Annotated in this window: 54 protein-coding genes and 1 other annotated feature (1 of these 55 running past the window's edge); of the genes, 8 read left to right on the plus strand and 46 right to left on the minus strand. The window is 47.3% G+C overall.

The features are described 5' to 3' along the window. The first annotated feature begins 145 nt into the window (after nucleotides 1-145). Together QM657_RS08010 and QM657_RS08015 are read left to right on the plus strand one after the other, a co-directional pair. Nucleotides 146-1126: an alpha/beta hydrolase gene (locus QM657_RS08010; RefSeq protein ID WP_415066086.1), complete on the plus strand. Its 981-nt coding sequence runs from the start codon at nucleotides 146-148 to the stop codon at nucleotides 1124-1126. A gap of 101 nt (nucleotides 1127-1227) precedes the next feature. Next, the gene (locus QM657_RS08015) at nucleotides 1228-1611 is read left to right on the plus strand and encodes a hypothetical protein (RefSeq protein WP_415066087.1); all 384 of its coding nucleotides are present in this window, start codon (nucleotides 1228-1230) and stop codon (nucleotides 1609-1611) included. 66 nt (nucleotides 1612-1677) lie between these two features. Here the strand turns inward: QM657_RS08015 and efp are convergent, their stop codons facing one another. The 12 genes from efp to coaBC all read right to left on the minus strand — a co-directional run bounded on the left by efp (nucleotide 1678) and on the right by coaBC (nucleotide 12110). Further along, on the minus strand, nucleotides 1678-2235 hold the full coding sequence (gene efp, locus QM657_RS08020) for an elongation factor P (RefSeq protein WP_415066088.1): 558 nt from the start codon (nucleotides 2233-2235) through the stop codon (nucleotides 1678-1680). 205 nt (nucleotides 2236-2440) lie between these two features. After that, nucleotides 2441-2869 (minus strand): type II 3-dehydroquinate dehydratase, encoded by a 429-nt coding sequence (aroQ, locus tag QM657_RS08025; protein WP_415066089.1) that lies wholly within the window; start codon nucleotides 2867-2869, stop codon nucleotides 2441-2443. A gap of 3 nt (nucleotides 2870-2872) precedes the next feature. Beyond that, nucleotides 2873-3403: a YqeG family HAD IIIA-type phosphatase gene (locus QM657_RS08030; RefSeq protein ID WP_415066090.1), complete on the minus strand. Its 531-nt coding sequence runs from the start codon at nucleotides 3401-3403 to the stop codon at nucleotides 2873-2875. 7 nt (nucleotides 3404-3410) lie between these two features. Then, on the minus strand, nucleotides 3411-3863 hold the full coding sequence (gene nrdR, locus QM657_RS08035; RefSeq protein WP_415066091.1) for a transcriptional regulator NrdR: 453 nt from the start codon (nucleotides 3861-3863) through the stop codon (nucleotides 3411-3413). A gap of 85 nt (nucleotides 3864-3948) precedes the next feature. Continuing rightward, nucleotides 3949-4209, minus strand: coding sequence for a PRC-barrel domain-containing protein (locus tag QM657_RS08040; protein WP_415066092.1), 261 nt, complete (start codon nucleotides 4207-4209; stop codon nucleotides 3949-3951). Nucleotides 4210-4397: 188 nt separating this feature from the next. Next, the gene (locus QM657_RS08045) at nucleotides 4398-5297 is read right to left on the minus strand and encodes a MetQ/NlpA family ABC transporter substrate-binding protein (protein ID WP_415066093.1); all 900 of its coding nucleotides are present in this window, start codon (nucleotides 5295-5297) and stop codon (nucleotides 4398-4400) included. 45 nt (nucleotides 5298-5342) lie between these two features. Continuing rightward, the gene (locus QM657_RS08050; protein ID WP_415066094.1) at nucleotides 5343-6008 is read right to left on the minus strand and encodes a methionine ABC transporter permease; all 666 of its coding nucleotides are present in this window, start codon (nucleotides 6006-6008) and stop codon (nucleotides 5343-5345) included. After that, on the minus strand, nucleotides 5998-7020 hold the full coding sequence (locus QM657_RS08055) for a methionine ABC transporter ATP-binding protein (RefSeq protein ID WP_415066095.1): 1023 nt from the start codon (nucleotides 7018-7020) through the stop codon (nucleotides 5998-6000). The genes QM657_RS08050 and QM657_RS08055 overlap by 11 nt, the downstream gene beginning before the upstream one ends. A gap of 220 nt (nucleotides 7021-7240) precedes the next feature. Further along, on the minus strand, nucleotides 7241-8644 hold the full coding sequence (gene pepV / locus QM657_RS08060; RefSeq protein WP_415066096.1) for a dipeptidase PepV: 1404 nt from the start codon (nucleotides 8642-8644) through the stop codon (nucleotides 7241-7243). 14 nt (nucleotides 8645-8658) lie between these two features. After that, entirely contained in the window at nucleotides 8659-9114 is a 456-nt protein-coding gene (locus QM657_RS08065) for a GatB/YqeY domain-containing protein (protein WP_415066097.1), read from the minus strand. 45 nt (nucleotides 9115-9159) lie between these two features. Continuing rightward, nucleotides 9160-10749, minus strand: a complete 1590-nt coding sequence (locus tag QM657_RS08070; protein ID WP_415066098.1) for a peptide chain release factor 3 — start codon at nucleotides 10747-10749, stop codon at nucleotides 9160-9162. 161 nt (nucleotides 10750-10910) lie between these two features. Beyond that, nucleotides 10911-12110 carry a bifunctional phosphopantothenoylcysteine decarboxylase/phosphopantothenate--cysteine ligase CoaBC gene (coaBC, locus tag QM657_RS08075; protein WP_415066099.1) on the minus strand — a complete coding sequence of 400 codons (1200 nt, stop codon included), beginning with the start codon at nucleotides 12108-12110 and terminating at the stop codon, nucleotides 10911-10913. A 94-nt stretch (nucleotides 12111-12204) separates the two neighbouring features. Here coaBC and QM657_RS08080 point away from each other — a divergent pair, with 94 nt between their 5' ends. Both QM657_RS08080 and sigG read left to right on the plus strand, forming a co-directional pair. Continuing rightward, nucleotides 12205-12969: a type III pantothenate kinase gene (locus QM657_RS08080; protein ID WP_415066100.1), complete on the plus strand. Its 765-nt coding sequence runs from the start codon at nucleotides 12205-12207 to the stop codon at nucleotides 12967-12969. 264 nt (nucleotides 12970-13233) lie between these two features. Next, the gene (gene sigG / locus QM657_RS08085) at nucleotides 13234-14010 is read left to right on the plus strand and encodes an RNA polymerase sporulation sigma factor SigG (RefSeq protein ID WP_415066101.1); all 777 of its coding nucleotides are present in this window, start codon (nucleotides 13234-13236) and stop codon (nucleotides 14008-14010) included. A 51-nt stretch (nucleotides 14011-14061) separates the two neighbouring features. On the opposite strand, the gene tkt is transcribed toward sigG, so the two are convergent. From tkt to QM657_RS08175, 18 genes are all read right to left on the minus strand, one after another. Beyond that, entirely contained in the window at nucleotides 14062-16044 is a 1983-nt protein-coding gene (tkt, locus tag QM657_RS08090; RefSeq protein ID WP_415066102.1) for a transketolase, read from the minus strand. A 22-nt stretch (nucleotides 16045-16066) separates the two neighbouring features. Next, nucleotides 16067-16720 carry a fructose-6-phosphate aldolase gene (gene fsa / locus QM657_RS08095; protein WP_415066103.1) on the minus strand — a complete coding sequence of 218 codons (654 nt, stop codon included), beginning with the start codon at nucleotides 16718-16720 and terminating at the stop codon, nucleotides 16067-16069. A 3-nt stretch (nucleotides 16721-16723) separates the two neighbouring features. Further along, nucleotides 16724-17437: an HAD family hydrolase gene (locus QM657_RS08100; RefSeq protein ID WP_415066104.1), complete on the minus strand. Its 714-nt coding sequence runs from the start codon at nucleotides 17435-17437 to the stop codon at nucleotides 16724-16726. A 3-nt stretch (nucleotides 17438-17440) separates the two neighbouring features. Next, the gene (locus tag QM657_RS08105; RefSeq protein WP_415066105.1) at nucleotides 17441-18139 is read right to left on the minus strand and encodes an L-ribulose-5-phosphate 4-epimerase; all 699 of its coding nucleotides are present in this window, start codon (nucleotides 18137-18139) and stop codon (nucleotides 17441-17443) included. A 10-nt stretch (nucleotides 18140-18149) separates the two neighbouring features. Then, entirely contained in the window at nucleotides 18150-19199 is a 1050-nt protein-coding gene (locus QM657_RS08110; protein WP_415066106.1) for a hypothetical protein, read from the minus strand. A gap of 16 nt (nucleotides 19200-19215) precedes the next feature. Further along, nucleotides 19216-20058, minus strand: coding sequence for an L-ribulose-5-phosphate 3-epimerase (locus tag QM657_RS08115; protein WP_415066107.1), 843 nt, complete (start codon nucleotides 20056-20058; stop codon nucleotides 19216-19218). Further along, nucleotides 20059-20829, minus strand: a complete 771-nt coding sequence (locus tag QM657_RS08120; protein ID WP_415066108.1) for a DeoR/GlpR family DNA-binding transcription regulator — start codon at nucleotides 20827-20829, stop codon at nucleotides 20059-20061. It lies immediately after the preceding gene. A gap of 51 nt (nucleotides 20830-20880) precedes the next feature. After that, entirely contained in the window at nucleotides 20881-21186 is a 306-nt protein-coding gene (locus tag QM657_RS08125) for a PTS sugar transporter subunit IIB (RefSeq protein ID WP_415066110.1), read from the minus strand. Nucleotides 21187-21210: 24 nt separating this feature from the next. Further along, nucleotides 21211-22698: a PTS ascorbate transporter subunit IIC gene (locus tag QM657_RS08130; RefSeq protein ID WP_415066112.1), complete on the minus strand. Its 1488-nt coding sequence runs from the start codon at nucleotides 22696-22698 to the stop codon at nucleotides 21211-21213. Between the two features lie 19 nt (nucleotides 22699-22717). Then, nucleotides 22718-23173, minus strand: a complete 456-nt coding sequence (locus QM657_RS08135) for a PTS sugar transporter subunit IIA (protein ID WP_415066113.1) — start codon at nucleotides 23171-23173, stop codon at nucleotides 22718-22720. A 21-nt stretch (nucleotides 23174-23194) separates the two neighbouring features. Continuing rightward, the gene (gene ulaG / locus QM657_RS08140) at nucleotides 23195-24298 is read right to left on the minus strand and encodes an L-ascorbate 6-phosphate lactonase (RefSeq protein WP_415066114.1); all 1104 of its coding nucleotides are present in this window, start codon (nucleotides 24296-24298) and stop codon (nucleotides 23195-23197) included. Nucleotides 24299-24758: 460 nt separating this feature from the next. Beyond that, nucleotides 24759-25499, minus strand: coding sequence for an RNA polymerase sporulation sigma factor SigE (gene sigE / locus QM657_RS08145; RefSeq protein ID WP_415066115.1), 741 nt, complete (start codon nucleotides 25497-25499; stop codon nucleotides 24759-24761). Between the two features lie 29 nt (nucleotides 25500-25528). Continuing rightward, on the minus strand, nucleotides 25529-26365 hold the full coding sequence (locus QM657_RS08150; RefSeq protein ID WP_415066255.1) for a sigma-E processing peptidase SpoIIGA: 837 nt from the start codon (nucleotides 26363-26365) through the stop codon (nucleotides 25529-25531). A gap of 19 nt (nucleotides 26366-26384) precedes the next feature. Further along, nucleotides 26385-26561 carry a hypothetical protein gene (locus QM657_RS08155; RefSeq protein WP_415066263.1) on the minus strand — a complete coding sequence of 59 codons (177 nt, stop codon included), beginning with the start codon at nucleotides 26559-26561 and terminating at the stop codon, nucleotides 26385-26387. Nucleotides 26562-26672: 111 nt separating this feature from the next. Beyond that, nucleotides 26673-29312 (minus strand): valine--tRNA ligase, encoded by a 2640-nt coding sequence (locus tag QM657_RS08160; protein ID WP_415066116.1) that lies wholly within the window; start codon nucleotides 29310-29312, stop codon nucleotides 26673-26675. Nucleotides 29313-29373: 61 nt separating this feature from the next. Next, nucleotides 29374-29594, minus strand: a binding site (T-box leader). A 76-nt stretch (nucleotides 29595-29670) separates the two neighbouring features. Then, nucleotides 29671-30486: a hypothetical protein gene (locus QM657_RS08165; protein ID WP_415066118.1), complete on the minus strand. Its 816-nt coding sequence runs from the start codon at nucleotides 30484-30486 to the stop codon at nucleotides 29671-29673. Continuing rightward, on the minus strand, nucleotides 30483-31700 hold the full coding sequence (locus tag QM657_RS08170; RefSeq protein ID WP_415066119.1) for a DUF5716 family protein: 1218 nt from the start codon (nucleotides 31698-31700) through the stop codon (nucleotides 30483-30485). The genes QM657_RS08165 and QM657_RS08170 overlap by 4 nt, the downstream gene beginning before the upstream one ends. Before the next feature lie 11 nt (nucleotides 31701-31711). Next, complete coding sequence (locus QM657_RS08175) at nucleotides 31712-35284, minus strand: DUF5717 family protein (RefSeq protein ID WP_415066120.1); 3573 nt, start codon at nucleotides 35282-35284, stop codon at nucleotides 31712-31714. A 183-nt stretch (nucleotides 35285-35467) separates the two neighbouring features. Between QM657_RS08175 and QM657_RS08180 the strand changes: the two genes are divergently transcribed. The 3 genes from QM657_RS08180 to QM657_RS08190 all read left to right on the plus strand — a co-directional run bounded on the left by QM657_RS08180 (nucleotide 35468) and on the right by QM657_RS08190 (nucleotide 37566). Continuing rightward, on the plus strand, nucleotides 35468-36622 hold the full coding sequence (locus QM657_RS08180) for an NAD(P)-dependent malic enzyme (RefSeq protein WP_415066121.1): 1155 nt from the start codon (nucleotides 35468-35470) through the stop codon (nucleotides 36620-36622). A 78-nt stretch (nucleotides 36623-36700) separates the two neighbouring features. Continuing rightward, nucleotides 36701-37225, plus strand: coding sequence for a DUF4364 family protein (locus QM657_RS08185; protein WP_415066122.1), 525 nt, complete (start codon nucleotides 36701-36703; stop codon nucleotides 37223-37225). A gap of 29 nt (nucleotides 37226-37254) precedes the next feature. Next, a complete protein-coding gene (locus tag QM657_RS08190; RefSeq protein ID WP_415066123.1) occupies nucleotides 37255-37566 on the plus strand; it encodes a glycoside hydrolase family 23 in 312 nt (103 codons plus the stop codon). A 52-nt stretch (nucleotides 37567-37618) separates the two neighbouring features. Here the strand turns inward: QM657_RS08190 and QM657_RS08195 are convergent, their stop codons facing one another. From QM657_RS08195 to QM657_RS08250, 12 genes are all read right to left on the minus strand, one after another. Continuing rightward, nucleotides 37619-38362 (minus strand): amino acid ABC transporter ATP-binding protein, encoded by a 744-nt coding sequence (locus tag QM657_RS08195; protein ID WP_415066124.1) that lies wholly within the window; start codon nucleotides 38360-38362, stop codon nucleotides 37619-37621. Beyond that, nucleotides 38363-39157 carry an amino acid ABC transporter permease gene (locus tag QM657_RS08200; RefSeq protein ID WP_415066257.1) on the minus strand — a complete coding sequence of 265 codons (795 nt, stop codon included), beginning with the start codon at nucleotides 39155-39157 and terminating at the stop codon, nucleotides 38363-38365. A 27-nt stretch (nucleotides 39158-39184) separates the two neighbouring features. Then, nucleotides 39185-40042, minus strand: a complete 858-nt coding sequence (locus tag QM657_RS08205) for a transporter substrate-binding domain-containing protein (protein WP_415066125.1) — start codon at nucleotides 40040-40042, stop codon at nucleotides 39185-39187. A 145-nt stretch (nucleotides 40043-40187) separates the two neighbouring features. Next, nucleotides 40188-40787 (minus strand): ribosome biogenesis GTP-binding protein YihA/YsxC, encoded by a 600-nt coding sequence (gene yihA / locus QM657_RS08210; RefSeq protein ID WP_415066126.1) that lies wholly within the window; start codon nucleotides 40785-40787, stop codon nucleotides 40188-40190. After that, nucleotides 40784-43090, minus strand: a complete 2307-nt coding sequence (gene lon, locus QM657_RS08215; RefSeq protein ID WP_415066259.1) for an endopeptidase La — start codon at nucleotides 43088-43090, stop codon at nucleotides 40784-40786. Before lon ends, yihA begins: the two co-directional genes overlap by 4 nt. A 99-nt stretch (nucleotides 43091-43189) precedes the next feature. Further along, on the minus strand, nucleotides 43190-44494 hold the full coding sequence (clpX, locus tag QM657_RS08220) for an ATP-dependent Clp protease ATP-binding subunit ClpX (protein ID WP_415066127.1): 1305 nt from the start codon (nucleotides 44492-44494) through the stop codon (nucleotides 43190-43192). Nucleotides 44495-44631: 137 nt separating this feature from the next. Next, a complete protein-coding gene (gene clpP / locus QM657_RS08225) occupies nucleotides 44632-45225 on the minus strand; it encodes an ATP-dependent Clp endopeptidase proteolytic subunit ClpP (RefSeq protein WP_333652687.1) in 594 nt (197 codons plus the stop codon). Between the two features lie 82 nt (nucleotides 45226-45307). Further along, on the minus strand, nucleotides 45308-46594 hold the full coding sequence (gene tig, locus QM657_RS08230; protein ID WP_415066128.1) for a trigger factor: 1287 nt from the start codon (nucleotides 46592-46594) through the stop codon (nucleotides 45308-45310). A gap of 180 nt (nucleotides 46595-46774) precedes the next feature. Beyond that, nucleotides 46775-49747 (minus strand): EAL domain-containing protein, encoded by a 2973-nt coding sequence (locus tag QM657_RS08235; RefSeq protein WP_415066129.1) that lies wholly within the window; start codon nucleotides 49745-49747, stop codon nucleotides 46775-46777. Nucleotides 49748-49750: 3 nt separating this feature from the next. Next, a complete protein-coding gene (locus QM657_RS08240; RefSeq protein ID WP_415066131.1) occupies nucleotides 49751-51196 on the minus strand; it encodes an extracellular solute-binding protein in 1446 nt (481 codons plus the stop codon). Between the two features lie 4 nt (nucleotides 51197-51200). Then, nucleotides 51201-51767 (minus strand): DJ-1 family glyoxalase III, encoded by a 567-nt coding sequence (locus QM657_RS08245; RefSeq protein ID WP_415066133.1) that lies wholly within the window; start codon nucleotides 51765-51767, stop codon nucleotides 51201-51203. Nucleotides 51768-51769: 2 nt separating this feature from the next. Beyond that, nucleotides 51770-52834, minus strand: coding sequence for a galactose ABC transporter substrate-binding protein (locus tag QM657_RS08250; RefSeq protein ID WP_415066134.1), 1065 nt, complete (start codon nucleotides 52832-52834; stop codon nucleotides 51770-51772). A gap of 141 nt (nucleotides 52835-52975) precedes the next feature. Here QM657_RS08250 and QM657_RS08255 point away from each other — a divergent pair, with 141 nt between their 5' ends. Beyond that, entirely contained in the window at nucleotides 52976-53428 is a 453-nt protein-coding gene (locus tag QM657_RS08255) for a CYTH domain-containing protein (RefSeq protein ID WP_415066135.1), read from the plus strand. A gap of 78 nt (nucleotides 53429-53506) precedes the next feature. Here QM657_RS08255 and QM657_RS08260 read toward each other — a convergent pair whose 3' ends face one another. The 4 genes from QM657_RS08260 to QM657_RS08275 form a co-directional block, all read right to left on the minus strand. Further along, nucleotides 53507-54508: a galactose/methyl galactoside ABC transporter permease MglC gene (locus QM657_RS08260; protein ID WP_415066136.1), complete on the minus strand. Its 1002-nt coding sequence runs from the start codon at nucleotides 54506-54508 to the stop codon at nucleotides 53507-53509. Next, on the minus strand, nucleotides 54505-56061 hold the full coding sequence (locus tag QM657_RS08265) for a sugar ABC transporter ATP-binding protein (protein ID WP_415066137.1): 1557 nt from the start codon (nucleotides 56059-56061) through the stop codon (nucleotides 54505-54507). Before QM657_RS08265 ends, QM657_RS08260 begins: the two co-directional genes overlap by 4 nt. A 156-nt stretch (nucleotides 56062-56217) precedes the next feature. Next, nucleotides 56218-57330: a galactose ABC transporter substrate-binding protein gene (locus tag QM657_RS08270; protein WP_415066138.1), complete on the minus strand. Its 1113-nt coding sequence runs from the start codon at nucleotides 57328-57330 to the stop codon at nucleotides 56218-56220. A 184-nt stretch (nucleotides 57331-57514) separates the two neighbouring features. Beyond that, nucleotides 57515-57671, minus strand: partial view of a galactose ABC transporter substrate-binding protein gene (locus QM657_RS08275; RefSeq protein ID WP_415066139.1) — the end only. 866 nt of this gene lie beyond the right edge of the window; only the last 157 of its 1023 coding nucleotides appear in the window; its start codon lies off the right edge, out of view — the gene reads right to left on this strand; it ends in the stop codon at nucleotides 57515-57517.

Raw genomic sequence — 57671 nt, forward strand, 5'->3', positions numbered from 1 at the left:
TAACAGAGGCTTATAGCCTCAGGACAAACCACCCGTTTGACGGGTGGTCATGATTCCCATTAAAGAATACAATACTGAACATATAACCCTGTCTTTACATAGTATGCTAACAGCATAAAATGCAGCAATTTAAGGAGGGCTCTGTATGAGACGTTGCGTGCAACTGGAAAAAGCCGCCGAAGAAGTCAGCAATGAAAGTTCCCTGCCTCCCCTGATTTTTCAATTACCGCCTGAACAGGGGCGTGAAAGGCTGAATCAGGCACAGGATACTCCCGTATTTAAATATCCCGCATCCATCTGCACCGTGCTGGTGGATACAGGAAAATACGGTGAGGTAGCCCTGAACTATATCCGGCCAAAAAATGTTGTCGGAATACCAAACGTTATTTATTTCATACACGGCGCAGGGTGGGTTTTCGGTAATCTCCATACACACGATAAGCTGGTCCGGGAATTGGCGGCACGTACGAATTCAGTGGTTTTATTTCCGGAGTACAGCCTTTCTCCTGAGGCGAAATACCCCACTGCCATTGAGCAGTGTTACTTTATCCTTCAGAACATTCCCGCTATTGCGGAACACATGAACTGGCAGCTTAATCTGAATACTCTGACCGTTTCCGGCGACAGTGTCGGCGGAAATATGGCCACCGTTATGACAATTCTCTCCAAATACAGGAACGGTCCCAAAATACATAAGCAGCTCCTTTACTACCCCGTTACAAATGCAGCTTTTAATACCGGTTCATACCGGGAATTTGCCTGTGATTACTATCTTTACCGGGCGGGGATGATGTGGTTCTGGGATCAGTATACTTCGTCTGACAGGCAGCGCTGTGAAATCACAGCATCGCCGCTGCGTGCGACGCCGGAACAACTATGCGGCCTGCCTGACACCATGATCTTAACCGGCGAAGCCGATGTACTTAGAGATGAAGGAGAAGCCTATGCCAGAAAGCTAAGAGCGGCGGGTGTTGATGTTACATCAATGCGCTTCCAGGCGATTATACACGATTTCGTGATGCTGAATGCACTTGATACCACTGCGGCCTGCCGTGCTGCAATGGATGCCTCAACGGAATGGATTAACCGAAAGAACTGCAATATATCCATAATTAGTGATGAATGAATGGCAGTACTTGCGAAGCCAGAAAAAATATGGTATTGTATAGTCATATATAATCCATAAATGGATAAAGGTTTTGGAAAGCACTGAAACGGAGGGGTGTTATGACAGATATGGAAATGCTTAAAAGTATTTATGAAAATATGATAGACATGAAAGATGATATTCACATTCTAAAAACCGATGTGAAAGAGACTAAAGAAGATATTCAAACTCTCAAAGCCGATGTGAAAGAGACTAAAGAAGATATTCAAACTCTCAAAGCCGATGTGAAAGAGACTAAAAAGGATGTCCGGTCTCTGCAGCTTACACTGGAAAATGAAACCAATCGCAATATTCAAATTATTGCCGAAGGCCATACCTTATTAAACCGCCGTCTGGATGAAGCCTTAAAAGTAGAAAGCGAAAAAGAAATGCTATTAATCCGGGTTAACAGAATGGAAAACGATCTGCGAAAGCTAAAGGAACAGATCGAAGAAACAGCATAAAATACAAAGAGCAGCCCTGTGGTTCTTCGAAACCACGAGGCTGCCTTTTTATTTCAATCTCTTTTATTAAACTCTGGACATATATTCGCCTGTACGAGTGTCAATCTTGATCTTATCTCCCTGTTCAACAAATAAAGGAACGTATACCACTGCTCCGGTCTCAACCGTAGCGGGTTTCGTAGCGCCCTGGGCAGTATCACCCTTGAATCCGGGTTCTGTATCTGTGATTACAAGTTCCACAAATAAAGGAGGCTCTACAGAATATACCTTACCGTTGTAAGAGCATACCTTAACATTTTCATTCTCTTTTACGAACTTGAGTGCATCTCCGATTACATCTGCTGCCAATGCTACCTGCTCATAGGTATTGGTATCCATAAAGTTGTGAAGATCGCCGTCAGCATACAGATACTGCATGTCTACTCTGTCGATTCTTGCCTGTGGGAACTTCTCTGTAGGGCGGAAAGTACGCTCCTGAAGGCCGCCGTTTACCACATCCCTAATTTTAGTTCTTACAAATGCAGCACCTTTTCCAGGTTTTACATGCTGAAACTCCATAATCTGATATACGGTACCGTCAATCTCCAGTGTGATACCGTTTCTAAAATCACCCGCTGATATCATAAATGATATTCCTCCTTGAATTTGTATACTGGCGAATCAAACAGATATGCCTACATATCCCGTTGATTCACAAGTCCAAGATTGAAAGACTCTTTTATTTCAACCTTCTCTCTAAACCTTTTATATTCTATACTATAACAAACGCATTTTCAACTGTTTTTTGCAAATATAGACCTTTTATCTCACTTTTTTTCAGGTTCCGTGATTACTTTCCCGTCAAATAGTCCATAGCCAGAGCATAACCCTTCAGCCCCAGACCCACCACCTGTCCGGTGCATACAGGCGCTGTCACAGACACGTGACGGAACTCCTCACGCTTGTGGACATTGGAAATATGGACTTCAATTTTCGGTATTTCAACAGAACCGAGAGCATCCCGCAGCGCATAGCTGTAATGGGTGAATGCACCGGGATTGATGATGATTCCCTGGGTTCCATTGTGATAGGCTTCCTGAATCTTGTCAATGAGGCCGCCTTCGTAGTTGCTCTGGTAAGCCTCCAGCTCATGGCCTTCTTTCTCTGCCTTTTCTTTCAGCATCTTAACCAGACCTTCATAATCTTCCGTTCCATATATGCCTTTTTCACGTATCCCCAGAAAATTCAAATTAGGTCCGTTGAGCACAAGAATTTTCATATGTTATTTCTGCCTTTCTTTTGATTTGTAGCTGCGTTTCTCATCCCTGTGGTAAAAATACAGCACAATTGCCTCCAGATAACGCTTCAGCACGATCTGAATCTCTTCCTTAGGATGAATGGGCCTTACCAGAATGCTGTGGATTCCGACCCGCTTGGCCCCGAACACATCGGTAAAAAGCTGGTCTCCCACAAAAACTGTATGTCCCACATCAGTCCCCATCTGTTCCATGGCCCTTTCATAGCCCTTTCTCCCCGGCTTGTTCCCTTTATAAATGTAATTGGAACCGCCCACTGCCTGGGCAAAGGCAGACACTCTCGGTTCTCTGTTATTGGAAAGAAGACAGGTCTCCAGGCCAATCTCCCTGAGCCGTGAAAACAGTTTCTTTGCCCTGTCATCGGCAGGCACGCCGTGAGGGACCAGAGTATTGTCAACATCAAAAATCACACCCCTGATTCCGTTGTCATACATGGCTTCATAGGGTATGTCATAAGCGGAAACCGCTTCTTCATCCGGATAAAATACTTTAAACATAAGTCTCCTACTTCTTCAATAGTTTTCCCAGCTCTTCCATAAATGTATTCACGTCTTTAAATTCCCTGTACACAGAAGCAAAACGGACGTAAGCCACTTCATCCACTTCCTGAAGCTTCTCCATGACAAGCTCCCCGATGACAGTGCTCTCCACTTCCTTTTCCTCCCGGTTGAAAATCTGGGTTTCCACCTCATCCACCATGGCATCGATCTGCCTCGATGATACGGGACGCTTATGACAGGAATGTAAAATTCCTGATTCTATTTTAGAACGGTCATAGACCTCTCTGGAATTGTCTTTCTTGATCACCATGAGAGGCATGGTTTCAAGCTTCTCATAGGTAGTAAAACGTTTTCCGCATTTTTCACACTGCCTGCGGCGTCTGATGGAACTGTTATCTTCTGCAGGTCTGGAATCGATGACCTTTGTATCTGCTTCATTGCAAAATGGGCATTTCACTCTCTGATCCTCCTGTCTTAGGTCCTGAACTTTCGCTTATGTATATCATAACTTACAATGCCTGATTTCGCAAGCCTTTCTCCTTCTATATCCCGCATCTTTCCGTGGCTTTATCAATATCCACATTCACCAGAATAATATCCGGTCCCACCTGGCGTATATCGCAGAAAGGAATCACATATTCCTTTTCCCTGATCAAAAAACCGCAAAAACAGCCGGGACCGGGAACGATAATTGCCAGAAGACAGCCCGTCTCCATATCAAGGTCTACATCGCCCACATAGCCCAAACGCCTGCAGTCACAGATGTTGATTACTTCTTTTTGTTTCAGATCGCAAAGTCTCATAGCTTCCCTCATTCTCCCGGCATAGCTTTCTTACCCTATTCTATGCCTGGAAAAATATCGTGATACGGTTCTGCCATAGAAAAAAGCCGTTATAGACGCAGTATCTGCCTCCATAACGGCTATTTTCCCCGGCTGCCCGCAAAACTGAGGCGCACCTAAATATCTGTGACCTACTCCGGCAGTTCCTGTTAGAAAGAAGGAACTACAGCACCGTCATAGGTTTCTTCCATAAACTTTTTCACTGTTTCGCTTGTGAGAGCTTTCACAAGAGCGGCAGTCTTTTCGCTGGTCTCTTCTCCTGCGCGGACTGCAACGATGTTGCTGTATAAGGTTGCTGCAGTGGACTTTGCATCTTCTACGGCAAGAGCCTCAGACACCTTTAATCCTGCTTCAATGGCATAGTTTCCATTGATAACTGCGATATCCACATCGCCTAAGGAACGGGGAAGCTGTGCAGCCTCTACTTCAACGATCTTGAAATTCTTATCGTTCTTTGTGATGTCATTCTTTGTTGCTTCCAGGCCAACGCCTTCCTTTAACTCGATTAAGCCGTTGTCTGCCAGTAAAAGAAGAGCTCTTGCTTCATTGGAAACGTCGTTGGGAACTGCGATCTGAGCTCCGTCAGCCAGGTTCTCAAGGCTGTCAGACTTTCCTGCGTAAATGCCGAACGGCTCGTAGTGAATGCCTGCTGCGCTCACAAGGTCGGTGCCTTTTTCTGCATTGAACTGGTCTAAGTATGGCTTGTGCTGGAAGTAGTTGGCATCTAAGTCACCGGACTCAAGAGCCAGGTTAGGCTGTACATAATCGGTGTATTCTTTGATCACCAGATTGTAGCCCTCTTCCTTTAACACATCCTTTACAGCGTTTAAAATCTCTGCATGAGGCGCTGGAGTGGCTCCTATAACGATATCCTGAACCTCGCCTGCCGCTTTCGTCTCTTCTGCCTTTGATTCTTCTGCTTTTGTTTCCTCTTTAGAAGCCTCTGTCTGGGCTGCTGTTGTGGGAGCGGCCTGATCTCCGCCTGAGCATGCTGTTAATGCGCCTGCTGTAAGAAGAGCTGCGGTTAATACGTAAAGTGATTTTTTCATAATTTGTTTCCTCCTTAATTTATATGTAAGGCCTGTCGGCCGTTACTATCTGATGCGCTTGTCACTTTTTTTAGACAGCCTCATTCCCGTTTCCTGAATGATCTGAACAATGATGACAATGATTGCAACCGTCACCAGCATCATTTCCGTCTGGTAGCGGTAATATCCATAGCGGATTGCGATGTCGCCAAGACCGCCGCCGCCTACAAATCCGGCCATAGCCGAATAAGACAGTATAGTTGTAACAGAAAGAGCTGCGCCGATCAGCAAGGACGGCTTTGTTTCCGGAAGGAGAACCTTCCATATAATCTGGGATACAGAAGCTCCCATGGACTTGGCCGCTTCAATCACTCCGCTGTCCACTTCCTTGAGGGAAGATTCCACCACTCTGGCCACATAAGGAGCCGCAGCGATGACCAAAGGCGGGACAATGGCCTTGGGTCCCAAAATGGTTCCCACAATCGCCCTCGTAACAGGGGTTACCGAAATCAGCAATATGATAAAGGGCACGGAACGGAACAGATTGATGATCAATCCCAGAGTCCGCTGAAGCCAGGGAATGGGATAAATTCCGTCCTTATCCGTCACAACCAGGATAATGCCTAAGGGAATTCCAAAAAGGTAGGAAAAAAAGGAGGATGTAAAAACCATAAACAAAGACTCACCTATGCCGGTAAGAAGCATACTAACAGTCGTTCCATCAAAGGTCATGTGCCTTCACCTCCTCATGTGTGATTCCTGCTGATTTCAAATAATGAAGCACCCGGTTCTGGTCCACTTCGTTTTCAGGAAGCTGAATGACCATCTGCCCCATGGCTGTTCCGTTGATATCTTTTGTCTCCGCATGGATGATATTCACCGGAACCTTGCAGGCTAAAATCATATTGGCAAGAACCGGTTCAAAGGAAGAACGTCCGTCAAAGGAGATTCTGACCCTTCTGGAGTCTCCGAATTTCGTGACCTGCTCTGCCGCCTCTCCCAATATGAGCTGGCGTCCGATTTTAGACTTTGGCTCGGAAAATATCTCCGCCACCCGGCCCACTTCTGCGATCTGGCTCTGGTCAATGATGGCCACCTTATCGCAAATGGCTTCTATTACAGACATCTCATGGGTAATGACCACTACGGTGACTCCCATGGAACGGTTGATTTCCTTTAAAAGTCCGAGAATGGACTTGGTTGTGTTGGGGTCCAAAGCGCTTGTGGCTTCGTCACAAAGGAGAATCTTCGGATTGGTAGCCAGGGCTCTTGCTATGGCCACCCTCTGCTTCTGCCCTCCGGATAACTGGGATGGGTATGCCTTTGCGCGGTCCTTTAAGCCCACCATTTCCAAAAGCTCTGAGGCCCTCTTTACGGCTTCCTTTTTCGGCACATTGGCAATCTCTAAAGGAAAACAGACATTTTGAAGGACTGTTCTCTGGGACAGCAGGTTAAACTGCTGGAAGATCATGCCCATGGACTGTCTCGCCAGTCTCTGCTCCTTTGGGCTCATGGATGCCAGGCTTTTGTTTTCAAAAACCACGTCTCCGGCCGTAGGAACCTCCAGATAGTTGATACAGCGGACGAGAGTGCTCTTTCCGGCTCCGCTTAAGCCGATAATTCCAAATATTTCCCCCTGTTCAATGGACAGGTTGATATTTTCAAGGGCTTTAATCGGGCCGCTTGTCGTATAAAACTCTTTCCCAAGCCCGACCAGCCGGATAATAGGTTCTGCTGACTGCATTTGTCCAATTTCCTTTCTTAAGGTAAAAAGGGCCGCAGGCCCTGTACAGACCTGCGGCCTGGTAATTTCAGCACGCTTCTGCTCCGGCCAATCAAATCGCAATCCATACAATTTCCGTTTCCCTATAGGTTAACTATGTTTTGCTTTCTGAGCCGTATTTTACCCTTTATTACCGCATTTGTCAATACTTATTTTCATATTAGTCCCGAAAATAATTTTATCAGGAGCAAAGGTCTGCAATGACCTGTGCAAATATCTTTGCGCTCACTACCAGCTCATCAACCACCGCATACTCGTCAGCTCCATGCATCCGGTTATCGGTTTCCGGCATGGCAGCTCCAAAGGCGACTCCGTTTTTCAGAGAGTGGACGTACGTTCCGCCTCCCATGGAAACGCATTCTCCCTTGCGTCCGGTATAGCGTTCATAAGCTTTCAAAAGTGTCTTTACAAAGTCGGAATCTCCATCCACGTGATGAGGCGGTTTCATGGAGTCATTGTGAAGAGTGAGGCCCTTATCAGCCATGTTCTTTCTCACAACCTCCAGAACGTTTTCATTATTGGAGCAGATGGGGCATCTGCTGTCAAAGGTTCCTTCCAGCCCGCACTCGGTCACATTTAATAAACTGAATGCCAGTGTAAGGGCTCCGGAAAGCTCGTCGCTCATGGCAATTCCCAGGGCCTTTCCTTCGGTGTCGCCGTGAGGAATTAATTCCAGAAGGCTGCGCAGCATGGAAACCTGTTCACACTCTGCTAAAGGAAGCGCTGTTAAGAGCGTTAAAAGTCCGGTGAGAGCATTGTTTCCCTCTTTAGGTGTGGAAGCGTGGGCGCCTGCTCCGATTGCAGTGATGTAAGTGTCCTCTCCCCTCCACTCCAGCTCAAAGCGGATTCCCGTCTTTTCCAGACAGCTTTTAGCTGCCTCTTTTAAGATTTCAGGTTCCACGCCTCTGACAACTGCTCCGGCTTTTCCGGGAACTACGTTGACCTTGATTCCCGCATCCAGGCTCACCAGCCTGGGAAGGGCTTCAGAAGGTGTCCACTCTGCTGTAAAGTGGCCGTTTAATCCGCCTTTTTCCGTATTGACTACCGGAAATGCACCGTCAGGGGAAAAGGTCATGGGCGCTTCCTTTTCAACGGCATAATAATGGGCAATGTCGGAGCTTCCGCATTCCTCATCCGTTCCCAGGATCAGGCGCACGTTTTTTGTCAGAGGGATGTTCAGCTCTTTTACAGCTCTCATGGCATAGAGAGCCGCTACTGCCGGTCCCTTGTCATCTGCTGTTCCGCGGCCAAAAAGCTTTCCGTCCTTCACCACAGGATGAAAGGGCTCTGTTTCCTTCCAGCCCTCTCCCGCAGGAACCACATCTAAGTGAGCCAGAATATCAAGCTGCGGTGCCTTGTCGTTCATATCTATGGTTCCTACGTAATTGTCATAATTGTTAATGGAAAATCCGTAAGATTCCGCCATGGTCAAAGCCTCAACCAAAGCATCAAAAGCTCCCCGCCCATAGGGCATGCCTTCTTCGTAAGACATCTTTTCGCTGTTTATCCGGCACAAGGTACAGATGTCTTCGATCATTTCCTGCTTGTGAGCTTCTATATACTCTTCGATCTTTTTCTTGTACATATCGTTTCCCTCTTTTATGATTTCATCATGGCGGCCAGCAGTTCATTGACCACTTTGCCGTCTGCTTTTCCTTTTACCTTCGGCATCAGGACCTTCATGATTTTTCCCTTGTCTGCGGGACCTGGCGTTTCGATTCCAAGCTCTGAAAGAACAGAGAGAATGACTTCCTTAACCTGGTCCTCGCTCATGTCCTCAGGCGCAAACTCCTTGTATACGGAAATGCGAAAGCCCGCTTCTTCCCGGATATCATCCCGGTCAGCCGGAGCTGTGTCGTAGGTTTCCTGGGACTGCTTCAGTTCCTTTTTTACGACTGCATCGGCCTCTTCCTCTGTAATAGGGGTGTGGTCTTTTTTGTCAATTTCAAAATTTTTCAGTGCCGCAAGAAGCATGGAAAGGGCGTCCTTTCTCTTCTTGTCCTTTGACTTCATGGCTTCCACCATGGCGGCTCTCACTTCATCGATTCTGCTCATTGTCTGCTGCCTCCTTCTATTTTCTATGAAAATAATTTTGCCTGCCTAGTTCCGTCCGAATTCAGAAAGCTTTAAGTCAGGATTGCGATCCAATACCATGCCCACGCTCCAGCTATTGACAAATAAGAGAAGCGGGTTATCCTTTAAATCCTTGATGCGCTTCATGTCAGAGGTTCCCTGAATCTTCGCCACATCAATTTCATGCTTGTTTTCAATCCAGCGGATGTGTTCATATGGAAGCTTTTCAAGCTTTACCTCTACATTGTATTCATTTTCCAGGCGGTAAGTCAACACTTCAAACTGCAGTTCTCCTACCACGCCTACGATAATTTCTTCCATGCCGGTGTTGAATTCCTGGAAAATCTGAATGGCACCTTCCTGGGCGATCTGATTGACTCCCTTGATAAACTGCTTTCTCTTCATGGTGTCCATCTGGCGCACCCTGGCAAAGTGTTCCGGCGCAAAGGTAGGAATTCCTTCGTATTCAAACTTTTCATTGGATTTGCAGAGGGTGTCTCCGATGGAGAAGATTCCCGGATCAAAGACTCCGATGATATCTCCTGCATAAGCCTCCTCCACGATCTTTCTGTCCTGAGCCATCAACTGCTGAGGCTGGGAGAGGCGCATCTTTCTGCCTCCCTGCACATGGTTTACTTCCATGCCAGCGTCGAACTTGCCCGATACGATACGCATAAATGCGATACGGTCTCTGTGAGCCTTGTTCATGTTGGCCTGTATTTTAAATACAAAAGCGGAAAATTCCTCTTCAAAAGGGTCCACCACGCCTGTGTTGGTCAGCCTTGGAAGAGGGGAAGTTGTCATCTGAAGAAAATGCTGCAAAAAGGTTTCCACACCGAAGTTTGTCAGGGCTGAACCAAAGAATACGGGAGACAAATCGCCTTTGCCCACACGGTCCATATCCAGCTCGTCACTGGCTCCGTCGAGAAGCTCAATATCCTCCATAAGCTGCTGGTGAAAGCTCTCTCCGATCATCTCATCCACGTGGCTGTCACCTAATTCAACCTCTGTGGCCTCCACTTCCTTTTGTCCGCCTGATGCTGCGCGGAAGGTGGTGATGGACTTTTTAAAGCGGTCATAAACGCCTTTGAATTCCTTTCCGCATCCGATAGGCCAGTTGACCGGACAGGTGCGGATTCCAAGAACGTCCTCGATCTCTCCCATCAGTTCAAAGGGATCTCTGGCTTCCCGGTCCATTTTATTAATAAAGGTAAATATAGGGATATGGCGCATAACGCAGACTTTAAACAGCTTGATGGTCTGGGCCTCCACACCCTTGGAACCGTCGATGACCATGACAGCAGAATCGGCTGCCATTAAGGTACGGTACGTGTCCTCAGAGAAATCCTGGTGGCCGGGCGTGTCCAGAATATTGATGCAGAATCCGTCGTAATTAAACTGCAGTACAGAGGAGGTGACGGAAATACCTCTCTCCTTTTCAATTTCCATCCAGTCGGAAACCGCATGCTTGGCGCCTTTTCTTCCCTTTACAGTTCCCGCCAGATTGATGGCGCCTCCGTAAAGAAGGAATTTCTCGGTCAAGGTAGTCTTTCCTGCATCAGGGTGGGAAATAATGGCAAATGTTCGTCTCTTCTTAATTTCTTCCGCTATGTTCACTAAAGTAGCTCCTCCAAATCTTACATCTCAATCTTATCGATTACAGGAACATGAAGCATATTCCTGTAATTGGATGAACGGTGCTGAAAACAGCACCTTTTTATGAGAAGTTAAAATACAACTTCTCATAAACCATATTGTAGTATGATTCCTGCCATAAGTCAAGATTCACTCTTTTCTGCAAATATCTCAAAGAGCAGACGGTCTGCCACCTCTTCCTTGGTCATCTTTTCCAGCGCAGTCTCCTTTTCTCTGGTGATAATGGTCACCACATTGGTGTCCGTTCCAAAGCCTGCCCCATCCACTTTTAAATTATTGGCGACAATCATGTCTATGTTCTTTTTTTCCAGTTTTGCCCTTGAATTTTCCAGCATGTTCTGGGTTTCCATGGAAAAACCGCAGAGGAACTGCCCTTCTTTCCGATGCTCTCCCAGCCATTTTAAAATATCGTCGGTCCGCTCCAGCTCGATTGCCATTTCTCCGTCAGTTTTCTTTGTCTTTTCAGTGCCCACATGCTTTGGCCTGTAATCTGCCACAGCCGCCGCCTTGATGATGACATCCTGCTGCTGGGCTTCGGCTGTAACCGCCTCAAACATGTCTCTGGCACTTTCTATTTCAATGACCTTCATAAACCTGGGCTTTGGAAGGTCAGTCTTTCCCGTTACCAGAGTCACCTCCGCTCCCCTCAAAGAAGCAGCTTTAGCGATGGCATATCCCATTTTTCCCGTGGAATAATTCGTGATAAAACGAACCGGGTCAATGGCTTCTCTGGTCGGCCCTGCAGTCACCAGAATCTTCTTTCCCTGCAAATCTTTTTCGCAGGCGATTTCTTTTTCGATGTATTCAAAAAGCTCCTCAGGCTCCGGCATCTTTCCGGCTCCCGTATCACCGCATGCCAAATAGCCTACGGCAGGGCTGATCACTTCCATCCCGTAAGACCGGCAGATATTTAAATTGTTCTGGACAATGGGATTTTCATACATATTGGTGTTCATGGCAGGAGCTATGATTTTCTTGCATTTGCAGGCCAAAACCGTGGTGGTCAGCATGTCGTCTGCCAGCCCGTGAGCCAGCTTTGCGATCACATTGGCGCTCGCCGGGGCGATCATGACGATATCTGCCTGTTTTGCCAGAGATACGTGCTCCACCTGAAACTGGAAATTCCGGTCAAAGGTATCCACCAGGCATTTATTTCCCGTTAAGGTTTCAAAGGTAATGGGGTTGATGAAATTAGTGGCATTGCGGGACATCATAACATCCACCTTGTAACCCTTTTTTACCAGCATACTGGCAAGCCCTGCTGTTTTATAGGCTGCAATGCTTCCTGTCACTCCTAAAATTACATTTTTTCCTTTCAGCATAAGCGCCTCCTATGGAACTTTCTTGTCTTTCATATTAAAATATGATACTCTACAGTATAGCATAATAAAAAAAAGTTGGAAAGGAGTTCCCTCTATGATTTTAGCCATTGATATGGGAAACAGCAATATCGTCATAGGAGGCATCGATCAGACCAGAACTTATTTTGTGGAGCGGGTGACTACCAATCACCAGAAAACGGAATTGGAGTACGCCGTTGATATAAAAAATATTATGGAAATTCACAGTATGCCCATGAGCTCCATAGAAGGGGCTATTCTTTCTTCTGTGGTTCCGCCGCTTACGGATGTGCTTCTTTGTGCTGTGAAGAAAATAACGGGGAAAACGCCCATGCTGGTAGGGTCCGGGATGAAGACCGGGCTTAATATAAAAATGGATAATCCAAAGACAGTGGGAAGCGATCTGATTGTGGAGGCTGTGGCTGCTTTGAGGGATTATACGCCTCCTGTCATCATCATTGACATGGGGACAGCCACCACCGTATCCGCCCTCGATCACGAAGGGAATTATATAGGCGGAGTTATTTTTCCGGGTCTCAGGGTATCCCTGGATTCTTTGAGCAGCAAGGCAGCCCAGCTTCCTTACATCGGGCTCAATAAGCCTTCAAAAATAATCGGGAAAAATACCGTTGAGTGTATGAAAAACGGGATATTATACGGGAATGCAGCTATGATTGATGGGATTGTTGACCGGATGGAAGAGGAACTGGGGAGTTCTGTCAGTCTGGTGGCAACGGGGGGACTGGCTTCGCTTGTGGTGCCTCTTTGCCGGAGGAAGATTGTTTTTGATGAGGCGTTGTTGTTGAAGGGGTTGATGATTTTGTATGAAAAAAATAAATAGGATCGAAAGGCTGGACGACATGCATTCATAATTTGGCTAAATGCGGCCAAATTATTCATTCCGGGCGTTCGCCCTATAAAAAAACAGGCAGAAAGTTGGGCAGGTGAATGCGAGCACTCACCTGCCCAACTTTCTGCCTGTTTTTTTGCATGTCTAAACGTGAGCCAAAAATTGGAAATAAAATTTCTCCTGTCCATCGTATAAAAGCCCTCGGTTAAGTACATCATTTCTTTATGAGTAATAAAATGATGCGGAGGGAAAGATATGTCTGGATACAAAGTAGAAATTTGCGGCGTTAATACTTCCAAACTGCCTCTTTTAAGCAACGAAGAGAAGGAAGTCCTGTTCAAAAGGATTCTGGACGGGGACAAAAAAGCCAGAGAAGATTACATTAAGGGGAACTTAAGACTGGTTCTCAGTGTCATACAGCGTTTTTCCAACAGCAACGAAAATGTGGATGATTTGTTTCAGATTGGCTGCATCGGACTGATCAAAGCCATTGACAATTTTGACATTACCCAGAATGTCCGATTTTCCACCTATGCGGTTCCCATGATCATGGGCGAAGTGAGGCGCTACCTGCGGGATAACAATTCCATCCGGGTGAGCCGTTCCCTCAGGGACACCGCTTATAAGGCCATTTACGCCAAGGAAAACCTGATGAAGAAAAACTTAAAAGAACCCACTTTGATGGAAATCGCAGATGAAATCGGGGTGAGCAAGGAAGACATTACCTACGCTTTAGATGCCATACAAAGCCCTGTCAGCCTTTACGAGCCGGTCTACTCCGACGGCGGCGACCCGCTTTTTGTCATGGATCAGATCAGCGACAAGAAAAACTTAGAAGAAAACTGGGTGGAGGACATTTCTTTAAATGAAGCCATGAGGCGCCTTCCGGAACGGGAGCGGCACATCATTGACATGCGTTTCTTTGAAGGGAAGACCCAGACCGAAGTAGCAGAAGAAATCCATATCAGCCAGGCACAGGTAAGCCGCCTGGAAAAAAATGCACTGAAAGCCATGAAAAATTATCTTTCTTAGGCAATGCATATAAGCCCACCTTTCCATATAGAAAGGCAGGCTTTTACATAACTACATTAAATTCTCTACAGTCTTAACCACATTCTCTACGGTAAATCCGAACTTTTCAAACAGCAGTTCTGCCGGAGCCGAGGCACCGAACCCATGCATGGTCACATAGGCCCCGTCAAGCCCCACATATTTTCCCCAGCCAAAATCAGACAGCGCTTCTACCACAACTCTTTTGCGGACTTCTTTCGGAAGTACGGACTCTTTATATTCCTCACTCTGCTGCTCAAATACATCCATACACGGCATGCTGACCACCCGGATGCTGATACCGCGGTCTTTTAACACCTTAGCTGCTTCTGCTGCCAGGGACACTTCGGAACCGCTGGCGATGAGAATAGCATCAGGCGTCTTTCCATCGCAGTCCTTAAGAATATAACCGCCCTTTAAAGCTTCCTTGCCGGAGCCCTCAAGCTGAGGCAGGTTCTGTCTTGTCAGCACCAGAGCCGTAGGACTGTCTTTTGACGCGGCCGCATAATACCAGGCGGCAGCCGTTTCTGTGGCATCAGCCGGACGGAACACGTTAAATCCCGGCATAGCCCGAAGCATGGCAAGCTGTTCGATAGGCTCGTGAGTCGGTCCATCCTCTCCCACTCCAATGCTGTCATGGGTGAACACATACGTAATGGGCAGTTTCATCAGGGCGGACAATCTGGCCATAGGCTTCACGTAATCGCTGAACACAAAGAATGTGGATACAAAGGCCCGAAGTCCTCCGTGAAGGGCCAGACCGTTTCCCATAGCCGCCATGGCCAGCTCCCTCACTCCGAAATGGATATTTCTTCCCCCGTAATTGTCTTTGGAGAAATCACCCATGTCCTGCATGTAGGTCTTGGTGGATGGGGCCAGGTCGGCAGCTCCGCCAACCAGACCGGGCAGAACATTCTTCAAACGGTTTATCATGATTCCGGATAAATTTCTGGTTGCCTGAGGCTTGTCCTCATAAGCCCAAAAGCTTTCATCCTCTAAAACGGCCTTTGCAGCATCCAGGTCATGATACTGATCCCATAAAGCTTTCATCTCCGGATAAGCGGAGCAGTAGCTCTCATACAGCTCATTCCAGGCTTTTTGCGCCTCTGCACCCTGCTCTGCCAGTTCCTTGTAATGGTCATAGACATCCTGAGGCACGAAAAACGGCTCCTTGCTCTCCCACTCCAGGTTCTCCTTAAGCGCTTCCACATGCTCTGCTCCAAGGGGTTCTCCGTGAGCGCTGGCTTTTCCCTGTTTTCCGGGACAGCCGTAGCCGATCTGGGTTTTTACCGTAATAAAGGAAGGGCGCCCTTTGTCAGCCTTTGCTTCTTCAATGGCCTTTCCAATTGCTTCTAAATCATTTCCATCCTCTACGGTCAGGGTCTGGAAGCCAAACGCTTCCATCCTCTTTTGAACATTTTCCGTAAAGACGATGTCAGTGCTTCCTTCAATGCATATCTTGTTGGAATCATACAGAACGATGAGTTTGGAAAGACCCAGGGTCCCTGCCAGGGAAAAAGCTTCCGAAGAAATTCCTTCCATCATACATCCGTCTCCGCCCAAAGCGAAGGTGTAGTGATCAACAACAGGATACTCCGGCTTGTTGAATACGGCTGATAAATGGGCTTCCGCCATAGCCATTCCAACTGCCATTCCCATACCCGCTCCAAGAGGGCCTGTGGTCGCTTCCACACCTGTGGTATGGCCGTATTCCGGATGACCCGGAGTCAAGGAGTCCTTCTGGCGAAACTGCATCAAGTCCTCCTTTTTCAGGCCATAGCCAAATAAATGAAGAAGAGAGTATAACAGGGCAGAGCCATGGCCTCCCGACAGAACAAAGCGGTCTCTGTTCTCCCATTTTGGGTCAGCCGGGTTGTGGTTCATATGATGGGCCCACAGTTCGTATGCCATGGCGGCGGACCCCAGGGGAAGCCCTGGGTGGCCGGAGTTTGCCTTTTGCACGGAATCTGCTGCCAGTATGCGGATCGCATTGACTGATTTGTATTCTTTGTTCATATCTTAACCTCCCTGCTGGTTATTACTCCCCAAATACCTTCCGGTAATCATCCTGGAATTTTGCAATTCCCTGATCTGTTAAGGGATGCTTGGTCATCTGAACAATAACGCTGTAGGGAACCGTTGCAATATCAGCTCCCGCTCTGGCGCAGTCAATGACATGGATTGGATGGCGCACGCTGGCGGCAATAATCTGGGCTTTGATATCATGAACCTGGAAAATATCCATGATTTCCTGGATCAGATCAATTCCCGGCATGGAAATATCATCGAGACGGCCTAAAAACGGAGAAACATAGGCTGCCCCTGCCCTGGCTGCAAGAAGAGCCTGGGCTGCTGAAAATACAAGAGTTACATTCGTATTAATCCCCTCAGAAGACAGCACTTTTGTGGCCTTTAAGCCTTCTACCGTCATGGGAATCTTCACAACCATGTTCGGATGAATGGCTGCGATCTCCCGGCCTTCCCTTATCATGCCTTCCGCATCAACTGTGGTGGCTTTTACTTCGCCGCTGATGGGTCCGTCCACAATATCAGTAATCTCCTTGATCACTTCCTTAAAATCTCTTCCCTCTTTGGCAATGAGAGAAGGATTGGTAGTCACTCCGCAGATCACTCCCATGTCATTGGCTTTTCTGATATCTTCCACATTTGCTGTATCTAAAAAAAACCTCATATTTCATTCCTCCTCAAAATTTTTCCAGAACGTTTCTTCCATGCACTCCTCAAACGACCGGATAAACCGATGGCTGTGAGTCCCATTCTCCCCTGGGGTCTCTGCCGGGCAATACCAGAGAGCATGCATCCCGCTCTCCTTCGGAGCCTGTACATCACCGTTTAGGCTGTCACCGATAAAAAGGCATTCAGAAGCCCTGCACCCGGCCTTTTCCAGACAGATTTCATAAAAACCGGGGCTGGGTTTTTCCGTTCCCGCTTCCTCGCTGGTAACCAGCCAGTCCATATAAGAAGCGGCTCCCAGCTTCTCCAGCTTTTTATACTGCATATAAGCCGTCATATTGGTAGCCACTCCGATTCCCTTTCCCCGGCGCTTTACGTCTTCCATAAATTCCAAAAGGCCAGGCTGGGGGCTCATTCCTTCCAGAAGAGTCCCCCAGTAAGAATCGCTCATGGCCAGGGCATGGGGGAAAACAGGCTTGTCCAGAAGTTCCAGCATGCACTGATAGCGCAGCAGCCGGTTGTGAATTGCCGCATTGTCCTTTCCCAGCCGCTCCTCCAGCCTCTTTCCAGCCTTTGCCATGGCAGGCATAAACATCTCCCCTGTTATGCCCGCATGGTTCAGACAGTAATCCTTAACAGCCTCAAGGCCTCTGCGGTTACCGGTTGTATAATCATACATGGTGCCGTCAATATCGAAAATAACTGTTTTTATCACGGTTTATGCTCCTGTTTTTTGGCCATAATAAGCATTGGCTCCGTGTTTTCTCAAATAATGCTTATCCTGCAGAGCCTGAGGCGCAGGAGTGTTATCCGGATTGATCTGCTCACACCGCAATGCCATCTTTGCCACTTCTTCCAGCACCACTGCATTGTGCACGGCATCCATGGCATCCTTTCCCCAGGCAAAGGGGCCGTGATTTTTGCAAAGACAGGCCGGCACAGCCATGTATTCCTTGTCCTTGAAATAATCCACGATTAAAAGTCCTGTGTTCTTCTCATATCCCTCTTCAATTTCTTCCGGGGTAAGACAGCGCAGGCAGGGAATCTCTCCGTATATATAATCCGCATGGGTGGTGCCGTAGCAGGGAATCCCCCGTCCGGCCTGGGCCCAGCTCGTCGCCCAGGAAGAATGGGTATGCACGATTCCTCCCATCTTTGGAAATGCTTTGTAAAGCTCTAAATGGGTGGCGGTATCGGATGAAGGATTGTATTCCCCTTCCACCCGGTTGCCTTCCAAGTCCATGACTACCATATCTTCCGGTTTCAGCTTGTTATAATCCACTCCGCTGGGCTTGATGACAAACATGCCGCTCTCCCGGTCAATGGCGCTGACATTGCCCCAGGTAAAGGTGACAAGCCCATATCTGGGAAGTTCCATATTAGCTTCGTAAACAATCTGTTTTAAGGCTTCTAACATGTTTTACCTCCTATGCTTTCAGTGTATACATGGCAATCTCATCAATACCGTGGTTGGTGCATATGATGACATCATTTCCGTCCTTAGTATACTTGTATACATTCGCAGGTCCGCAGTCTCTGTCGATGATCTCCGTTTCATAGGCCTTCGTGGAAGGATTAAAGCGAAGGGCAAACAGATTGCGGGCTCCCTGCCTGTGTCCGATCACCAGAGCCGGCTTTTGGCACAGCATTCCACCGTAAATGGCATGGTTGAACTCGGCAGGCTGGTCGTAAACGTAGACTTCCTTGTACTCTTCCCCTGTCTTCTTCCAGATGCTGATCTTATCGCCATGGAATGGGGAAATCACCGCCAGTTCCTTTTCTCCGTCCTCGTCAAAATCCACTAAAACCGCATCGCTGGCAGCTTCAGTTATCAACTGACGGATTTCCCAGGGCTCTGACGGAGCAGCAGGAGGAATAAACTGGTACACTCCGCTGTCACAGGATATGAGGCTGGTCTGAACTCCCTGCTCTTCCACACGGTAATAACCGTGGTTTTTCAGCATATTGTCCTTGATCACTTCCAGCTTCAACTGATTGTCCTGATTATATCCGCTTAAATCCACAGGAAGAACCGCTGCATACACCTTTCCAGGGTTGGACCAGTCATCCTTAAACTCATGTCCGGATTTTAAGGTACATGCGATTAAGTAGTTGATTCCGTTTCTTTCAATAATATTGAACCTGTGGACGAAAGGAAGGTCTGCTAGAGTCCTCACCTCCCAGCCGCCTTCTTCCTGGGGGGTCACGATAACGATTCTGGCCTCCTTGGAGTCGTTGGGGGAATAAAATTTATGAGTTGCCAGAAACTGTCCGTCTGTGCCCGGAACCTGAACCATGGTCATAACACCGCCCGGCTCTGTCCAAAGGGTGTCCTCCAGATTGCCGTCTGTGTCAAACAGAAGGCAGCGGTCCACTTTTTCCGCCGCAACCAGGATATGATCGCTTTCTTTATAGCGGAGCGGGGCTATGGAATAACATTTCGTCAGATTCCCCATCACCTTTTTTTCAATGTTCATAATGATTGATCCCCTTTCATTCCTGTTTCATCAGTATCCCGGACATCTTAAGATTTGCCGCAGATAAGTCTTCTTGCCAGGACGGGTTTCCCGTATACCAGAATTCTGTCACATATTTTCTTACCCCAAGCTCCCATGCCGTCGCAACAGCCTTTTCAAAATCCACATGGCCTTCGCCGTAAGGAACCTCACGGAATATGCCCGGTTTTGTCTCCTTTAAATGCATGGCGGCCAGACGGCCCTTTCCGAGCTTTAAATCCTCTGACACATCGGTTCCGTAAGTGATTGCGGCATTGGTGATATTTCCTATATCGGGATAAACATTTAAGTATACAGAAGAGATCAGGTTCACATACTTCATGGATTTTTCCACCGTATTCATGAATTCCGTCTCCATGGTTTCAAATCCCAGAACCAGACCTGCACGGGCAGCCATATCAGCAGCTTTCTTTAAGTTTTCCTCAAAATACTGTTTTGTTTCTTCATCCGATTCTTCATAATACACATCGTATCCGGCCAACTGAATGATCCTGATGCCCAGATCCGATGCCAGCTCAATGGCTTTGTCCATGATTTCCAGACTTCTTTCCCTGACTGCCGGATCATGGCTTCCCAGAGGATATTTCCTGTGTCCGCTAAGGCACATGGTTCCTATGGGAATGCCAATCTCCTTCATCAGTTCTGTCAGCTCCAGACGCTCCTTTAAAGTCATATCAAGCCGCTTTAACTTTTCATCGGTCTCGTCCACACTCATTTCCAGAAAATCAAAACCCGCCTCTTTTGCAGCTTTCAGCTTTTCTTTCCAGCTCAAATTTGCAGGCATTGACTTTTCATATAATCCAAGGGTATAGGCTTTCATTTAAAAATCTCCTTTTTTCACCTGGTGGATCTGCACTCCAGCCTCCTTAAATTCATTTAAAATATCTTCGGGAGCCTTTTCATCTGTGATCAGATGCTGAACTTTACCGATATTGCAGCTTGAGAAGCTGCTGTTCTTTCCTATCTTCGTATGGTCGGCCAGGATATACAGCTCGTACCTCGTGTGTTCGATCATCAATTCATTTAAACATACTTCGTTGATGATCTCGGTGGTCATTCCGGACATGACCGAAATTCCCGAACACCCCAAAAATGCCTTTTTCGCATAGATGTTTTGAAGGTTTCGGACTGCAAAATCTCCTACCATGGCTTCCTTGGGATAGCGAAGCTCGCCTCCGGTCAGGATGATGCTTACCCCGGCCCCATGCTCACTGTTGATCGCCTTTCCGTTGTTGGTTATGACCGTAACATTTCTGGCATTGATGGATTCCAGCATCTGCAGGGCAGTGCTGCTGGTATTGATAAAAAGCGTATCATTGTCATCCACCAGGGTTGCGGCATAGCTGGCTATCAACCGTCTGTAAAGTAGTATTTCATTAGCCTGTGCAGGGCCCGTTTCAATGGGAATGGCCCCTCCGTGGCAGCGCTTTAAAAGCTTCCTGTCTTCCAGATACTGCAAATCCCTGCGGACCGTCACCACGGAAATCCCGCACTGCTCTGCCAGACTGTTGACGGACACCTTGGGGCTGTTTCTCACCACGTCCAATATATGCGCTCTTCTCTCCTCCACAAGGGCATACTCTCTTTTCATCGGTTCACCTGCACTTTCTATTCATATCTGATCACTGCTGCAATCCAGCGTTTATTCGATAATTCCCTCTTCTTTTAACTTGGTTTCAATTTCCTGAGCTGACATGACATTGCGCAGAGGGATGATGGTAACACCCTTATCCTTGGCATCTCCGAACATGTCCTTGAAGTTCTGTGCACAAACCAGCACATCGTACTGGGAAGCAGTGCTTTTTCCTTCTGAAAGGGGGCAGTGATGAACCTTCTGGGGCTTGATGTCATACTTTTTCAGCACTTTCTCCAAAGCCATCTGTGCCATCAGGCTTGAACCTGCTCCATTTGCGCAGCATACCAGAAAACTTAAACTCTTACCAGCCATAATACAAACCTCCTGAATTAAATTTTATTTATTAGTTTCTTTTAATTCTTTATATGCGTCATAATCCTCTGTCATAAGGAAGTAACCTTTTTTATCCTTCCAGTACTGAATCTGAGGAATTGCCAGCAGGAATACAAACACGATTGCGATTCCGGCGTAGCTTAAATACTTCATGACAACGGTGAACACCGGCCATACCACTGCCCAGTCCCACATTCCCAAGTATCCGCCGTAAGCAGCCATGCCTACCCAGCCTGCGATGAATGCAGAACCGAATACCTGAAGAAGACCTGAGATAAAGGGAAGGATAAGAGCAGCTTTCACTCCGCCCTTTTCATTTGCAAAAACACCGATGGTGGCATTGTCAAAGAATACAGGAACGAATCCACAGATGACAAGTACAGGACTCTTTAATGCGATCAAAGCAACGATGGCGAGAATCTGGCCGAAAAAGCCTGCCAAAAAGCCTAAGGTTACAGCGTTAGGAGCACCAAATCCGAAGATTACGGCACAGTCTACGCCAGGAACAGAACCGGGAAGAAGCTTGTCTGCGATTCCCTGGAAGGAAGCTGTCAGCTCTGCTACGAAGGTACGAACGCCCAACTGAAGGATTGCCAGATAAGCCGCAAAGTTCAGACATGTTTTTAAGATATAGAATAACATGCTGTCTGCCGGTTTCATAAACTCTCCTGTAACCAGATATTCCTTGCCAAGAACCAGAAGGATGGCTCCGAAGAATACCACCATTAAGATGGAGGTAGTTACCATGTTGTCATTGAACATGGACATAAAGCCCGGTAATTCAATGTCTTCAATCTTTCTTACTTTTTTATCTTTGTTCTTGCCTTCATTTCCAAAGAACTTGCCTGCAGCCCAGTAGCTGAATGCAGTTCCAAACATCTGCTGGTGAGCCATACAGAAACCTGCGCCGTCCGTTACTTCCTGACAGGCCTTGATGGTCAAGTTGGAACCAACTGCCCAGTAAGCGCCTAAAAGCAGAGACATTACCACAAGCATGGCAGCACGGTTTTCCAGAAGGAAGGGGCAGGCGAACATGATCAGCCAGTATGCTGTGGCAGCCTGCTGTACCTGAACGTTTCCGGTTGTAAATAAAGCGCGGAGCTTGGTGTATTTTGAAAAGCGCACCAGAAGGATGTTGACGATAAATGCGATAAACAAAAGGATCATCGCATCACCGAACCCTCTTCCGAACACTTCCTCCACGCCTGCTGTAACGGCGTTCTGTCCAAAATACGGGTCAATAACCATGGCGTTGATCTGGAATCTGTCTTTCAGTCCTACCAGTACGGGACGGAAGTTATTGACCAGACCGCCGGAACCTACCATTAAGATCAAATAGCCTACGATTGCTTTTGCTGTTCCAGCCAGTATATCATACCAGGGTTTTCCAAGCAAGATATAGCCTACCATAACGATAAGGCCGATCATAAAAGGCGGCTGCTGTAATATGTTTGTAGCAAAATAACTCCATATTTTCATTAAAATATCCATAAGTGTAATCCCCTTTTCCCTAATCCAAATATTGTTCCTGAATTTTCAGTAAATCCTCCGGACCTTTGGCTTTTTTCAGTTCAGCAATCACTTCTTCGTTGCAAAGCATATCAGATAACCGGCTCATATTGTCCAGGTGCTGATCCGAGTTGCAGGAAGCCAGCGTAAAGAAAAGCATGGCGTCCTTTTCCGGATCTTCCGGATCAAAGCTGACCGGGTTTTCCAGCTTCATAAAAGCAATGCTGGTTTTGTGAACCCCCTCTGCACCCTCCTGGGAGTGAGGCATGGCGATGTCAGGCAGAATAATGATATAAGGGCCGTATTTTTTAATACAGGCGATGATCTCTTCCTTATAATTGCATTCCACTGTTCCGTCAGCCTCCAGGCATTCACAGCTCATCCTGACCGCATCCTCCCAGTCCTTTGCTTCTCTGGCAAACTTATAATGATTCTTTTCCACGAAATCTCTAAGCATCTTTTCCCCTCTTTTCTGAAATTACAGCAGTGAACGGAACGGAATGTTCTGCGGTGCTTCAAAGCAGTCCTCAAAACCGCGTCTGTGGTGGTATGCACGTTTGTCTTTATCCGTAGGATAAACGTACTTTCCGCCTACCTCCCAGAAGAACGGATGGAACTTGTAATCCAGTCTGTCTTTCTTCATATCATAGAGTACCCTGATTTCATTGACATCTGCCATGAAGTTGGTCCATACATCGTAGTGGATGGGGATTACAACCTTGCAGTCCAAAGCTTCTGCCATGCGCAGAATGTCGCATGATGTCATCTTGTCTGCCATGCCCACCGGATTTTCTCCGTAAGAGCCAAAAGCCACATCGACATCGTAATCTTTTCCATGCTTTGCAAAATAAATGGAATAATGGGAATCGCCGCTGTGATAAATGTTTCCGCCGGGAGTCTTGATCAGATAATTGACGGACTTTTCATCCATGTCTGTCGGGCATTTTCCTGTCAGCTCCTCACGGTCCGGACCTGTGGAATCAGTCGTTACAAGGCAGGTTCTGTCAAAGGAATCCAAAGCTATGATTTCAATGTCTTTGATCTTGATGCTGTCTCCAGGTACAACTGTGATACAGCGCTCTGCGGGAACTCCCCACTTCTGCCAAAGCTCAACGGATTTCTTGGGGCCGATAAATGGAACCGGAATTTCCTTTCCGTTCTCATCGACGGTGGTCAGCTTGCTCTGGATCACGTGTGCCGCATATTCTGCGCTCATGTGGTCCTGATGGTAATGGGTTGCCAGTACCGCATCCACCTGCTTGATCGCAAATGGGTCGATGACAAATGGAACTGCCCTTAAATTAGGCTGCATGTCTCTTGCACCGCACATGTTTGCCATCTGGTGTCCGACTGCCATCTTTCCGTTTCCATGGGAACGCTTTCCGTTTCCGCACCATAAGTCCACGGTAATGTTGCAGCCGCCCGGTGTTTTGAACCACATGCCTGTACATCCAAGCCACCACATAGCTACGGTTCCTGGTTCCACGATCTCATTCTCGATTTCCTCGTTCAGCCAGGTACCCCATTCAGGGAACGTGCTCATAATCCAGCTTTCCCTTGTGATTTCATCCACTTTACTCATTTGAACATCCTCCTTTATTTTATGATTGTTTTATGATCGCTTTTGCGCGACTTTCTCTTTAACAACTAGATAATATCACGTTAAATCCCACTTTTCAAGAGCGTTAAATGACCGCTTTTGCATTATATGTTTGTTTTCGATTTTTTGTGTAATTTATATATTTAAAACCATATTTTTTGTGCATATTTTACCCTATATATTATCCTAAATTTTTACAATGTGAAATCATTCACAACATAAATGATTTTACAATCCTGCTTCCGTCGAATTATCATTGTTTTTAAATTTCTAGGTACTTTTTACAACCCTTTTTATGATCGTAATTATGATCATAAAAATACAAAAATCCCGTTCCCCAAACATGAGCGCTAAAAATCAAAAAGACTCTGTGCAAGCAGCAGAATGAGTGCAATGACCCTTTATCAACTGCCTGCAGAAAGTCTTTTTACCACAAAACCCTTTATTCAAATCTCACGATTTCTTTTTTCAATCTCTTCATGATCTTCTTTTCCAGCCTGGATATGTAAGACTGAGAGATACCCAGCAAATCCGCAACTTCTTTCTGGGTCATCTCTTCCCCCTCCTCATCCGTAAGTCCGAACCGCAGTTCCACGATCTTTCTCTCCCTTGGGCTCAAACGGCTGATGGCGGTATTAAGCAGGTTCCGTTCCACCTCGGTTTCCAAATCCTTATAAATCACATCTTCCTCTGTTCCCAGAATATCGGATAAAAGGAGCTCATTGCCATCCCAGTCCACATTCAAAGGCTCATCAATGGACACCTCCATCTTGGTCTTGTTGTTCCGGCGCAAATACATGAGTATTTCGTTTTCAATACAGCGGGAAGCATAAGTAGCCAGTTTTATATTTTTTGTAGGATTAAAGGTGTTGATGGCCTTAATCAAACCGATAGTCCCGATAGAAATCAAATCCTCCACCCCAACGCTGGTGTTGTCAAACTTCTTTGCAATGTAAACCACAAGCCGCAGATTGTGTTCGATCAGCTCTGACTTGGCTTTTTGATCGTCTTCTCCCCCAAGAAGAGCGATGATCTGCGCCTCCTTCTCATTGTCCAAAGGCGCAGGCAGAATGTCTGCTCCTCCAATGTAATGCACCTCTCCCTTAGAAGGCATCATCAGGGTCTTAAAAGTTGGAATGGCTTTAAACTGGAAACGGTTTGGTACTGAAACTTTTATAATCATGTCAATATATTCTCCTTTACATCTTTCATTCACTCTTCATGCAGAAGCATTTGATACCCTCCATCTTCCGACAGCGGTCTTTTGCAGACAGCTATCAGAGGCCTCTCAATTACCTTGCTTTCGTCGCCTTGGCGTACCTCCATCTGATCCAAAAAAATTCCGGGCATCATACCGCCGCTTTTCCCAACGCTTTCATATGGGATATAAACGACCTCTGTCACGATCTCACACAGCTCCCGGACAGCTTCATAAGTCACAACATGAACAGGACGGCGGCTCACTGGTTCATACAGCCTGTTTCCCGTATCAAGGAGAGCGGTCACCTTTTTTTCCTTTCCCTTATAGTGCATGGTGACTTCATAAAAATTGCTCTTACCCTTTAACACGCCGGGAATCCGCCATAAAAGATAACGGATTCCGAAATAAGTGGCTGCTGCAAGAAAAATCAACCGGTAAAGAGGAATCGCTCCCCTGCTGTTTCCCTCAAGAATCTGTTCTATATAATAACCGGCCTTCGTATGCTGATACAGGGCATTTATGACTCCTGACATCACTACGGCTGCCACATAAAGCGCTCCCACCGCTTTCCCTATATCCCTTGGTCTCTTTAAACAGAAGGCCGTCATTACCATCAGGGCACTCACAGCCCCGTAAGTAATGGCCATCTCAAGCCATAAGGGCAGATACGGAAATGCGGCAGCAAACACAGCCCACGCTGATCCCAGACCAGCCCCCAGAATCATTCTCCATCTCATGAGGCGAAATCTCAACCCCCTCCTGACAATGGATAAGATCATAAAATTCATGGTAAAATTAATCAAGAACAACACATCTATGTACAGGTTTATTTCCGTTGCTGCATTCACCTCCTGCCCTGTAGGAACATTATATCTGCCATGCCTTCCAGAATTTGTCAAAACCTTGGGGAAGATTCCTGTTTTTCATCGTCTTTTTCCCCTCTTTCCCGGCATATAGCGACAGGCTCTTAAGACCATACGTTCCCTTTTTCCCTTTCACCGCCGGACTTTCCTCTTCCCTGCGCACAAAAAAACAGCCGGACACGGGGATAAAGCCGTGTTCGACTGTTTTTCACATTTCATTTTTTATTGTCGATTTATCACAATATTCAGCAGTGCAGAAATATGGCACTGCTGACACTGCGAAAAAGTTCAGTTAAGCCAACTGGGAAAGTCTTTCTTTTACCTGTTCCATCATCTGGGCATACTTCTCAAGCTTGGCCTTTTCCTCCTGGATTTTGGCCTCCGGAGCCTTGCTGACAAATTTCTCATTATTCAGCATGCCCTCTACCCTGGCAAGTTCCTTGCCCAGCCGTTCTTCTTCTTTTTTAAGGCGCTCAATCTCCTTTTCAATATCCACCAGCTCTGCAAAAGGCATGTAGATCACTGCCTGAGGGATGACAGCGGATACCGCATCCTCAGCGATTCCGCTTTTATCCTTCTGCAAATACACCTCTCCTGCATAACCCAGGGAAGCGAAGAATATCTTGCTGCGCTCAAATATATCAAGAATCTCCTGATTCTCGGAGACAACGTATACCTTAGCCTTCTTGCTTGGCGGAACGTTCATGGAGGTGCGCACATTCCGGATTGCCCTTACAGCTTCCTTAATGGTTTCCACCGCATGCTCCTCAGCCTTGAAATTCCACTCCTCCTGATACTCCGGCCAGTTTGAAATCATGATGGATTCCTCTTCATCCTGAAGATTGCAGAAGATTTCCTCGGTCAGGAAAGGCATATAGGGGTGGAGAAGCTTTAAGGAGTTGATGAGAACAGTCTTTAAGGTCCAGATGGCCGCTGCCTTTGTCTCATCCTGGTCATCCCACAGCCTTGGCTTCACCATTTCAATATACCAGTCGCAGAATTCCTCCCAGATAAAGTCATAAACCTTTTGAAGGGCGATTCCCAGTTCGTATTTATCCAGATTCTCCGTCACATCCTTTGCAAGGGTGTTGACCTTGGAAAGAATCCATTTATCCGCCATGGTGAGCTGGGAAAGGTCTGCTTTTGCTCCCTGGGCCTTTTCAATATTCATCATGATGAAGCGGGAAGCATTCCATACCTTGTTGGCGAAGTTCCGGCTGGCTTCCACCCTCTCCCAGTAAAAACGCATATCATTTCCCGGAGCATTTCCTGTAATCAGGGTCATGCGCAGGGCATCAGCGCCGTATTTTTCAATGACCTCTAAAGGATCGATTCCGTTTCCTAAGGATTTGCTCATCTTCCGTCCTTCGGAATCCCTGATCAGTCCGTGGATCAAAACAGTGTGGAAAGGAAGCTTTCCTGTCTGCTCAATGCCGGAAAATACCATACGGATGACCCAGAAGAAAATGATGTCATAACCTGTTACCAGCACATCTGTGGGATAAAAATACTTGAGGTCCTCTGTTTCCTCAGGCCAGCCCAATGTGGAGAAAGGCCAGAGAGCAGAAGAAAACCAGGTATCAAGAGTGTCTTCATCCTGAGTGAGATGAGTTCCTCCGCATTTGGGGCAGGCTGCGGGAGCTTCCGCTGACACTGTGATTTCCCCGCACTGACCGCAATAGTAAGCAGGAATCCGGTGGCCCCACCAAAGCTGCCTGGAAACGCACCAGTCCCGGATATTTTCAAGCCAGTGAAGATAAATTTTGTCAAACCGCTCCGGAACGAATTTAAGCGCCCCTGTCTTTAAGGCTTCAATGGCCGGCTTTGCCATTTCCTCCATCTTCACAAACCACTGCTGTTTTACCATGGGCTCTACGGTAGTCTTACAGCGGTCATGAGTGCCTACCGCATGAGTATGAGGCTCTACCTTTACCAAAAGTCCCTGGTCCTCCAAGTCCTTTACAATGGCTTTTCTGGCTTCGTACCGCTCCATTCCGTGATACTTGCTGCCCGGAAGGTTGATGGTGGCATCGTCGTTCATGATACAAAGCTCCGGCAGATTGTGTCTCTTTCCTACCTCAAAGTCATTGGGGTCGTGGGCCGGGGTGATCTTCACGCAGCCGGTTCCAAATTCCTTATCAACATAAGAATCCGCAACAACCGGAATCTCACGGTCTGTCAGAGGGAGCTTTAACATCCTTCCCACCAGATTCTGATATCTCTCATCCTCCGGATTGACTGCCACAGCAGTATCTCCCAGAAGGGTCTCCGGCCTGGTTGTGGCGATCTCCACAAACCGGTTTTCTTCCCCTGCAATGGGATAATTGATGTGCCAGAAAAAGCCGTTCTGATCCTCATGCTCTACCTCTGCATCGGAAATAGTGGTCTGGCATACCGGACACCAGTTGACAATACGGGAACCCTTGTAAATGTATCCTTTTTCATGAAGCCGGATAAATACCTCCTGAACAGCCTGGGAACAGCCTTCATCCATGGTGAACCGCTCTCTGTCCCAGTCAGCGGAAGAGCCCAGCTTGTGAAGCTGGTTGATAATCCGTCCGCCGTAATCTTTTCTCCAGTCCCAGCATTTTTCCAGGAAGCCTTCCCTGCCTAAATCAGCCTTGTCGATTCCCTGTTCCTTTAAGCTTTCAATAACCTTTACTTCCGTGGCAATAGCCGCATGGTCTGTGCCCGGCTGCCAAAGGGCCTCATAGCCCTGCATCCTCTTGTAACGAATCAAAATATCCTGCATGGCATTGTCCAAAGCATGGCCCATGTGAAGCTGGCCTGTGATGTTAGGCGGGGGCATCACAATGGTAAAGGGCTTTTTATCTTTATTGGGTTTTGCATGGAAATACTTTTTTTCCAGCCATTTTTCATAAAGCTTGCTCTCAATCCCTGCCGGATCATAAGTCTTTTCTAACTCTTTCATAAACTTCTCCTTTTTCTGACTATTGTATTGGACATTAAAAAAGCCCTCTGCATCCTGGGATGCAAAGGGCGAATCAACGCGGTACCACCTTTTTTCATACGGCATACTGCCATATCTCAAAGCCTTTAACGCAGCCATGCGTGAAAGCTTACTCACATTCGTCTTTTCAGCCTTCCGGTTCCGAAGCTACCTTCCGTACACACTGCCTTAACCATCTTTCAGCCGGTGGATGATTTTCTCTTTCAGGGTTATGAACGTACTCCTCTTCTTCTCTACCTTTTCATATATACTTTGTAATGATAGTGTTTTTTTACAGATTTGTCAAGGGGTTTGCAGGAGACTTTCCATCACACAATATCTAAGACATAATATTCCGGTATTCCTGCTTCCAGCTTTGAACCAGCTCCCCTGCACCCTGAAGGCGTTTAATGGGGTCTTTCTGGAATAAGCCCTCCAGCTCCTTAAGGCTTTGGGCCTCTTTTGCCGCTTCCTCCGCCCGTTTCTTATCTTCCTCACACTCCCGCTTCACATCCTCTGTAATCAGGGACTGGAACCGTTCGCTGACTGCCAGGCGGTCATTCCACATGGACAGATAACAGATTCGCTTTAAAACCTCTCCGTTTTTCACCAGATCAAAGGACTTCTGATAAACCTGGTAAGCTTTATCCGTCATAAACAATCTGGCGTAAGCGGAACCTAAGTTGTTGTAAATCCTGGCCTGGAATGCGGCATTTCCGGCACTGCCTTTTGGAAGCTCCAGAATCTTGCGGTACTCTTCCACAGCCTTTCCATACTGTTTCCGGGAAAAGAGATAATCAGCCTTTTCCTTCAAAAACTCACCCTCCGGCATCCTTTTGTAAGCGGCCAGATTCTGCCTGAACCGGCTCACCTCAGCGGCGCCGTAATAGTCACACTCCTGAAGGATGATGGCGAGCAGCTCATCTTTATCTTCCCCGCTCTGCTGCCATTTCTCCAGCTTGGCAGCCAAAAAGGCCATATCCAGGTCATCCCTGATGAAATCGATCAGACTTTTATCCACAAACCCTTCCATAACCAGAAGAGGATTATTGTAAATCACATAGCAAAGCTCCTGGGAGGAATACAGACGAATTCCCAGGCCCTCAAAATAAAACGGCTGTTTTACCGGTTCCTGCCGGCAAAGAATCAGACTCATAGCATGACCTCTTGTCTTACCACTGCAGTAGTGGCCGGGAACAAATCTCCAAAGCCCTTGTCCTTTAACACCACTGCCATGGTTTTCTCATCCAGAAACCCAACACTGATCCCCACTCTGGTGGTTCTGTCGGGCCTCTTTGGGAATCCCTCCAGGGGAATCTTCACCAGCCTTGCCTGCTTGGGGTCCATGGGCGTTACCATAAATTCCACATAATCCTGACCGTCAACAATTAAATCCACGCTGCTTCTGGACTCATACCAGTTATCGCCCGCCGAAGCCACGATGAGCTGGTTCTCCCGCTCCTTATGGAGCACCCTCATGGATACGGTGGAATGAAGCCGTCCCTGGCAGATACAGATAAAGGAAGTCTTCTCCTGCACATAATCCATGCCCTTCACTGCGGCGCCTCTGGCAAACAGCTCCGGTTCCATATAAACCTTTCGCCGGGAGCAGAGTATTTTCATGGAGTCACTGGCCCACTCATGGTTACTGAATCCTTTTCCCGTGAGAAAGATAGAAGAAAACAGCTTTTTCTGGAGAAGCCGTTCCGCACAGGAGCTTAAAATCTTATCCGCCAGCTTTCCGCCGGAGGGCGTATCCAGAATATCTAAGTTAAAGCTCTCCTCAAGGGCCTGTTCCTCCGCCATCACAACCATCTTGCGCAGACCTCTTTGAATCTTGAGCTCATGGTAATGGAAGGAATCCTCCGATAAGTCAAACACAGCCACCTGATTGCTCCAGACCTCTTTTTTCTGGCTGAGGGCATAATACACAAAGCTTTCCGTATGGCTGATGATGTGGACCCTGTCCCTGGGAATCCCCAGGTCATCGGCACAGTACATAATCCCATCCATCAGCTTCCCATCCACCTTCTGCAAGGTGATCACGAGCTGCTTCACTTCGTCGCTGAAAAATTCCTCCATGGGAAGTTTCAGTATTTTCTTTAAAAATGTTTTTAACAGGTCCAGGCCTTCATACTTGGTCCCGCCCAAGGTGGCGGTTCCATCCTTCCTGACCATCTTTATCAGCTTGTCCACGATAATGCCTTCCCCTACCAGGGTATAGGCGTACGCCTCTTCTCCTATGTACCAGGCATCTTCATCCTTTTTCCGGCAGATGACCGTAGGAATGCACCATGACTTTTCCCTGTCATAGCAGCATATGCGGGTATAGGCATCACACAGATCAAGCCCTATTATCAGTCCGTCCATTGACAGCCCCCTTACATCAGTGAAAATAATTCTTCTGCAGCAGCATTCTTTTTCAAATACTCCTGCATCCGCTTTTTGAGTCCGTCTTCATCCTTTATATTTAAGGAAAGGCTCATTTCATTGAGACAGGCAAACCGGCTTTCTGAATCCCTTACAGGAAGTCCTGTGCAGCACTCCACACTGCCTTCCTTTTTGAGGACCCATTCTTCCTCCACCAGCTCCCGTATCCGGTATTCCATGATTTCGCCTTCAAACAATATCTTCTGCTTCACGAAAATCCCCTGATACATCCGGGAAATATCCTCGCTGTGGTACTCCTCCTCATCAGGAAGAATCCTGATCTGGAGATCGATTTTAGAATCCCTGTCCCCGGAATACTGGATCATGGCCTTATCCATAATATCCTCAGGAATGGGCGCATATTTGGCCAGAGTCTTAAAATAAGGGAACACAAAGCCTTCCTCTAACAGAAAAGCCACCGTCTCCCGGCACAATGCCGCCTGGTCTTCCTCCAGCCCGGAAAGCTCAGAGTAATACCTGGTGAGAGCCAGAAGGTAAATGACCGGAAGCCTTCCCTTTAAAGAAGAAGCCTGCACCAGCCCTTCTAAGTAAGCAAACACCTGCTCCCACAGCTCTTTATCTTCCATAAAGTACTCTGTGCATTTGATGGTAAAATACGCCTTGAGAATGGTGTCGTTAGGCTCCTTGCGGCTCTTATAAAGCTGGAACACCTTATCCAGCTTTGCGCAGCAGCCGGAAAACATCATCTGGGCCGCCAGTCTCTCCTCCAGATCATAGGTTTCCACATGCTGGGAAACACCCTCTGCAAGGACGGCATACATCTGATCCGAAAGCCCGTTAAAATGTTCGCACAAATAATCCATTATGACGCTGTCGCCCTTTTTCTCCTTAAAAACCTCATAGGAAAGGTGCAAAAGAAGGGAATCTTCATCAAAGAGCTTCTTTAAAATCATCTTGCTGCAAAGCTGGTATAACCCTTCTGCTTCAATCCCTTCGGTGCCGAACTCCCGAAGCATGGAAAACGCCTCTTCCGCGTGGCCGCTGCGGATCAAAGTATTGCATACCCCGATACGTTCCGGCTTGGAAAGAACCTTCTTATCCAGCTTTAACAAATACCCGGCTCCTTCGTTTTCCTCTTCTCCCGGAAGAGCCTGTTTCTGGTAAAATTCAATGATTTTAGAGAGCAAAAGCCGTTTATAAGCAGGGCGCAGCTTAGGGTCCTCCAGGGTATTTTCCAAAATCCTGATCTCTTCTCCGTCAGCCTCTCCCTGTTCCAAAACCTTCTGGCAGGCCCGAAGCCTTAGCATGGGATGTTCCGGATACAGTTCAAAGCAGCGCTCTTCCAGCTCCGGTTTGTCCATGACCGGGTCCTTTTTGCAGGCAACATTGGCATACCGGTTCCCGTAAGCATCCTGAAACAGCAGGATACTGCGCTCAGAAAACAAGGGCACATAGGCGACCCCTTCGTCCAGCAGAAATGCGTCTTCCTCCTTCATCTCCTCATAGCAGACGATGACGTATTTCATCTTTTTATTGCTGCATTCCACCCGGTAAGACCGGAGAATGGCAGGGAGCACCTTTGCCATGGGAAGGTCTATGACATCCTTTAAAATCATCCGCTCATAAATAACCGCCAGCCGGTTATCGATCCGGGATTCAAAAAGCTGTTCTGTGGCAAACTTCTCAATGGTCCGCTCATAAGCCTGATAAAGAGGGTCTGTCGGCTCCAAATACACCAGAACATTCTTATAAAGAGTGATCCTGCTGTAAAGGTCCAGCTCACTTCCTCCATAGGAAAAATAAAGGAGCACCTCCTTGGGAAGGAGGTAAAAGTAATTCTTGGGCAGACTGTACAAATAATATTCATACAATCTGGTCAGACTGATTCCAGCCTTTACTCCCTTTTCATACCAGGAAAAGGCATCTCCCATCCGCAGCTCGCCCTTAATCAGCAGGCCGCAGACAGCCTCCAGCACTTCTTTTTCGGGAAACTCCTCATAAAGCTTTAAAAGCATCCGGTAATGAAGGCGGTTAAAATGCTTTACATTCAAAGTCAGCCTGGATACGGCCAAAGCCAGCGTTTTCTCCACCAGACCCTTTCCGGCACAGTGATAGAGAATCTGTATTTCCATCGGTCCCAAAGACCGGAGCATATCAGGCGCACTGTTTAAAATCCTGCATCCCCAGACATAGAAAAATGGGCTTCTCACTCCCATATCAAACTGCCGCTTCAGCATGGAAAACAAAGAAGGCAGATTCTCAAAAAGTTTGGAATCCATTTTCAAAATAAGCAAAAAGAGCCAGAACTGTCCCGGTTCTTCTTCCAGATATTTTTTCATCAGGCGGATTAAGGACTCTTTCTGGTATTCGTCCGGCTCCGCTTTTAAACGCAGGTACTGGTAATAGCAGTACAGCTCCCTCTTTTCCTGGCGCTGGCCGAGAATCTCATCCCTGCATTCGTCTAAGTACAATACCGCCTTTGAAGGATTTCCCTCTCCCAGACAGATTTCTGCCCGGAACAGCCTGACAAGGCTGGTATCTCCTTTCATCACTTCAATCTCGTTGAGCGCTTTTCTCATCCCTTCATAGAGAACAGCCAGGTCCTTCTGTCCTGTCTCCTCCTCCAGGCGGAACCGTAAAAAACGGCCGAACGCTTCTTTGGTAAAAGCATCCTCAGCCGATATCCCGCCGCCAGGATTTTTAACCGCTGTAACCGGAAGGGCAAAGGGTTCCTCCATCCCGTTTATGAGAATTCTGCCCTGATTTTCTCCCTGGTGCATCCACTCCGGGTGAATGACAAAGGGCACTCTGCACTCATCGCCCTCAAAATCCTGTTCCCCGATCGTTTTTCTGGGCAGCTCTATGAAATCACAATCCGTTGTCACTTCCAGATTCACATAACCCCAGCCGCTCCGTTTTAAGACCAACTGGTCTTTTAGCGGCTCTTCCAGCTCTCCAAATCTTCTGGGACCTGTTTCTGCAGTCAGGGAAACCGGCTCTTTGACCTTTAAGGCCGTAAGAAACTCTTCCAGTTCCTTCCTCCTGTCAGGCCTGCCCCGCAATCCGTCGTAAATGGCCCTCACATGTAAATCCTTCATAAAGGGGGCCGTATCAAAATCTCTGTATTCAAACAGCCTTAAGGCCGTGTCCATATCTTTTTTCGCAATGGCTGCAAAGTCCTCTGCTGTCTTTAAATCCCCCAGGGCCTTCCCTGAGGTCCCCAGCTCCACACGAAAAGAATAAGGGACTTCTCTCTCGCCGCCATTGGTAACCAGATAAAAAGCTCCCTTAATCACATCACCATCTTCCAGATAATTGCTGTTTATCTCATAGACCAGATGGTTATATGTACCGCCAAAGGCTCCGTTTAAAAGCCTGACGCGGTAATTTGAGGAATATGCAAGTCCTTTTATATGTAAATTGTTCTCGCTGGTAACGACAACCTCACGCCTTGCTGCCCCGCCGGAGCGGACCACATCATCAATTCCCGATGGGGTTACCTTAATCTTTGGAATTTCTGAATCAATAATGCCTTTTGACAGCCTGTTGATCCGTTCTCTCATAGTGCCACCTGTATGTTTAATTTGTCCGCTCCCTTAAGCAAAATCATATGACCTAAAGGGCTTCCTTCTCTTGTTGGTTTATTTTCTTATCAATTACACTACATTCTACCATATTTTCTATTGATTTAAAACCCTAAAATTGGTATGATAAATAAAAACTGTTGAAAAAAGGACAAACCAATTATGACGACCAATGAGAAAGCTTTATTGCTCCATAAGGAATGGAATGGAAAGCTGGAAATAACCTCAAAAGCAAAGGTAAATACCAGGGAAGATTTAGCCCTGGCCTATACCCCCGGAGTAGCGGAGCCATGCAAGGTTATTGCCGAAAATCCTGAAGCAGCATACGACTATACCATCAAATCAAATACTGTGGCAGTTGTCTCCGACGGAAGCGCTGTTTTGGGCCTGGGAAACATCGGCCCCCTGGCAGCCATGCCTGTTATGGAGGGAAAGGCCGTGCTTTTTAAAGAATTCGGAGGGGTGAACGCCATCCCCATCTGTCTGGACACCCAGGACACGGAAGAAATCATCAAAACCGTGGTAAATATTGCCCCTGCCTTTGGCGGCATCAATTTAGAGGACATCTCTGCTCCCCGCTGCTTTGAGATCGAAGAACGGTTAAAAGCGCTCCTTCCCATCCCTGTATTTCACGATGACCAGCATGGAACAGCCATCGTTGTTCTGGCAGGCATCATCAATGCTCTGGAAGTGACGAAAAAGAAAAAAGAAGAATGCCGTGTGGTAGTAAACGGTGCAGGCTCTGCCGGAGTCGCCATCACAAAACTCCTCCTCTCCTATGGCTTCCCTCACATTACCATGTGTGACAGGATCGGAATCCTCTCAAAGGGCATGGAAGGCTTAAACTGGATGCAGGAACAGATGATGGATGTGACCAACTCAGAAAGAAAACAGGGTTCTCTGGCCGATGCCATGAAGGGAGCCGATATTTTCATCGGAGTGTCCGCCCCCGGAATCGTCACCGAAGAAATGGTGGCTTCCATGAACCGGGACTCCATTCTCTTTGCCATGGCAAATCCGGTTCCTGAGATCATGCCTGATCTGGCAAAGGCTGCCGGTGCCAAAGTCATAGGAACAGGAAGGTCTGATTTCCCAAATCAGGTCAATAATGTACTTGTATTCCCAGGCATCTTCAAAGGTGCTTTAGAAGGACGGTCATCTGCCATTACGGAAGAGATGAAGCTTGCCGCCGCCGCTGCCATAGCCGGCCTTGTGGACCCTTCTAAGAGAGATGAAAACAACATTCTGCCGGAGGCCTTTGATCCCCGTGTTGCAGAAGTTGTAAGCCGTGCGGTCAGGGATCATATCCGGTCATAGAGGCTTTCCGCCCAGCCTTATCCGCCCGTATCACCGGGTAAAAATTACGGCGCCCACCATGCGCCACTGGAGGTAACTATGCTGTCAGAACCTATGACCCTGTACAAACTGATGATTTTATATATGCTGAAGCAGGTAAATTTCCCCCTGACAAGCGCACAACTGTCCAACTTTTTTCTGGAACATGAATACACCACTTATTTCACCTTAAACCAGGCCCTTAATGAACTGCTGGAAGCCAGACTTCTCCATGTGGAGACCAACCACAACAGCAGCCGGTATGAGATCACCAGAGAAGGGGAAGAAACCCTCTCTTTTTTCGGTAACAAAATTTCACCTGCCATCATTAATGATATAGATGAATACTTAAAGGAAAACAAGTTCCGCCTCCGCAACGAAGTGGGAATCACCGCTGATTTCTATAAGTCCACCAGCCAGGACTATATTGTCCGCTGCCAGGTGAGAGAAGGAAAAAACAATCTGATCAACCTGGAGCTTTCCGTTCCTGACAAGGCCCAGGCAGAGATCATGTGCGACCACTGGAAAGCGAAAAGCCAGGAAATTTACGCATTTGCCATGAAAACCCTGATGAGCGGTTCTTAAAATTTCATCAGACAGAAAGGGGATTCATCTTGAATAAGATTCAGAAAAAAAGAACATTGCTTCAGGAGATCAACCGCAGATATATCCAGGAACAGAAAAAGCTGAAAAAGAAGGGATTCCGCCTCAAGACAAGGCTTATTCTGACCATCGCTCTTCCCATCCTTCTCGTCCTGATTTCTGCCAAGGCGGCACAGACCTTTATCCGGATCAAGGTAAGAGAGCTCTTTGCCAAACCCCTTCCTGAAAAAGTGCCTGACGAACCGTCCCAGCCGGTGGCCGTTCCCAAGGTGCCAGTGGAAACAGAAGTCCTGCATCCTGAGCCGGTTTCCGAAGAAAAATAGATAAAAAAGCTGATTCAGCGGTTTTCTCCTGAATCAGCTTTTTCTTTATTCTTTATCCCTGCATAAATCTGCTTAAAAATTCTTTTGTGGTTGTCTTTTTCGGATTCCCGAATATATCAGCGGGAGGTCCTTCTTCTTCGATGACTCCCCCTGCCATATAGACCACATGGCTGGACACGTCTCTGGCAAAGGCCATTTCATGGGTGACGATAATCATGGTAAGACCTTCTCTTGCCAGGGTTCTCATAACAGCCAGCACCTCTCCCACCATCTGAGGGTCCAGGGCAGAAGTCGGCTCGTCAAAGAGCAGCACCTCAGGCTCCATGGCCAGGGCTCTGGCAATTGCCACCCTCTGCTTTTGTCCGCCGGAAAGCTGCCTTGGCTTTGCATTGATATAGGGAGCCATGCCCACCTTTTCCAAATACATCATAGCCTTTTTTCTGGCTTCTTCCTTGTCCTTTTTTAAAACCTTTATCTGGCCTGCCATGCAGTTTTCCAAAACAGTCATGTTGTTAAAGAGATTGAAGTTCTGAAACACCATGCCCACCTTGGTCCGATAGGAAGGAGCGTTCATCTTCCTGTCCGTAATATCCACATCGTGATAGAGGATTTCTCCGCTGGTAGGAGTTTCCAAAAGGTTTAAACAGCGCAGAAGGGTTGATTTTCCCGAACCGGAGGCGCCGATAATACAGGTCACATCCCCGGCATTGACGGAGAAGTCAATATCCCGAAGCACCACATTGGTTCCAAAGGTCTTGCTTAAATGATGAATTTCCAACACTTTTTCGCCTGCCATTTACTTCTCCTCCTTGTCTCTTGGATTGGGGAACCTCACCATACCGCTGGTGTAAGCCAAGGTATCCGTGGTAGCCAGATCATAGCTGTCCGGTCCGTCCATCTTCTTCTCCCAGTAGCGTAAGATTCTGGAACAGGTGAAGGTCAGCACAAAGTAAAGGATCATTGCAATGGTAAAGGCTTCAAAATAAGTATAGTAGGCTCCTGCCACTCCCTTTGTGGTGTAAAACAGCTCCACAAAGCCGATAACGGAAAGCACACAGGTATCCTTGATGTTGATGATTAAGTTGTTGCCGATCTGAGGCATGATGTTGCGCAGGGCCTGAGGCATGATCACATTGACCATGGTCTGGTAATGAGTCATGCCGATGGCCTTGGCTCCCTCAGTCTGTCCTGAATCAATGGACAGAATTCCGCCTCGCACCGTCTCTGCCATATAGGCTCCGGTGTTAATGGAAACAATCAGGTAAGCGGCAAAGGAAACAGACATGTTAATCTGAAACAACATGGAGAAACCGAAATAAATAAACATGGCCTGAACCATCATAGGGGTTCCCCGGAATACCTCTACATAGATGTTTAATATGATTTTTACAATCTGTAACAGGAACCGCTTGATCACGTTATCATTTTTCGCCACGGGAATTGTCTGAATAATTCCCACTGCGAAACCGATGATACAGCCGATTAAGGTACCTACAACGGCAACCACCATTGTCTTCCCCACTCCGCTGAGAAATGACGGTCCATACCCTTGCAGAATAACGATGATTCTTCCCAAAAAATCTGATGGCAGGGACATATTTTATCTTCTCCTTTTGTATTAATTTGACAATGGCTGTACTGCGATGGCATCTTCCATCATCTTGTCAAAGTCTGTTTCATTCATTTTAGAAAGCACACCGTTGATGGCATCCTTTAATTCTGTATTGCCCTTCTTTAAGGAAACGCCGATGTTGATATCTTCCTCAGAAACCTGGAACTCACCTTCTGTTCCGGTAAAATCAAGGAGCCTGAAATCAGGATAAGCGATTAAAGCGGCCTGTCCGGTAGGCTTATCTGTCACTACCAGGTCAATACCGCCGGCGTTAAGTGCTACCAGCATAGCAGGTACGGACTCATGAGCAGGCTGAATCTTTCCGTCCGGAATCTGAGGCAGGCAGCCGTCATACCAGATGGTGTTGATCTGAGAAGAGCTGACAGCGCCGGCTAAATCTGCAACGCTTTTTGCATTCTCATACTTGCTTCCGGCCTTTACCAGGGTAACGATCGTCGCATAATAGTAAGGATCAGTGAAATCTACAGACTGAAGACGGTCTGATGTGATGGACTGGCCTGCAATAACGCAGTCTACGGTTCCGGCCTGAACTGCAGGAACCAGAGAATCCCAGTCAAGCTTTACGATCTCTAAATTATAGCCAAGCTCGTCAGCCACTTTTTTGGCGATCATAACATCGTAGCCGTAAGCGAAGTCAGAGCTTCCGGAAATGGGAACTGCTCCGTTTGCATCGGTAGGCTGGGTCCAGTTATAAGGCGCATAGCTGCACTCCATGGCAACCTTTAATACCTTTTTTCCGTCTCCGCCGGCTGCTGAGTTTCCGCCTCCGCAGGCTGTTAAGGCAGTTGCTGCCAGGGCTGCCGCCAAAAAGGCAGATGCAATCTTCTTCATTGTTTTTTTCATAATCTTTTTCTCCTCATCTCTTTGAAAGTTGTCGTTACCATAAAACCGCAGTTTAGCCAGCAACCCCTGATGTGGTCCGCTGGCTTACGGGCTTTGCCCCTCTTTCGCACTGCTTCACTGCATTGTGAATATTATAAAAAGATTTTTACCCATTGTCAATACTATTTACTATTTCTGAAATCATGTCCCATATTTCTTCTCTTCCCTGCTTCGTCTCTGCGGAAAAGGGAATGACGATATCATCCGGTCCAAGTCCCAAGCCTGTCCGAAGAATCTTTACGGCTTTTGATACCTGACTCCGTTTGATTTTATCCAGCTTGGTAGCTACGATCACCGGATGATAGCCGTTGTGCACGATCCAGTCATACATGGTCTTGTCATTGACGGAGGGCTCATGCCGGATGTCCACCAGAAGGAAAACGCAGCGGAGCATGGGGGATTTGTGGAGATAGTTCTCGATCATCTTCCCCCATTTGGCCTTTACCTCCAGGGACACCTTGGCATAACCATAACCCGGAAGGTCTACATAGTAAAAGGCGTCATTGATGTTATAGAAGTTAATGGTCTGAGTCTTTCCCGGCTGGGAAGATGTCCTGGCAAAGGATTTGCGGTTCATCAGGGCATTGATCAGCGAGGACTTTCCCACATTGGATTTGCCGGCAAAGGCAAACTCCGGCTTGGTATTCTCCGGAAGCGTGCTGGTTATGCCGCAAACGGTTTCCAATTCTACTGTTTTAATAATCATTCGGTTTCCTTTCCGGTGAATGCTTCCTTTAATACTTCCGCCATGGTCTTTACATAGACGATGTCAAGGCCTCCTGTGATCTCCTCTGACAGCTCTCCCATATCCGGGCGGTTTTTATCAGGTATTAAGACCTTTTCCACATGGGCCATACGGGCGGCCAGGATTTTTTCCTTTAAGCCTCCGATGGGAAGAACCCTTCCGCGGAGAGTGATTTCTCCTGTCATGGCCACCTTTGCATTGACCTTGTTATTGGTAATGGCGGAAAGTATGGCAGTGGCTATGGTGATTCCTGCAGACGGGCCATCCTTTGGCACCGCTCCCTCCGGAATGTGAAGGTGAATATCGTGCTTTTCAAAGTAATCCTCTGCCACCTGATAATCTGGGCAGACTGACTTCACATAGCTGAGTGCTGTCTGGGCAGATTCCTTCATGACTCCGCCCATCTGTCCGGTCATCTGAAGGGCTCCTTTTCCGGGCATCACATTGACCTCGATCTGGAGGGTATTGCCTCCCACACTGGTCCATGCAAGTCCCCTTACGGTTCCCACCTGGTCCTCATCATTGACATCTTCAAAGGTCACTTTTTCCTTGCCAAGATATTTTTCCAAATCCTTTGACCTGATCTCTATGACCTGTTTTCCGCCTTCCAGAAACTCTCTGGCTGCCTTGCGGAACACAGAGCCGATCTGCCGTTCTAAATTTCTCACTCCGGCTTCCCTGGTGTAGTTGTGAATGATCTTTTTTAAAGCCCCATCGGATATAGTCACCTGCTTTTCTTTCAGACCGTTCTTTTCCCTCTGCTTCTTTACAAGATAATTCTTTGCAATATGGAATTTTTCATTCTCCGTGTAGCTGCTCACTTCAATCACTTCCATACGGTCCAGCAGGGGGCCTGGAATAGTGGTGGTGGTATTGGCAGTTGCCACAAAAAGCACATTGGACAAATCGATAGGAGCTTCCACATAGTGATCTCTGAACTTCATATTCTGCTCGCTGTCCAGTACCTCCAACAGGGCCGAGGAGGTGTCTCCCTTATAATCCCTGCTGACCTTGTCGATCTCATCGAGAAGCATGAGAGGATTGCTGACTCCTGCCTGTCTTAAGGCTTCCACAATTCTTCCGGGCATAGCTCCCACGTAAGTCTTGCGGTGTCCCCGGATTTCCGCCTCATCACGGATTCCTCCCAGGCTGATTCTCACGTATTCTTTGCTTAAAGCCCTGGCCATGGAACGGGCTATGGAGGTCTTTCCAGTTCCCGGAGGGCCTACCAGACATACGATAGGGCTGGTGCCCTTTTTCGTCAGAATCCTGACAGCCAGATATTCCAGAATTCGTTCCTTCACCTTTTCAAGGCCGTAATGGTCCTCATTTAATATCTTTTCTCCGTGGGCAATGTTATTGTTGTCCTTGGACATCTTTTTCCACGGAAGGTCCAGGACCGTCTCTAAATACATGCGGACCACATTGGCCTCCTGGCTTCCTCCCGGCATCGCCTTAAAGCGTTCGATTTCCTTTCGGATTTTCTCCTGAACCTCTTTATCCGCTTTTAAGGCTTTCAGCCTTTTGGTGTATTCATCGGCATCAGACAGGGGGTTGTCCTCTCCCAGCTCTTCCCGGATCACTTTTAGCTGTTCTCTTAAGATATAATCCTTCTGGTTCTTGTCAATCCGGTCTTTTACATGGGACTGAAGCTCCCGCTTTACTTTGGAAACCTCAATCTCTGTCACCAGATTTCTCATGACAAGAGCATACCGGTCCTCCAGAAGAAAGCTTTCCAGCACCTGCTGGCGAATCCGGTAATCCCAGGAAAGGTGGACGGCGATCTGGTCTAAGAGTTCTCCCAGATCAGTGATGGTCCTCAAATGGGGAACCACTTCCTTGCCGATCTTGGGACTTTCCCTTCCGTATTCCTCCAGCTTATCCTGGGTAATCTGTATCATGGCCTGGATGGTGATATAGTCAATGGCAGGATTCACATCCTGGGTCTTCACAATTTCTCCTATGAGCATGGGCTCCTCGCTGTCCAGGCTTAAAATCTCCGCTCTGTCCAGACCCTCTACCATAACACGAATCACATTGTCAGGCATCTTTACAAGCTGCTTGATGAGGGCCACTGTGCCGATCTGGAACAGATCATCGATTCCGGGATCAGCTTCCTCTGCGGTCTTTTGGGTGACCAGACATACCTTCTGATCTCCCACCATGGCCTTTTCCACAGCCGCAATCGATTTTTTCCGGCTGATATCAAAATGCAGCATCATTTTGGGAAGCACTGTCATGCCCCTTAAGGCAATGACTGGCATTGTAATTGTTTTATCCACTGTTACCTTCTCTCCTTCGCATCCAAAAAGGTGTTGCAGCAGGTCTTTTTGCTGTAACACCTTCCTGACTCATGCCGGGATCTATGCGATCTCGCCTGTTTTATCTTTTCTCCGTTTTGGAGCCAGCGGCTTTCTGGGAACTGTCATATCCCTGTAAACCAGCTCCGGTTCACCTTCCTGATCCACAACTTCTTTCGTAATCGTACAGATTCCGATGCTGCTGTCAGACGGGATTTCATACATCATATCCATCATGACGCTTTCCATAATGGAGCGAAGCCCTCTGGCTCCGGTTTTCCGTTCCACGGCCAGCTCTGCAATCCGCTCTACCGCTTCCCTGGTCAGCTCCAGCTTTACGTCATCCAGCTCAAACAGCTTCTGATACTGCTTGATCAGGGCATTTTTCGGTTCTGTCAGGATTCTTACCAGGGCTTCCCTGTCCAAAAGCTCCAGGGCTACGGTGACCGGCACACGGCCGATGAACTCCGGTATGAGTCCGAACTTCACCAAATCCTGAGGCAGGGTCTTCTTCAAAAGTCCGTCAATGTCTGTCTTGTTCTTATCAACTATCTCCGCATTGAAACCGATGGAGCCTGCGCTCAAACGGCGTTCAATGATTTTTTCTAATCCGTCAAAAGCTCCTCCGCAGATAAACAGAATATTGGTGGTATTGATCTGCAATAGTTCCTGGTGAGGATGCTTTCTTCCTCCCTGAGGCGGAACGCTTGCAACGGTTCCCTCCAGAATCTTTAAAAGGGCCTGCTGTACGCCTTCACCGGAAACGTCTCTGGTGATGGACACATTTTCTGACTTCTTTGTGATCTTATCGATCTCATCAATATAGATAATTCCATATTCTGCTCTGGCAATGTCGTAATCAGCCGCCTGAATCAGCTTTAAAAGGATGTTCTCCACATCCTCGCCTACGTAACCGGCCTCTGTCAGGGCAGTTGCATCTGCAATGGCAAAGGGAACATTTAACACCTTCGCCAGGGTCTGAGCAAGATAGGTTTTGCCGGAACCGGTAGGTCCTAACATGAGAATATTGCTCTTTTGCACATCCACGTCCAGTTTTTTCCTGGAGGTGATTCTCTTGTAATGGTTATAGACTGCGACAGACAGTACTTTTTTTGCGCCATCCTGACCGATGACGTAGTCATCCAGAAACTCCTTGATTTCCTTGGGTTTCATCAAATTGATTTCACCGAAATCAGGAGACTGGGCTTCGTCGTGATCGTCGAATTCTTCCTCTAATATCTCTGCACATAAGTCAATGCATTCATCACAAATGTAGACATTATTGGAACCGGCAATCAGCTTCTTTACCTGGTCCTGGGACTTTCCGCAAAAAGAACACCTGATCTTGTCATCTGTTCTAATCGGCATATATACACCTCATGCTTTCATAATAAACTGCCCATGCACTTTTGGGCATAATGGGATACCCGTAGGGTGTTTCCTTATAAATCGCCCATGCACTTTTGGGCATAGTGGTATACCCGTGCACTTTGGGCAAGCATCATTTACGCTTCTTTGTTATGGCTGTAGATAATATCATCAATCAGGCCATATGCTTTTGCTTCTTCCGCGTTCATATAATTGTCGCGCTCCGTATCCCGCTCAATCACTTCATAAGGCTGCCCTGTATTAGCGGACAGAATCTCATTTAAACGCTTTTTAATCTTTAAAATATTTTCCGCCACGATCCGAATTTCCGTAGCCTGGCCTCTGGCTCCGCCGGAAGGCTGATGGATCATGACTTCTGCATTGGGAAGGGCAAATCTCTTTCCCTTTGCTCCGCCTGCCAGTAAGAAAGCTCCCATGCTGGCTGCCATACCCATGCAAACGGTGGAAACGTCACATTTAATATAATTCATGGTATCATAAATCGCCATGCCTGCAGTGACGGAACCTCCAGGGCTGTTAATGTATAGGTTAATATCCTTATTCGGGTCTTCTGCCTCTAAGAACAGCAGCTGGGCCACAACAAGGCTTGCGGATACATCAGACACTTCTTCGCCCAGGAATATGATGCGTTCCTTTAAAAGGCGTGAATAAATATCGTAAGAGCGCTCGCCCTTACTGGTTGATTCTATGACATAAGGTACTAAACTCATTTGTCTTCCTCCTGTCTGTTATTTCTCTTCATAGCCGAATAGACTCCCGACAAAAAGTCAGGAATCTATCGGCCAGGATTTCTTAAACTAATTTTGCTTCTGCAACCAGGAAATCAACTGCTTCCTGTACTGCTAAATCTTCCTTCATCTGCTCCAGGCCGGCTTCACCCATGAATTCCTTCACCTGTGGGATTTCCATTCTGTAAGCTTCTGCCATGCTGGCAATTTCTTTCTCAACTGCTTCTTCAGAAGCGGTTAAGCCCTCTGTCTTTGCAACAGCCTCCAGCACCAGTCTGGTCTGGATTCTCTTCAGTGCCTGAGGTCTCATCTGCTCTCTTAAAACTTCAATGGTCATGCCGGTAAACTTCATATACTGGTCAAGAGACAGTCCCTGGCTCTGCATTCTTCTTGCATAGTCATTCACCATGTTATTCACCTGGCTGTCGATCATTGCCTCCGGAATTTCCATAGTGGCATTTTCAATGACCTTTTCTACTACGCGGTCTTCGTTCTCAGTAGCTGCTGCCTTCTCTTTTCTGGAAGCAACTTTTTCCTTGATATCATTTTTGTATTCTTCAAGGGTTTCAAACTCAGAAACCTCGCTTGCAAACTCATCGTTTAACTCAGGAAGTTCTTTTTTCTTGATTTCCTTAACTGTTACCTTGAATAAAGCAGGCTTTCCAGCTAATTCAGTAGCATGGTATTCATTAGGGAAGGTCACGTTTACTTCGCATGCCTCTCCGACATTCTTACCTACCAGCTGCTCTTCAAAGGTGTCGATGAAGGAGTGGGAACCGATGGTCAGAGGATAATCCTCGCCCTTTCCGCCTTCAAATGGCTTTCCGTCTACAAAGCCTTCAAAATCGATGACTGTCTGGTCGCCGTCTTCCACTGCTCTGTCCTCTACGGTGACCAGTCTGGAATTCTGCTCCTGAACTCTCTTTAACTCTGCGTCAATATCCTCATCGGTCACATCTGCAGATGCTCTGGCAACTTCAATCCCCTTGTATTCACCCAGAGTTACTTCCGGCTTCACTGCAACAGTTGCAGTATAGATCAGGGTTTTTCCCTTCTCAACCTGTACGACATCGATTTCAGGTCTGGATACGATCTCCAGTCCGCTTTCCTCTGCTGCATTGCCATATGTTGCATCAAGAGCTTCGTTTATTGCATCTTCGTATAAAACGCCTGCTCCATACATTTTTTCAATCATGGCCTGAGGAGCTTTTCCTTTTCTGAATCCAGGAATGTTGAACCTGCCCTTATTCTTATTATAAGCTGCAGTAAGAGCCTTATCAAACTCTTCAGCCGATACCTCTACGGTTAACTTTGCCATGTTTTTTTCTAATTTTTCTACTTGTAAACTCATTAATGGGTTCCTCCTTGAGATATATGTGAACCGCCATACCGTGAGGGCGTTACACTTCAATTTAGCATTATAACATACTCGTCCCGTAAATTCCAGTATTATTTGTGAAAACTTAAGCCGTGGAGAAATATTATTTCAATTGGGGCACTTTTCTGAAAAATGATGCGTGCCACGGCGAATCTAATCCATCATCTTTGAAAACTCCTGCATCTTCTTCGCAATGTAAGGATCAAGAGGACGGATTTCCATCTGAGGCCTGGCGATATAATACCCCTGGAACAGGGAAACGCCCCAGCCCATGAGAAATTTCAGCTCCTCCGCAGTCTCCACGCCTTCTGCCAGCACGCGTATGTGGTTGCGCTTTGAAAAATCCAGAAGACTCTTTAAGATGATCTGACGGTTCTGATCCTTGTGTATTTCCCTCACAATGCTCATATCCACCTTTACAATATCCGGCTTCATGCGCAGCAGGATAGTCTCGCTGTTATATCCCGTTCCAAAATCGTCCACAGCGGTCTGGGCCTTCCACCGCTTTGCCATATCCAGCTTCCTGGTCATAAAGTCCTTGCTGGCAGGCTCGCTCTCCGTCATTTCAATGACAACCCGGCCAAGCATATCTCCGTACAGCGCTTCCAGCTTCAGCCAGTCATCTTCCGCCAGACAGACGCTTGCAATGGAATTGATGAACAGCTTTTCCTCTGTTCCCAGGTGGCCTGCTTCCATTTCTGCGGCTGCCGCTTTCATCCCTGCAAACCAGGTGACTTCCTCCATCTGGGGAAGCTTTGCCTGGGTCCTGGCCAGATTCAAGACTTCGTCAATTCTCTTTATATTGGTAAATTCCGGCCTCATCAAAAGCTCATAGCCGTAAATGGTTCCTTCCCTCGTGGCAATGGGCTGAAAGGCAAACCGCACATCTCCCGTATCCAGCATATGATTAAATTCTTCGCTGCCCGCCAGCATATAGGAGTTGCGGATGTAATCATTGTAATCAAATTCCTTGACCATTCCCTTGACGCTGTGCTTTACCATATACATGGCAAAGTCCGCATAACTGAATAAGGTATCAAAGGAATCCGCATCATCAGGATACCAGGACAGACCCCCGGATACGCGGATGGGAAACTGATATCCGCCCTCCACTTCCAGCTTGACCTTCCTGACCTGATTCATGAACACTTCCACCCGTCCTCTGATCTCCTCCTTATTGGCACCGGCCAAAAAGGCAACGAATTCATCACCCGAATACCGGGATACAATGGCTCCGTACTTTTTCAAACGCTTCATGCAGCTCGCAAAGAGAACGAGATACCGGTCCCCCTCGTCATGGCCGTAGGTGTCATTGATGAATTTCAAATTGTCCAGATCCCACATAACGACAGCGGCAACCTGGTCCTTCTGAAGGGCCATAGCTTCCTTAACCCGTTCCCGGAATGCCCTCCGGTTGTAAATATCCGTTAAAAGGTCGTAGTTGCGCTCCCGCTCCAGTTTTTCCTTTTCCTCGATGTCCGCCGTCACATCGGAACAGACGCCAAGCATCATCCCTGTCTCAGACTCATCCAGAATGAATTCCACCCACCGGTTTCCTCCCGGTTCCTCCAGACACCTGACAATGCGGTTTCCCCTCATCTTGATTCCGGAAAATGTCTCCGCCATGCTGGCCTCAAACTCCCGTATGCTCAAGTAGCAGTAGGGCTCTTTCATCTCTCCCCAGCCCAGCAGTTCAAAGAGGGAACGGCTGCAAAAGACCTTGTCATTCTCATCATCGTACTCAAAAACCCCGATCAAAACATTGGCATGCTCCAGAATACTCGATATCTTGGAAGAAGCCCGTTCCACTTCCCGGTTCAACTGCTCAATGATTTCCGTCAGTTCGTCAATTTCACTGATATGCACCCGTTTCAGCGCCAGCTCCCGGTTTACAGACTTTCTCCGAAGCTGCATGGACAGCCCCAGAATGGGTTCTGTCACAATCCGTCCCAGAATATAGGTTCCCAGCATGCTGAGAAGAAGGGGGATCAAAATGGAGCTGAACAGCATGCGCCGTATTCCATGATAAAAAGACAGCAAATCCTCCTGGCGGGCGACTCCTGCCAGAACCCATTCCTCTTCCTCAAAAGGGCTGTTGCTGCCGTAGGTTTCAAAGGTTTTTATGCTGGCATACCACTTTGTTCCGTCAGAGGATTCCAAATGGCTGATATCTTCGCCTCCATAATTCTTATACTGAATCTCCTGGCTTTCATTAAAATACTGGTTATATAAGTATCCGGAGCTGACAACAGGAACAATGGTATTGGTCCCTTTTTTTCTCATCCCCAGAATCCAGCACTCTTCAAAGCCAGATTTGGACCGGTCCTTTTCCAGAAGCCTCTTCATCTGGCTCAAGGTCATTTCCAGACCGCATACGCCTGCCACAGTTCCGTCACTTAGAATGACCGGAATGGAATACGTGATCACCGGCATGTCCTTTGGGCTTAACCGAAACGCCGGGCTGAAATAAGCAAACTTCATGGCATCTGACTGCTGGGCCTGATTTTCAACTGCAAGATTGTAAGGCTTATGGTAAAAAGAAGCGGACTCCCCTGTCTCTCCAAATCCCAGCTCCCAAAAGGAGTCCAGGGGAATCCCGTATTTTTCTGCAACAGAAGGAAGTCCCCGTTCCATGAGCAGGGACGAATTATCCTTTAAATATCCTTCCGAATTGGAATTGCGCACATAAAAGCCGGCCTGCATCCCCTCTGGGCTGTTTTCGGCTGCAGGACCGTTTAAAATCAGAAAGACTCCCGTCGCATTGTTCAAATGAAGGACGTCTATGGACTTTTGCATGACTCTTTCCACTATTTTCCGGTTCAGTTCATAATCCCGAAAAATATCCTTGGGCTTTCTGCCGTTCCTTTCCAGAACCTGTTGGATTTCAGTCGCCATAAAATCAGGATTATTCAGCATAATCCCCCAATTATAAACGGTTTCCTTTTCCAATGCCAGCTTTCTGTTTTCCGTATTTTCGTTTAATATATGGATTTCATTATTTTTTAACTTGATGGAAACTCCGCCAAACAGCACCATTCCCGCTATTACCACTGCCTGTAAAACCAAAAGGAACAGCAGCGGTCCCAGCAGACGATTCCGGATGGATTCACTTCTCTTATTCTTCATAAATTACTCTCCGATAATCTCCTCAAGCTGTTTCTTTGCGCCCTCATACCAGGCATTAAAGTTTTCATCCGTCACAAAATCTGCCACAGCATCCTCTCTTGAAACACCCTCGCCCATCAGCGTCCGCACTTTCTCGTAATCCTCCCTGGCCTTTGAGGACATGGAGGAGGAGAGGATACCTCTGGCTTTATCACCGCCCTTAAAGGGCTTTGAAGTGTAGAGCCGGTAACGGTTCACCGTATCCAGACCAATCGCAAGGTTCTGGGCTGCAGCGCTGCCTTCTCCTGCTTTCTCTAAAAAGGGCTGCAGGGCTTCCTCAGCCGCAGACACCTTTTTCACCGGGAGGTAGCCGGAGCCTATGGCAAAGTCCAGGTTATTTTCCACACTGGTGAGAGACTTTAAAAAGCTGACTGCTGCGGACTCCCGCCTTTCATCCGACTTCACCACCATCATGCCGGCTCCCTGCTGAACTGCAATAGGAGCTGCCCCCTCAAAATTGGGAAGGTGGTAAAGTTTATTCTCTATGGCGTAGTTCGTCCCATCCTCCAGGGTCACAGAGGTTGGAAAGTAAGCGATTCCGGTGGTGGCTCCCACCACTGCAGCCAGTTTTCCCGTTTTCACATCATCGCTTCGGAACTTTCCATAGGCTCCGTAATATCCATTGACATAAGGAACGTAATAATTATCCCAAAGCTTTCTCATGGCTTCCTTATCAAAGTCCAGAACCACGGTTCCGTTCTCGGCCCTAAAAATCTCGTGGCCAAGCTGCAGGCTGCCGATGATCATATAGTTAGCAAATGCATCTCTTCCAAAGAACGCCTTCCCATCCTCCGGCGTCTCAGTCAGACTGTCTGTCCATTTGTAGTATGCCTCTGACACACGGGTAATGCCTTCCCAGGTGGAAAAGGCTTCTTCTGTCTCCCCCGTGGCCTCTGCAAACTTATCCCAGTCCGTCTTGTTAATGGCGAGGATTTCCGTTGACTTGGCAATGGGGAACACCTTTAAGCTCTGGCTGCTGTCAAACCTTCCTTCCTCTATGTAAGCGGACACATACTCTTCCAGCTCTTCCCCTGTCAGATACTGGCTTAAGTCTGCTGCCAGACCCATCTGGTCCACCTCATACACCTTGTCCGCATAAGCGGAAAAGATATCCGGCAGAGGCTCTGCCCCCACTTTCTTTTCAATGCTGTCGCTGACCGCAGTGCTCAGTTCATCAATGCTTCCTTTATTAAATGCCTTCACAACAATATTATTTTTCCTGCCCTCATTCTCATTAAATGCCTGAACCAGGCTGTCAAACCCCTCTTTCTGGACACCGTTGTAATAGTGCCAGACCGTAATGGTCACCGGTTCCTTTCCCGACCTTTTATCTGTGTTCTTCTTATCACATCCTGAAAGCAATATAAGGGACGCTGCCGCCAGAACCGGTAATATCCATCTCTTTTTCATACGTTTATCTCCCCGGCAAAGCCTGATCGTACTGAATCGCCTCCTGAATCTGGGCAGCAAGCTTCCTATCCTCTAAAAGCCCTAAAAGCTCAATTCCAAGGTCCAGGGCATAACCAAGCCCTCTGGCCGTGGTCACATTGCCGTCAGTCACAACTCCCTGTCTCGTATGCTCCGCGCCCTTAAGCTCTGCCTCATAACCGGGATAACAGGTGGCTTTTTTTCCTTCCAGAATGCCAAGCTTTCCCAACACGCTGGGAGCAGCGCAGATTGCAGCAATCCGCTTGTTCTCTGCATGGGCCTTTTTTAAGGTCAGTGCAAGGCCTTCATGGGCCCCCAGATGCTTTGTCCCCGGCATTCCGCCCGGAAGGAAGAGAAGGTCTGCATCATCGCAGTCCACCTCGGAAAACTCATAATCCGCCTGCAGACGGATTCCATGGGAGGTAACCACGTCTTTTTTTCCGGTGACGGAAACCAGCTTTACATCCTGGCCTCCTCTTATTAACACGTCAACGACTGCCAAAAGTTCTACTTCCTCTGAACCGTCTGCTACAAAACCATATACTTTTGCCATTTTCATTCTTCCCCTTCCAGATTTTGAAATGTACTGATTCCGGTTATCTTGATGTAATCCACCAGATACGCTGTGTCAACTTCTTCGCCGCCCAGCATTTTTATTAAAATATCAGAGGCGGTCCTTGCCTGTCCCTCATGATCATTTAAAACAGTACCTGTCATTTTGCCTTCTTTAATATATTCTACCGTGTCCCTCAGTCCGTCTATCCCCACCAGGAGAATATCCTTTCCCGGAATACGGCCTGCTTCCTCTGCCGCCTTTAAAGCTCCGTTTGCCATGGCATCGTTGTTGCTGATAATGACCTCCAGCCTGCTGCCGTAAGTGTCCAGAGCAGTTTTGGCAAGCTTTTCCCCTTTTTCCTGGTCCCACTGCCCGCTTCCGGAAAAAAGCTCCTCTGTTTCCATTCCACCTGCTTCCAATGCCTTGATGGAGTATTCCGTCCTGTAACGGCTGTCTTCATTTCCCTCTTCTCCCATCAGCATGGCATAGGAAACCGTTCCGTCTTCATTTAAATCTCCCTTTTTCGGAGCTTCCAAAAGCAGTTCCCCCTGGTAAGTGCCTGCCTGTCTGGAATCCGTCCCTACGCTGGATACAGCCATCTTACGTTCCTTCCAACGGCTCTGCTCCTCTTCTCCCGGCTCCCTGTTGATGAAAACAAGGGGAATTCCCGCCTGGGAAGCGCTGTCCGCCAGACGGCCCGCTGCCTGGACCTCCACCGGGTTTATGATGATTCCGTCGCACCCTTCTGCAATGAACTGCTCCATCTGGCGGTTTTGTTCCTCCTGGTCCCCGCCTGCATTGCGCATGACCACTTCCGCCTGATACGTTTCCTCCAGATACTGCTTCAGCTCCAGACGGTATAGTCTCATGAACTCATCATCATACCGGTAGATGCTGACTCCGATCTTAGGTCCCTTTTTTCCGGCCCCCTCCGCTTCACCGCTTTCGAATGCCTGGGTCCGGGGGCTTTCTTCCTCTTTCTGATAGGGAGCGCAGCCCCATACCACGAAGACAACTCCCAGCATGAGAAGGCCCATGGCAATCCATCTATTTAACTGTTTCATAATTCCTATTCTCCTGCATGTTACTGTAGTTTCCATCTTACCACGTTTTTCAGATTTTTTCCACTATCTTCTATTTTTTGCTTTCCTGTGGTATACTAAGGACATTTAACAACAATTGACAGAAAACAGGAGGACCTATCCATGGAAATAGAACGCAAATATCTGATATCACATCCCCCGTCTGACTATACTTCCTTCCCTCACCATCTCATTGAGCAGGGATATCTTTCCACAGAGCCTGTGGTCCGGGTGCGCAGGGAAGATGACACGTATTACCTGACCTACAAATCAAAAGGGCTTTTAGCCCGTGAGGAATACAACCTTCCTCTGACCGAAGAATCGTACCGCCACCTGATCAAAAAAGCGGATGGCCATATTCTGACGAAAAAGCGCTATCTCATCCCGGTAAAAGGTTCGGATCATCTGACCATAGAGCTGGATGTCTTTGAAGGCAGGTTTGAGGGACTTATGCTGGCTGAGGTGGAGTTTCCTTCTTTAGAAGAAGCAGAACACTTCCTTGCGCCTGACTGGTTCGGAGAAGATGTGACATTTTCAGGGGAATATCAAAACAGCCGTTTAAGCCGCCAGCCTTAAGCAGGCTCACATCCGGCTGTATGCAAAGGAACCGGAAAAGGTGCAGGACTGATCCCGCACCTTTTCCGGTTCTTTTATTTATTTCTTTGCAATGTATTTTCTGATGTCAAGGGCAATAGCCACTACGATAACGATTCCCTGAGCGATGTACTGGTAGTTGGTGTCAACGCCCAGATACTGCAGACAGGTCTTTAATATTTCGAATACGAGCACACCGATTAAAACGCCGGACACTCTTCCGATACCGCCGTTTACGGATACACCGCCGATGGTACATGCTGCGATGGCTTCCAGCTCCCAGCCCATTCCCATGTTAACAGAGGAACCGCCGGATTTTGCGCCTACCAGGAACCCGCCCAAAGCATAAAGAGCTGCTGCGGTCACATAGATGATAATTTTGGTTTTCTTCGTATTTACGCCGGAAACTTCTGCTGCCTGCTCGTTGCCGCCGATGGCATACATATATTTTCCGTGAGGTGTTTTATTGTAAATAAACCAGATCACAAAGCCCACTGCAAGAGCGATGAGGAACAGATATGGAATCGCTCCAAACAGTCTGCCCTTTGCCACTTCCGTGTAAGCAGAACGGTAGCCGCCGATAGGAGTCGCATTGGTGTAAACCAGGCAGACACCGTAAACGATCAACTGCATTCCCAGAGTTCCGATAAAGGCCGGAACCTGAAGGAAGGAAACCACCATACCGTTAATCAGTCCGAATATGGCACAAACAGCAACACAGATTAAAAGCACAACAACGACCCACCAAACCCCGAAATCAGGAAGGTTAGGAAAGAACTTTCCGCTGTAATCCGGCTTCTGGAGCAGTGTACCTGCAAGGCAGGCAGAAAGGCCTACCATACGTCCGGCAGAAAGGTCTGTACCTCTTGTAATAAGGCAGCCTGACACACCGCAGGCGATGATAAAACGGGGGGCTACGTTTAAAGCAATATTTTTAAAGTTATCAAATGAACCAAATGACGGCTGTCTGATGGCGGTGATAATAGCCAACAGGATGAGAACAACAATGATTCCGTTATTAATAAGGAAATCCTTTACATTGATTTTTTTCGTTGCTGTCATGATTGAACCTCCTGTGTGAAATTTTCTCTTGCATTATCGTTTAAATCGAATTTTGTGGCAAATGCCATGATTCTTTCCTGAGTTGCCTCTTCCTCTTCCACTTCTCCCGTAATCCGTCCGTTACACATGACGATAATCCGGTTTGACATGCCAAGCAGCTCCGGCATCTCGGAGGAAATCATAATAATCGATTTTCCCTGCTTCACAAGGTCAATCATGATCTGATAAATCTCATATTTAGCGCCTACGTCAATTCCTCTTGTAGGTTCATCCATAATCAGCACATCGGGATTATTGGCCAGCCATCTGGCAATGATCACCTTCTGCTGGTTTCCTCCTGATAAGGACTGAATGGTGGTTTTATCGCTGGGGGTCTTGATGCTCAGCTTTGCAATGCTCTCCTTTACCACTTCCCCTACTTTTTTGCCGTTAATGACACCGCTCTTGACGTAGTTGCGATAGGACGCAATGGCTGTATTATCGGCAATGCTTAAGCAGCCGAAAATTCCGGTTCCACGCCGGTCCTCTGTGATCATTCCAACAGAATCGTTGATGGCATCCTGAGGGCGCCTGACTACTGCCTTTTTTCCAAGAATCTCGATTTCCCCGCTGGCAACGCCCCGCATGCCGAAAATCGCTTCCATCAGCTCTGTTCTCTGGGCTCCTACAAGTCCGCCGAATCCTAAAATCTCTCCCCTTTTCAGCTCAAAGGAACAATCCTGGAAAGATTTTTCATGGATGCTGCTTAAATGGCTCACCTTTAAAACAGTTTCTTCGGTTCTGTAATCTCCCTTAGGCGGGTAGACATTGCTCAGTTCACGTCCAACCATCTTCTTTACAATTTCATCGTCGGAAATGTCCTTGATCTCCCAGGAACCTACATAAGTACCATCACGCATGATCGTGATATCATCAGCGATCTGCCTGATTTCAGCCATCTTATGGCTGATATATATCATAGAAACACCTCTGGATTTTAAATCCCTGATAATGGAAAACAGTGCATCTACTTCATTATCAGTCAGGGAAGAAGTCGGCTCATCCAAAATAACCAGTCTGGCATTCTGGCTCACTGCCTTTGCAATTTCCACTGACTGCATTTGTCCTATTGATAATGTTCCAAGCTTTGCCTTGGGATTGAAGCTCATCTTAACATCTTTCAGCCATTTTTCCGCTTCTGAGTTCATGGTCTTGTGATCCACGATTTTTAAAGGACCGACCTTTACCATGGGATATCTTCCCAAGTACATATTTTCAGCAATGGACCGGGCCGGAACCGGCTGAAGCTCCTGATGCACCATGGCGAGTCCTTTGTGAAGGGCATCGTCAGGGTTTGCAATGCTGACTTTTTCTCCATCAATGAAGACCTCACCCTCATCCATTTTATAAATGCCGAAGAGGCATTTCATAAGGGTCGATTTACCCGCTCCGTTCTCTCCCATCAGAGCGTGAACGGTACCGGGACGTACTTTTAAATTGATTTTGTCAAGTGCCTTGACACCGGGGAAGGATTTGCTGACTCCAGTCACTTCCAATCTGTATTGCTCTGCCATCCCGTTTCTCCTTTCCTTAATTACGCCCATGCTTTATGGGCATAATGGTATACCCGCAGGGTGATTCATTAACATTGCCCACGCTTTATGGGCAAAGAAATCTTTAAAAATCGGGTGTGCCTTACAGACACACCCGTTTCTAACGGCTGCTGGAAATTATTTTAATTTTTCAAGAACTTCCTTAGCATTTTCTGTTGTAACTTTTACATAGTCTACCATGTTTACGTTTTCAACTTCTTCTCCAAGGATGAAAGCTGATGCCATATCTGCTGCTGCCTGAGCCTGGGAAAGGTGATCATTGAATACAGTACCGGTCATCTTGCCATCAAGAACGTTCTGAACAGCTTCTGTCAGCGCGTCTACACCTACTAAATAGATGTCTTTGTTTACGGTACGGCCTGCTGCTTCGATGGACTGAAGAGCACCAAGAGCCATAGCATCGTTGTTACAGAAAACAACTTCGATTTGATCGCCATACTGTGTCAGAGCGTCCTGAACGATCTGCTGAGCTTTAGCCTGATCCCAGTCACCGCGCTGCTTTAACAGTTCTTTTACTTCTACGCCTGCGTCAGTAAGAGCTTTAACAGAAAACTCTGTTCTGAACTGAGCATCTACGTTCTCTGGGTCACCCTGAACCATGATATAGGAAACAACGCCGTCGCCGTTGATGTCGCCCTTATTGGAGGTTTCCAGAATTTCTTCGCCCTGATAGGTTCCGGACTGTCTTGCGTCGCAGCCTACATAAGTAGCTTTGATCTTTTCGTCTTTCCATCTCAGCTCTTCTTCTGGGGTTGGTTCACGGTTGATGTAAACTACAGGGATTCCTGCTTCTTTACACATTTCAGTAACTTCAGGAGCGGAAGAAGACTGAACAAGGTTTAAGATCAGTACGTCGTATTTCTGAGTGATGAAATTCTGGATCTGGTTTGTCTGCTCTGCCTGATCGTTCTTTCCATCCTGAACAACAACGTTTTCCTTCTTAAAGCCCAGCTCGTCCACTAAGTAACGCTGAAGCTCTGTGCGGTAAAGGGTCATAAAGTTATCGTCGAATTTGTAAATGGAGATACCTACTTTTTTGTCGGACATGTCGCCGCCAACAGCCTCTTTCACTGCTTCTGCAGTTGATTCTGCTGTAGTTTTGCTTTCTGCTGCTGTTGTAGCTTCTGTCGCTGCAGCAGTTGTCTCTTTGGCACCTGACCCACAAGCTGCCATAGAAAGTACCATCAGTGAAGCGATACCGATTGCTGCTGCTCTTTTGAGTAATCTCATAACTAAAATCCTCCCATATGATATATTTTTGATAGGCGTTTTGCCCTATCGATAAACATATTATACAGTTCATTTATGCACTTTTCCATATAATTTTCTTGGTTTATATATCGAATTTTTTAGATTGCCTGATTCATTCGATTTTTTTCGATATTTATATCCATTTTTCACAATATGGAAAAAATCACTGGGCTGTTAAGGTGATCTGGCTGCACTCATAGTATTTGTCCCTGTCCAGTTTTACGGATTCTCCCACCTCCTGGCCCAGAGCCTCTGCCGCTGCGATCTTAAAGATCACCTGTGCATACTCCCTGCTGTCACACTGGACGGTTCCGAAAATC

Origin of the sequence: Lacrimispora sp. (genome assembly GCF_047605665.1) — a bacterium.
In the GTDB taxonomy this organism is placed as follows: Bacteria; Bacillota; Clostridia; order Lachnospirales; family Lachnospiraceae; genus Lacrimispora.

Excerpts from the sequence above, each read along its gene's own strand:
- QM657_RS08010 (WP_415066086.1), top strand. The coding sequence starts at position 146 with ATGAGACGTTGCGTGCAACTGGAAAAAGCCGCCGAAGAAGTCAGCAAT.
- QM657_RS08015 (WP_415066087.1), top strand. The coding sequence starts at position 1,228 with ATGACAGATATGGAAATGCTTAAAAGTATTTATGAAAATATGATAGAC.
- efp (WP_415066088.1), bottom strand. The coding sequence starts at position 2,235 with ATGATATCAGCGGGTGATTTTAGAAACGGTATCACACTGGAGATTGAC.
- aroQ (WP_415066089.1), bottom strand. The coding sequence starts at position 2,869 with ATGAAAATTCTTGTGCTCAACGGACCTAATTTGAATTTTCTGGGGATA.
- QM657_RS08030 (WP_415066090.1), bottom strand. The coding sequence starts at position 3,403 with ATGTTTAAAGTATTTTATCCGGATGAAGAAGCGGTTTCCGCTTATGAC.
- QM657_RS08040 (WP_415066092.1), bottom strand. The coding sequence starts at position 4,209 with ATGAGACTTTGCGATCTGAAACAAAAAGAAGTAATCAACATCTGTGAC.
- QM657_RS08045 (WP_415066093.1), bottom strand. The coding sequence starts at position 5,297 with ATGAAAAAATCACTTTACGTATTAACCGCAGCTCTTCTTACAGCAGGC.
- QM657_RS08050 (WP_415066094.1), bottom strand. The coding sequence starts at position 6,008 with ATGACCTTTGATGGAACGACTGTTAGTATGCTTCTTACCGGCATAGGT.
- QM657_RS08055 (WP_415066095.1), bottom strand. The coding sequence starts at position 7,020 with ATGCAGTCAGCAGAACCTATTATCCGGCTGGTCGGGCTTGGGAAAGAG.
- pepV (WP_415066096.1), bottom strand. The coding sequence starts at position 8,644 with ATGTACAAGAAAAAGATCGAAGAGTATATAGAAGCTCACAAGCAGGAA.
- QM657_RS08065 (WP_415066097.1), bottom strand. The coding sequence starts at position 9,114 with ATGAGCAGAATCGATGAAGTGAGAGCCGCCATGGTGGAAGCCATGAAG.
- coaBC (WP_415066099.1), bottom strand. The coding sequence starts at position 12,110 with ATGCTGAAAGGAAAAAATGTAATTTTAGGAGTGACAGGAAGCATTGCA.
- QM657_RS08080 (WP_415066100.1), top strand. The coding sequence starts at position 12,205 with ATGATTTTAGCCATTGATATGGGAAACAGCAATATCGTCATAGGAGGC.
- sigG (WP_415066101.1), top strand. The coding sequence starts at position 13,234 with ATGTCTGGATACAAAGTAGAAATTTGCGGCGTTAATACTTCCAAACTG.
- tkt (WP_415066102.1), bottom strand. The coding sequence starts at position 16,044 with ATGAACAAAGAATACAAATCAGTCAATGCGATCCGCATACTGGCAGCA.
- fsa (WP_415066103.1), bottom strand. The coding sequence starts at position 16,720 with ATGAGGTTTTTTTTAGATACAGCAAATGTGGAAGATATCAGAAAAGCC.
- QM657_RS08105 (WP_415066105.1), bottom strand. The coding sequence starts at position 18,139 with ATGTTAGAAGCCTTAAAACAGATTGTTTACGAAGCTAATATGGAACTT.
- QM657_RS08110 (WP_415066106.1), bottom strand. The coding sequence starts at position 19,199 with ATGAACATTGAAAAAAAGGTGATGGGGAATCTGACGAAATGTTATTCC.
- QM657_RS08115 (WP_415066107.1), bottom strand. The coding sequence starts at position 20,058 with ATGAAAGCCTATACCCTTGGATTATATGAAAAGTCAATGCCTGCAAAT.
- QM657_RS08120 (WP_415066108.1), bottom strand. The coding sequence starts at position 20,829 with ATGAAAAGAGAGTATGCCCTTGTGGAGGAGAGAAGAGCGCATATATTG.
- QM657_RS08125 (WP_415066110.1), bottom strand. The coding sequence starts at position 21,186 with ATGGCTGGTAAGAGTTTAAGTTTTCTGGTATGCTGCGCAAATGGAGCA.
- QM657_RS08130 (WP_415066112.1), bottom strand. The coding sequence starts at position 22,698 with ATGGATATTTTAATGAAAATATGGAGTTATTTTGCTACAAACATATTA.
- QM657_RS08135 (WP_415066113.1), bottom strand. The coding sequence starts at position 23,173 with ATGCTTAGAGATTTCGTGGAAAAGAATCATTATAAGTTTGCCAGAGAA.
- ulaG (WP_415066114.1), bottom strand. The coding sequence starts at position 24,298 with ATGAGTAAAGTGGATGAAATCACAAGGGAAAGCTGGATTATGAGCACG.
- sigE (WP_415066115.1), bottom strand. The coding sequence starts at position 25,499 with ATGATTATAAAAGTTTCAGTACCAAACCGTTTCCAGTTTAAAGCCATT.
- QM657_RS08160 (WP_415066116.1), bottom strand. The coding sequence starts at position 29,312 with ATGAAAGAGTTAGAAAAGACTTATGATCCGGCAGGGATTGAGAGCAAG.
- QM657_RS08165 (WP_415066118.1), bottom strand. The coding sequence starts at position 30,486 with ATGAGTCTGATTCTTTGCCGGCAGGAACCGGTAAAACAGCCGTTTTAT.
- QM657_RS08170 (WP_415066119.1), bottom strand. The coding sequence starts at position 31,700 with ATGGACGGACTGATAATAGGGCTTGATCTGTGTGATGCCTATACCCGC.
- QM657_RS08175 (WP_415066120.1), bottom strand. The coding sequence starts at position 35,284 with ATGAGAGAACGGATCAACAGGCTGTCAAAAGGCATTATTGATTCAGAA.
- QM657_RS08180 (WP_415066121.1), top strand. The coding sequence starts at position 35,468 with ATGACGACCAATGAGAAAGCTTTATTGCTCCATAAGGAATGGAATGGA.
- QM657_RS08185 (WP_415066122.1), top strand. The coding sequence starts at position 36,701 with ATGCTGTCAGAACCTATGACCCTGTACAAACTGATGATTTTATATATG.
- QM657_RS08195 (WP_415066124.1), bottom strand. The coding sequence starts at position 38,362 with ATGGCAGGCGAAAAAGTGTTGGAAATTCATCATTTAAGCAAGACCTTT.
- QM657_RS08205 (WP_415066125.1), bottom strand. The coding sequence starts at position 40,042 with ATGAAAAAAACAATGAAGAAGATTGCATCTGCCTTTTTGGCGGCAGCC.
- yihA (WP_415066126.1), bottom strand. The coding sequence starts at position 40,787 with ATGATTATTAAAACAGTAGAATTGGAAACCGTTTGCGGCATAACCAGC.
- lon (WP_415066259.1), bottom strand. The coding sequence starts at position 43,090 with ATGCCAGTCATTGCCTTAAGGGGCATGACAGTGCTTCCCAAAATGATG.
- clpX (WP_415066127.1), bottom strand. The coding sequence starts at position 44,494 with ATGCCGATTAGAACAGATGACAAGATCAGGTGTTCTTTTTGCGGAAAG.
- clpP (WP_333652687.1), bottom strand. The coding sequence starts at position 45,225 with ATGAGTTTAGTACCTTATGTCATAGAATCAACCAGTAAGGGCGAGCGC.
- tig (WP_415066128.1), bottom strand. The coding sequence starts at position 46,594 with ATGAGTTTACAAGTAGAAAAATTAGAAAAAAACATGGCAAAGTTAACC.
- QM657_RS08235 (WP_415066129.1), bottom strand. The coding sequence starts at position 49,747 with ATGAAGAATAAGAGAAGTGAATCCATCCGGAATCGTCTGCTGGGACCG.
- QM657_RS08240 (WP_415066131.1), bottom strand. The coding sequence starts at position 51,196 with ATGAAAAAGAGATGGATATTACCGGTTCTGGCGGCAGCGTCCCTTATA.
- QM657_RS08245 (WP_415066133.1), bottom strand. The coding sequence starts at position 51,767 with ATGGCAAAAGTATATGGTTTTGTAGCAGACGGTTCAGAGGAAGTAGAA.
- QM657_RS08250 (WP_415066134.1), bottom strand. The coding sequence starts at position 52,834 with ATGAAACAGTTAAATAGATGGATTGCCATGGGCCTTCTCATGCTGGGA.
- QM657_RS08255 (WP_415066135.1), top strand. The coding sequence starts at position 52,976 with ATGGAAATAGAACGCAAATATCTGATATCACATCCCCCGTCTGACTAT.
- QM657_RS08260 (WP_415066136.1), bottom strand. The coding sequence starts at position 54,508 with ATGACAGCAACGAAAAAAATCAATGTAAAGGATTTCCTTATTAATAAC.
- QM657_RS08265 (WP_415066137.1), bottom strand. The coding sequence starts at position 56,061 with ATGGCAGAGCAATACAGATTGGAAGTGACTGGAGTCAGCAAATCCTTC.
- QM657_RS08270 (WP_415066138.1), bottom strand. The coding sequence starts at position 57,330 with ATGAGATTACTCAAAAGAGCAGCAGCAATCGGTATCGCTTCACTGATG.